General features: G+C 64.1%; 50 protein-coding genes and 1 tRNA gene (2 of these 51 cut by a window edge). 14 read left to right on the forward strand and 37 right to left on the reverse strand.

Annotated features, from left to right (window positions below):
• Positions 1–181, forward strand: the end of a protein-coding gene (locus C8N35_RS07055) for a 3-hydroxybutyryl-CoA dehydrogenase (RefSeq protein WP_107988815.1). 701 nt of this gene lie to the left of the window's left edge; the window shows 181 of its 882 coding nt (coding positions 702–882); the start codon falls outside the window, past its left edge; the stop codon is at positions 179–181.
• A gap of 96 nt (positions 182–277) precedes the next feature.
• Here C8N35_RS07055 and C8N35_RS07060 read toward each other — a convergent pair whose 3' ends face one another.
• From C8N35_RS07060 to C8N35_RS07075, 4 genes are all read right to left on the reverse strand, one after another.
• Complete coding sequence (locus C8N35_RS07060) at positions 278–469, reverse strand: Trm112 family protein (RefSeq protein WP_107988816.1); 192 nt, start codon at positions 467–469, stop codon at positions 278–280.
• Between the two features lie 86 nt (positions 470–555).
• Positions 556–1,230 (reverse strand): LON peptidase substrate-binding domain-containing protein, encoded by a 675-nt coding sequence (locus C8N35_RS07065; RefSeq protein ID WP_107988817.1) that lies wholly within the window; start codon positions 1,228–1,230, stop codon positions 556–558.
• Positions 1,231–1,305: 75 nt separating this feature from the next.
• Positions 1,306–2,247: a thioredoxin gene (gene trxA / locus C8N35_RS07070; protein ID WP_428977090.1), complete on the reverse strand. Its 942-nt coding sequence runs from the start codon at positions 2,245–2,247 to the stop codon at positions 1,306–1,308.
• Positions 2,248–2,387: 140 nt separating this feature from the next.
• Entirely contained in the window at positions 2,388–2,912 is a 525-nt protein-coding gene (locus C8N35_RS07075; RefSeq protein ID WP_107988818.1) for a prolyl-tRNA synthetase associated domain-containing protein, read from the reverse strand.
• 307 nt (positions 2,913–3,219) lie between these two features.
• Between C8N35_RS07075 and C8N35_RS07080 the strand changes: the two genes are divergently transcribed.
• Both C8N35_RS07080 and C8N35_RS07085 read left to right on the forward strand, forming a co-directional pair.
• Positions 3,220–3,294: transfer RNA gene (locus tag C8N35_RS07080), tRNA-Gly, on the forward strand.
• 243 nt (positions 3,295–3,537) lie between these two features.
• Entirely contained in the window at positions 3,538–4,929 is a 1,392-nt protein-coding gene (locus C8N35_RS07085) for an NAD-dependent succinate-semialdehyde dehydrogenase (RefSeq protein ID WP_107988819.1), read from the forward strand.
• 82 nt (positions 4,930–5,011) lie between these two features.
• Here C8N35_RS07085 and C8N35_RS07090 read toward each other — a convergent pair whose 3' ends face one another.
• Both C8N35_RS07090 and C8N35_RS07095 read right to left on the reverse strand, forming a co-directional pair.
• A complete protein-coding gene (locus C8N35_RS07090) occupies positions 5,012–8,101 on the reverse strand; it encodes an efflux RND transporter permease subunit (RefSeq protein ID WP_107988820.1) in 3,090 nt (1,029 codons plus the stop codon).
• 2 nt (positions 8,102–8,103) lie between these two features.
• Positions 8,104–9,312 (reverse strand): efflux RND transporter periplasmic adaptor subunit, encoded by a 1,209-nt coding sequence (locus C8N35_RS07095; RefSeq protein WP_107988821.1) that lies wholly within the window; start codon positions 9,310–9,312, stop codon positions 8,104–8,106.
• 222 nt (positions 9,313–9,534) lie between these two features.
• Between C8N35_RS07095 and C8N35_RS07100 the strand changes: the two genes are divergently transcribed.
• Positions 9,535–10,170, forward strand: a complete 636-nt coding sequence (locus C8N35_RS07100; protein WP_281261766.1) for a TetR/AcrR family transcriptional regulator — start codon at positions 9,535–9,537, stop codon at positions 10,168–10,170.
• A 6-nt stretch (positions 10,171–10,176) separates the two neighbouring features.
• Here C8N35_RS07100 and C8N35_RS07105 read toward each other — a convergent pair whose 3' ends face one another.
• Positions 10,177–10,854: a YggS family pyridoxal phosphate-dependent enzyme gene (locus C8N35_RS07105; protein ID WP_107988823.1), complete on the reverse strand. Its 678-nt coding sequence runs from the start codon at positions 10,852–10,854 to the stop codon at positions 10,177–10,179.
• Between the two features lie 183 nt (positions 10,855–11,037).
• Between C8N35_RS07105 and leuS the strand changes: the two genes are divergently transcribed.
• The 3 genes from leuS (at position 11,038) to holA (ending at position 15,305) form a co-directional block, all read left to right on the forward strand.
• Entirely contained in the window at positions 11,038–13,650 is a 2,613-nt protein-coding gene (leuS, locus tag C8N35_RS07110) for a leucine--tRNA ligase (protein WP_107988824.1), read from the forward strand.
• The gene (lptE, locus tag C8N35_RS07115; protein WP_107988825.1) at positions 13,637–14,167 is read left to right on the forward strand and encodes an LPS assembly lipoprotein LptE; all 531 of its coding nucleotides are present in this window, start codon (positions 13,637–13,639) and stop codon (positions 14,165–14,167) included. Before leuS ends, lptE begins: the two co-directional genes overlap by 14 nt.
• Before the next feature lie 97 nt (positions 14,168–14,264).
• Positions 14,265–15,305, forward strand: a complete 1,041-nt coding sequence (holA, locus tag C8N35_RS07120) for a DNA polymerase III subunit delta (RefSeq protein ID WP_107988826.1) — start codon at positions 14,265–14,267, stop codon at positions 15,303–15,305.
• Positions 15,306–15,360: 55 nt separating this feature from the next.
• On the opposite strand, the gene C8N35_RS07125 is transcribed toward holA, so the two are convergent.
• From C8N35_RS07125 to C8N35_RS07135, 3 genes are all read right to left on the reverse strand, one after another.
• Positions 15,361–16,932, reverse strand: coding sequence for a GMC family oxidoreductase (locus C8N35_RS07125; protein WP_107988827.1), 1,572 nt, complete (start codon positions 16,930–16,932; stop codon positions 15,361–15,363).
• A 54-nt stretch (positions 16,933–16,986) separates the two neighbouring features.
• A complete protein-coding gene (locus C8N35_RS07130; RefSeq protein WP_245926687.1) occupies positions 16,987–17,580 on the reverse strand; it encodes a gluconate 2-dehydrogenase subunit 3 family protein in 594 nt (197 codons plus the stop codon).
• 63 nt (positions 17,581–17,643) lie between these two features.
• Positions 17,644–18,039, reverse strand: a complete 396-nt coding sequence (locus C8N35_RS07135) for a VOC family protein (RefSeq protein WP_107989147.1) — start codon at positions 18,037–18,039, stop codon at positions 17,644–17,646.
• Positions 18,040–18,271: 232 nt separating this feature from the next.
• Between C8N35_RS07135 and C8N35_RS07140 the strand changes: the two genes are divergently transcribed.
• Together C8N35_RS07140 and C8N35_RS07145 are read left to right on the forward strand one after the other, a co-directional pair.
• Positions 18,272–18,574, forward strand: coding sequence for a ribbon-helix-helix domain-containing protein (locus tag C8N35_RS07140; RefSeq protein WP_107988828.1), 303 nt, complete (start codon positions 18,272–18,274; stop codon positions 18,572–18,574).
• 115 nt (positions 18,575–18,689) lie between these two features.
• Positions 18,690–19,886, forward strand: coding sequence for a pyridoxal phosphate-dependent aminotransferase (locus C8N35_RS07145; protein WP_107988829.1), 1,197 nt, complete (start codon positions 18,690–18,692; stop codon positions 19,884–19,886).
• Between the two features lie 60 nt (positions 19,887–19,946).
• On the opposite strand, the gene C8N35_RS07150 is transcribed toward C8N35_RS07145, so the two are convergent.
• Positions 19,947–20,954, reverse strand: coding sequence for a YeiH family protein (locus tag C8N35_RS07150; RefSeq protein ID WP_107988830.1), 1,008 nt, complete (start codon positions 20,952–20,954; stop codon positions 19,947–19,949).
• Positions 20,955–21,119: 165 nt separating this feature from the next.
• On the opposite strand from C8N35_RS07150, the gene C8N35_RS07155 reads away from it, so the two are divergent.
• A complete protein-coding gene (locus tag C8N35_RS07155; protein WP_107988831.1) occupies positions 21,120–22,025 on the forward strand; it encodes a LysR family transcriptional regulator in 906 nt (301 codons plus the stop codon).
• Here C8N35_RS07155 and C8N35_RS07160 read toward each other — a convergent pair.
• The 7 genes from C8N35_RS07160 to amt all read right to left on the reverse strand — a co-directional run bounded on the left by C8N35_RS07160 (position 22,011) and on the right by amt (position 31,506).
• Positions 22,011–22,814 carry an alpha/beta fold hydrolase gene (locus C8N35_RS07160; protein WP_210203403.1) on the reverse strand — a complete coding sequence of 268 codons (804 nt, stop codon included), beginning with the start codon at positions 22,812–22,814 and terminating at the stop codon, positions 22,011–22,013. The genes C8N35_RS07155 and C8N35_RS07160 overlap by 15 nt on opposite strands.
• Complete coding sequence (locus C8N35_RS07165; RefSeq protein WP_107988832.1) at positions 22,811–23,872, reverse strand: branched-chain amino acid ABC transporter permease; 1,062 nt, start codon at positions 23,870–23,872, stop codon at positions 22,811–22,813. Before C8N35_RS07165 ends, C8N35_RS07160 begins: the two co-directional genes overlap by 4 nt.
• A gap of 8 nt (positions 23,873–23,880) precedes the next feature.
• Positions 23,881–24,909 (reverse strand): branched-chain amino acid ABC transporter permease, encoded by a 1,029-nt coding sequence (locus tag C8N35_RS07170; RefSeq protein ID WP_107988833.1) that lies wholly within the window; start codon positions 24,907–24,909, stop codon positions 23,881–23,883.
• Positions 24,906–25,631: an ABC transporter ATP-binding protein gene (locus C8N35_RS07175; protein WP_107988834.1), complete on the reverse strand. Its 726-nt coding sequence runs from the start codon at positions 25,629–25,631 to the stop codon at positions 24,906–24,908. The genes C8N35_RS07170 and C8N35_RS07175 overlap by 4 nt, the downstream gene beginning before the upstream one ends.
• Positions 25,624–26,406 (reverse strand): ABC transporter ATP-binding protein, encoded by a 783-nt coding sequence (locus C8N35_RS07180; RefSeq protein ID WP_107988835.1) that lies wholly within the window; start codon positions 26,404–26,406, stop codon positions 25,624–25,626. The genes C8N35_RS07175 and C8N35_RS07180 overlap by 8 nt, the downstream gene beginning before the upstream one ends.
• A 293-nt stretch (positions 26,407–26,699) precedes the next feature.
• Positions 26,700–27,869 (reverse strand): substrate-binding domain-containing protein, encoded by a 1,170-nt coding sequence (locus tag C8N35_RS07185; protein WP_107989149.1) that lies wholly within the window; start codon positions 27,867–27,869, stop codon positions 26,700–26,702.
• Between the two features lie 427 nt (positions 27,870–28,296).
• Complete coding sequence (gene amt / locus C8N35_RS07190) at positions 28,297–31,506, reverse strand: ammonium transporter (RefSeq protein WP_107988836.1); 3,210 nt, start codon at positions 31,504–31,506, stop codon at positions 28,297–28,299.
• A 545-nt stretch (positions 31,507–32,051) separates the two neighbouring features.
• Between amt and C8N35_RS07195 the strand changes: the two genes are divergently transcribed.
• Positions 32,052–33,011 (forward strand): bile acid:sodium symporter family protein, encoded by a 960-nt coding sequence (locus tag C8N35_RS07195; RefSeq protein ID WP_107988837.1) that lies wholly within the window; start codon positions 32,052–32,054, stop codon positions 33,009–33,011.
• A gap of 146 nt (positions 33,012–33,157) precedes the next feature.
• Positions 33,158–33,595 (forward strand): thioredoxin TrxC, encoded by a 438-nt coding sequence (trxC, locus tag C8N35_RS07200; RefSeq protein ID WP_107988838.1) that lies wholly within the window; start codon positions 33,158–33,160, stop codon positions 33,593–33,595.
• Positions 33,596–33,679: 84 nt separating this feature from the next.
• Here the strand turns inward: trxC and C8N35_RS07205 are convergent, their stop codons facing one another.
• The 12 genes from C8N35_RS07205 to C8N35_RS07260 all read right to left on the reverse strand — a co-directional run bounded on the left by C8N35_RS07205 (position 33,680) and on the right by C8N35_RS07260 (position 47,407).
• Positions 33,680–34,726 (reverse strand): threonine aldolase family protein, encoded by a 1,047-nt coding sequence (locus C8N35_RS07205; RefSeq protein ID WP_107988839.1) that lies wholly within the window; start codon positions 34,724–34,726, stop codon positions 33,680–33,682.
• Between the two features lie 105 nt (positions 34,727–34,831).
• The gene (locus C8N35_RS07210; protein ID WP_281261767.1) at positions 34,832–35,596 is read right to left on the reverse strand and encodes an amino acid ABC transporter ATP-binding protein; all 765 of its coding nucleotides are present in this window, start codon (positions 35,594–35,596) and stop codon (positions 34,832–34,834) included.
• Positions 35,593–36,717: an amino acid ABC transporter permease gene (locus tag C8N35_RS24170; protein ID WP_107988841.1), complete on the reverse strand. Its 1,125-nt coding sequence runs from the start codon at positions 36,715–36,717 to the stop codon at positions 35,593–35,595. The genes C8N35_RS07210 and C8N35_RS24170 overlap by 4 nt, the downstream gene beginning before the upstream one ends.
• Positions 36,714–37,913, reverse strand: coding sequence for an amino acid ABC transporter permease (locus C8N35_RS07220; protein WP_107988842.1), 1,200 nt, complete (start codon positions 37,911–37,913; stop codon positions 36,714–36,716). The genes C8N35_RS24170 and C8N35_RS07220 overlap by 4 nt, the downstream gene beginning before the upstream one ends.
• Before the next feature lie 22 nt (positions 37,914–37,935).
• Entirely contained in the window at positions 37,936–38,961 is a 1,026-nt protein-coding gene (locus C8N35_RS07225) for an amino acid ABC transporter substrate-binding protein (protein ID WP_107988843.1), read from the reverse strand.
• Positions 38,958–39,656: a GntR family transcriptional regulator gene (locus C8N35_RS07230; protein WP_107988844.1), complete on the reverse strand. Its 699-nt coding sequence runs from the start codon at positions 39,654–39,656 to the stop codon at positions 38,958–38,960. Before C8N35_RS07230 ends, C8N35_RS07225 begins: the two co-directional genes overlap by 4 nt.
• A gap of 405 nt (positions 39,657–40,061) precedes the next feature.
• Positions 40,062–41,768, reverse strand: coding sequence for a phosphate acetyltransferase (gene pta, locus C8N35_RS07235; protein WP_146177356.1), 1,707 nt, complete (start codon positions 41,766–41,768; stop codon positions 40,062–40,064).
• Entirely contained in the window at positions 41,765–42,994 is a 1,230-nt protein-coding gene (locus C8N35_RS07240) for an acetate/propionate family kinase (RefSeq protein WP_107988845.1), read from the reverse strand. The genes pta and C8N35_RS07240 overlap by 4 nt, the downstream gene beginning before the upstream one ends.
• Positions 42,995–43,297: 303 nt before the next feature.
• Entirely contained in the window at positions 43,298–44,473 is a 1,176-nt protein-coding gene (locus C8N35_RS07245) for an acetyl-CoA C-acetyltransferase (protein WP_107988846.1), read from the reverse strand.
• A gap of 131 nt (positions 44,474–44,604) precedes the next feature.
• The gene (locus C8N35_RS07250; RefSeq protein WP_107988847.1) at positions 44,605–46,059 is read right to left on the reverse strand and encodes a short-chain fatty acid transporter; all 1,455 of its coding nucleotides are present in this window, start codon (positions 46,057–46,059) and stop codon (positions 44,605–44,607) included.
• Between the two features lie 34 nt (positions 46,060–46,093).
• Positions 46,094–46,750 (reverse strand): 3-oxoacid CoA-transferase subunit B, encoded by a 657-nt coding sequence (locus C8N35_RS07255; protein WP_107988848.1) that lies wholly within the window; start codon positions 46,748–46,750, stop codon positions 46,094–46,096.
• A 3-nt stretch (positions 46,751–46,753) separates the two neighbouring features.
• Positions 46,754–47,407: a CoA transferase subunit A gene (locus C8N35_RS07260; RefSeq protein WP_107988849.1), complete on the reverse strand. Its 654-nt coding sequence runs from the start codon at positions 47,405–47,407 to the stop codon at positions 46,754–46,756.
• 407 nt (positions 47,408–47,814) lie between these two features.
• On the opposite strand from C8N35_RS07260, the gene atoS reads away from it, so the two are divergent.
• Complete coding sequence (gene atoS, locus C8N35_RS07265) at positions 47,815–49,695, forward strand: two-component system sensor histidine kinase AtoS (RefSeq protein WP_107989151.1); 1,881 nt, start codon at positions 47,815–47,817, stop codon at positions 49,693–49,695.
• On the forward strand, positions 49,692–51,074 hold the full coding sequence (gene atoC / locus C8N35_RS07270) for an acetoacetate metabolism transcriptional regulator AtoC (RefSeq protein ID WP_107988850.1): 1,383 nt from the start codon (positions 49,692–49,694) through the stop codon (positions 51,072–51,074). Before atoS ends, atoC begins: the two co-directional genes overlap by 4 nt.
• On the opposite strand, the gene arsB is transcribed toward atoC, so the two are convergent.
• From arsB to C8N35_RS07305, 7 genes are all read right to left on the reverse strand, one after another.
• Entirely contained in the window at positions 51,067–52,137 is a 1,071-nt protein-coding gene (gene arsB, locus C8N35_RS07275; protein ID WP_107989152.1) for an ACR3 family arsenite efflux transporter, read from the reverse strand. The two genes, atoC and arsB, sit on opposite strands and share 8 nt — an antisense overlap.
• 57 nt (positions 52,138–52,194) lie before the next feature.
• Positions 52,195–52,707 carry an arsenate reductase ArsC gene (locus C8N35_RS07280; RefSeq protein ID WP_107988851.1) on the reverse strand — a complete coding sequence of 171 codons (513 nt, stop codon included), beginning with the start codon at positions 52,705–52,707 and terminating at the stop codon, positions 52,195–52,197.
• Between the two features lie 11 nt (positions 52,708–52,718).
• Positions 52,719–53,057: an ArsR/SmtB family transcription factor gene (locus C8N35_RS07285; protein ID WP_107988852.1), complete on the reverse strand. Its 339-nt coding sequence runs from the start codon at positions 53,055–53,057 to the stop codon at positions 52,719–52,721.
• Positions 53,058–53,117: 60 nt separating this feature from the next.
• Positions 53,118–54,164, reverse strand: coding sequence for a LacI family DNA-binding transcriptional regulator (locus C8N35_RS07290; protein ID WP_107988853.1), 1,047 nt, complete (start codon positions 54,162–54,164; stop codon positions 53,118–53,120).
• On the reverse strand, positions 54,161–54,754 hold the full coding sequence (locus C8N35_RS07295) for a dual specificity protein phosphatase family protein (protein ID WP_107988854.1): 594 nt from the start codon (positions 54,752–54,754) through the stop codon (positions 54,161–54,163). The genes C8N35_RS07290 and C8N35_RS07295 overlap by 4 nt, the downstream gene beginning before the upstream one ends.
• A 150-nt stretch (positions 54,755–54,904) precedes the next feature.
• The gene (locus C8N35_RS07300) at positions 54,905–55,930 is read right to left on the reverse strand and encodes an MBL fold metallo-hydrolase (protein ID WP_107988855.1); all 1,026 of its coding nucleotides are present in this window, start codon (positions 55,928–55,930) and stop codon (positions 54,905–54,907) included.
• Positions 55,918–56,960: the 3' portion of an ABC transporter permease gene (locus tag C8N35_RS07305; RefSeq protein WP_107988856.1), read on the reverse strand. Its footprint extends 694 nt past the window's final position; 1,043 of the gene's 1,737 nt are visible here — the last part of the coding sequence; its start codon lies off the right edge, out of view — the gene reads right to left on this strand; the stop codon is at positions 55,918–55,920. Before C8N35_RS07305 ends, C8N35_RS07300 begins: the two co-directional genes overlap by 13 nt.

Here is a 56,960-nt window from a genome sequence, read left to right on the forward strand (position 1 = left end):
GGACTTCATCGGTCTCGATACCTGTCTGTCGATCATGCAGGTGCTCTATGAAGGGCTGGCCGACAGCAAGTACCGCCCGTGTCCGCTGCTCGTCAAATATGTCGAGGCTGGCTGGCTGGGCCGGAAGACGCAACGCGGCTTCTATGATTATCGCGGCGAAACGCCGGTGCCGACGCGCTGAAGCGCGTCACGCGTAATTTGCGCATCATGAGAATGCTTGAAAGAAAAAGCCCGGCTCCATGGCCGGGCTTTTTCGTGATTTCGCGTGCCTGCGCGCTCAGTCTTCCAGCGCTCGGGCTTCGTCTGGCAGCATGATCGGGATGCCGTCACGGATCGGGTAGGCAAGGCGGGCGGCGCGGGAGACCAATTCCTGCTTCTCCCTGTCATATTCCAGCGTTGTCTTGGTGACCGGGCAAACCAGGATTTCCAGAAGCTTGCGATCGATGGTGTTCGCCTGCGCATCGGTCATGTGTTGTCCCCTTTTAACTCGTTCATGCGCGGACGGTCATCCATCGCCCGCCGCCGTTAAACCCCTCGCAGGGCGGTTCGTTGCCCCTATTGCAGCGTCGAACCCGGATCGCTGCTGCGCGCCAGTTCCATCTCGGTGATGGCGATCAGCGTATCCGCCCGCGCTTTCAGGTCCGGCGCTTCCAGAAGTGCCTGCTTTTCGGCTGGGCCATAGGGGCTCATCATCGATAGCGCATTGACAAGTATCTCCGTGGAAGCCTTGCGGATGCTGTCCCAGTCGGTCTCCAGATTGTTGGCCTCCAGATAGGCCTTGAGCGTATTGAGAAGTGCCGTGCGATCGACGGAACCACCGTCGGCTTCTCCCAGATCACCGGCGTACTCGTCAAAAGAGATCCGGGCCTGACGGTAGGAAACCTTGCGGTCGATTTCCTCAATGAGCCGGAAGCGGGAAACGCCCGTCAAGGTCACGTGATAGCGCCCGTCCCCGGACTCCACCAGGGCGGTGATGCGTCCGACGCATCCGACCTTGCATAGCTCCGGATTACCCGACAGTTCCTCCGGTTTCGTCGCGAAGACAGGCTGGATCATCCCGATCAGCCGGTCACCGGCCAGCGCCGCATCGATCATGGCGACATACCGCGGTTCGAAAATCTGCAGCGGAAGTTCTCCGCGCGGGAGCAACAAGGCTCCAGGCAACGGAAATACCGGGATGATCTGCGGGAGATCGGCCGGGCCGTCATAGCGCTTGTTACCTGCATACATGATGTTGCCGATCCGTTGTTGTCTCCGCCGTCCCGCACTTGGCCCCGCAAAAGGCAGCGGCGCGTCTCTTTCCAGTCAGGAGAACAGCACCGCGGAGAGCTTGCGCCGTCCATAGGCGGAGGCCGGGTCCTTGAAGCCCCAGGCCTCGAAGAATTGCAGAAGCTGCTTGCGCGCCGCCTCGTCGTTCCAGGAGCGGTCGCGGCGCACGATCTCGATAAGGGCGTCGACCGCCTCTGACTTCTTGTCGTGAGCGGAAAGGGCCACGGCCAGATCCAGTCGGGCCTGATGATCTTCCGGATCTGCGGCGACCGCGCGCTGAAGCTCGGTGAGATCGCCTGCGTCTTCCGCCTGTGCCGCAAGATCGATGGCTGCCCTGGCGGCGACAATTGCGGGATCGCCAGCCTTTTCAGGCGGAACGGTTTCCAGAACCTGGCGGGCGCGATCAAGATCGCCGGCCTTGATCTGGCATTGGGCCAGTCCGGCGATGGCGACAACGTTCTCGGGCTCACGGCCGAGAACCCCCGCATAGAATTGCCCGGCATTGCCGATGTCACCGGCCGCCAGCATGGCATCAGCCTGTTCCAGCATCATGTCCGTCTCGGAAGGACCGACCGGCCCCGCGAGCTTTTCGATGAATGCCTGGATCTGGCTTTCCGGCACAGCGCCGGCGAAGGCGTCGACGGGGCGCCCGCCGGAGAAGGCGACGACTGTGGGAACCGACTGAATGCCCATCTGACCGGGCACTTCCGGGTTCTCGTCGATGTTCATCTTCACCAGTCGCACGGCGCCGCCGGCCTTGCGAACGACTTTTTCCAGTGCCGGTGTGAGCTGTTTGCAGGGGCCGCACCACGGCGCCCAGAAATCGACGAGGACAGGCACCTGCTGGGACGCCTCGATGACATCTGTCATGAAGGTGGCGGTGGTCGCATCCTTGATGAGGTCAGCAGCGCCATTGGCCGCCTGTCCAGGCATCGCCGCTCCGGCGGTATCCGTGAACGTGAAGGTCGGTTCGCTCATGTCGTTCAAGTCCCCGATTCTGTCGCCGCGCGGGATGTTGTTCAATGCGGGCTGAGGCCTGTGGTACGGCGCCCCGCGAAGCTCCGGCAGGCCGGCGTACATCCCGATCTCTGCCCTAAAATGGGGCAAGGAAGGTTGAATTACAAACGTTCAGCCGCTTCCCGAGCTTCCCCGCTGACGGCGATGATTTGCGGTTCGTGGCCGCAGGCGCGCACAAAAGCAAGAAGGTCCTCGCGCCCGATCGACGTGGTCGCATCGTTGGAAAGCGGATGGTAGTTCAAGCGGTCATGGGTCATCATCTGCGCATCGAGCACCGGTGTGACGCGGTGACCGGTATCGTTGATGAGCGCAAATGGCGTGACCGAGCCGGGCGTCACTCCCAGCACCTCCTCCAGAAGCTCCGCGTTGCCGAAGGAAACACGTCCCTGCGCGCCGATCAGCTTGTGGATCTGCCTGAGGTCGATTGTGGCGTCGGCGAGCACCACAACGAGAAAGAGTCGACCCTTCTTGTCCTTGAGAAAGAGGTTCTTGGTATGGCCCCCCTCGATCTCTCGATCAATCTTGGAACTCTCCGCTACGGTGAAGACGCGCTCGTGCTCGATCGTTTCCGTCTGAATTGCGAGTTGCTCGAGGCGCGCCATCAGGTCTTCGCGGGTCGCGGGCATAACGGGCTCCTCGAGTGGGTCCGGAGATTCGCGTCCGGGATATGACAGGTGCGCAGGGCTCACGGTTGCGCAGCGGTTCGCTCGCATGCTTCTAGCGCGCCGGGTGGCGGCCGAACAAGGGGATAAGTAGCCGTTTGCTCGGGCTCTAGGCGCGCGCGACGGCAGGCTTTCGGTGCGGCAGGAAAGTCGGCTTATCCAGAGGTGATCCACATCCGGAATTTTCGATAAATTCCCCTGTTGCAATCCCCGATCGCTTAGTCCATATAGTGCCCCACCTCGCCGGCGGAACTCGCCGGCCGCCAAGGATGCGGGCGTAGCTCAGGGGTAGAGCACAACCTTGCCAAGGTTGGGGTCGTGAGTTCGAATCTCATCGCCCGCTCCAATTTTTCTCCATAAATTTAAGTATTTTGAACGTGCCGTACCCGCTGCGGCGGGTACGTGTTGGCCTGTTGTCGCGATCCTTGCCCTTCACGGCATCACGCGGATCCGGGCGACGATTTCCAGGGCGGTCGCGCAGGAGAAAATGCACTCCAAAAACGGGAACCTTTCGCAGCGTCACATGTGTTGGCGTTCGAATCACGATGGAATCGCGGCGACACGCGACAGCCGTTAAAGGAAACCACTCATGCCGTACGCAACCACAAATCCCTTCACCGGTGAGCTCGTAAAGACGTTCCCGGATGCCACAGATAGCGAAGTCGAGAAGGCCATCGCGAAGGCGCACGAAACGTTTCTTTCCTGGAAACAGACGTCTTTCGCCGAGCGCGGTGCGATCCTTCAGAAAGCGGCCGATCTGCTGCGCGCGGAAGAGACCGAACTCGCCGGTCTCCTGACTCTCGAGATGGGGAAGATCGTCTCTGAGGCCAAGGCGGAGGTCGAGCTGTCTGCCCGGATTCTCGAATACTATGTCGAGAACGCCGAAGCGCTCCTGGCACCCCAGAATTTGCCGGTGCTCAACGCGGCAGAGGGAAAGGCAAAGATTGTCCACGAGCCGCTGGGCGTGCTTCTTGCCGTCGAGCCTTGGAATTTTCCCTACTATCAGATCGCACGGATCCTCGCGCCGCAATTGTCGGCCGGCAATACGGTTCTGCTCAAGCACGCATCGAATGTGCCCCAGTCCGCGGCTGCGTTTGAAGGCCTGATGAGGCGGGCGGGCTTGCCGCAGGGCGGGTTCACCAACCTCTATGCGACCCGTTCCCAGATCGAGCTGATCCTCAACGATCCGCGCGTTCAAGGCGTTGCCCTGACCGGCTCGGAAGAGGCCGGCTCCTCGGTTGCGGCGATTGCGGGCAAGGCTCTCAAGAAGTCAACGCTCGAGCTCGGCGGTGCCGATGCATTCGTCGTTCTGAAGGATGCCGATCTGAAAAAGACCGTCGACTGGGCTGTCTTCGGTCGTCACTGGAACGGAGGTCAGGTCTGCTGCTCGTCGAAGCGGATCATCATCGCCGATGAAATCTACGACGTCTTCCTCGACAGCTACACCAAGGGTGTCGCTGCATTGAAGGCTGGTGATCCTGCCGACCCGGATACGACGCTTGCTCCCCTTTCCTCACAGGCGGCGGCTGACAAGGTCAAGGACATGATCCGCAAGGCGGTGGATCTCGGGGCTACGGCGACGACCGTCGGTCCGAAGGTTCCGAACCGCGGCGCCTTCGTTCAACCGACCATCCTTACAGACATGTCGGAGGACAATCCGGCCCGGCACTGGGAGTTTTTCGGCCCCGTCTCGATGGTTTTCAAGGCAAAGGACGAGGACGACGCGGTGCGCATCGCCAATGATTCGCCTTTCGGACTGGGCGGATCGGTCTTCACCGCCGACACCCGGCACGGCGAGGAGGTGGCCAACCGCATTTCGAGCGGGATGGTCTTCGTCAACCATCCTACGATGGTGAAGGCGGATCTTCCCTTCGGTGGCATCCGGCGCTCGGGCTATGGCCGCGAACTGACCGGCCTGGGTCTCAAGGAATTCGTCAATCACAAGCTCGTCGATGTGGTGGATATCGACGCGGAATTCTGATCGCGGGCACTTCGGTTCAAAATACAAAGCCGGCCGCAGCATCCTGCGGCCGGCTTCTGTGTATCAACGCGGGTGAGCGGCGTCAGGCGGGGCGGGGCGTCGCCTCTTCGTGGTTCCCTGCTTTCTCGTTCTCACCGTCATCTTCGTGCGCCCGGTCGGCGTGGCCGAGATACATGTAGAACATCGGCACCACGAACAGGGTGAAGATCGTGCCGATGGCCATGCCGGTCATGATGACGAGGCCGATCGAATAACGCGCCGCAGCGCCCGCGCCTTCGGAGAAGACCAGCGGTGCCACGCCCAGTACCATCGCGCCGGTGGTCATCAGGATCGGCCGCAGACGTTCGCGGGCCGCCTCGATGATCGCCTCGAGCTTCGTCATCCGGTGCGCTTCTCGCTGGGCGTTGGCGAAAGCCACCATCAGGATGCCGTGCTTGGTGATCAGGCCGATCAGCGTGATCAGACCCACCTCCGTGTAGATGTTGAGTGTGCCGAGACCCATGTTGAGCGGGACCATCGCGCCGAAGATCGACAGCGGCACCGACATCATGATGATGAACGGATCGCGGAAGCTTTCGAACTGGGCGGCCAGCACCAGGTAGATCACGATCACCGCCATCAGGAAGGCGATGATGATGGTGTTGCCCTGCTTCACCTCCAGCCGGGACTGGCCGGCGTAATCGAGGAAAAAGCCATCCCGCATCGCCTCGTTGGCGAGCTTCTGCAGTTCCGCCAGGCCGTCGCCGCTTGTCACTGTCGGCAGCGGCAGGGCGGAGATAGTTGCGGAATTAAGCTGGTTGAATTGCTCGATGGCCGCCGCCGCCGCCTTGGTCTTCACGTCGATCACTGCGGACAGGGGTACCATCTCGCCGTTGGCGGAGCGGACATAGAACTTGCCGAGATTCTCCGGGTTTGCCCGATACTGGTCCAGCACCTGCGGGACGATCTTGTAGGCGCGACCCTCGCGGTCGAACTTGGAAACCTGGGCGTTGGAGACGAGCAGGTTCAGCGTCTCGCCGATCGCGGAGATCGGTACGCCGAGCGCTGCCGCACGGTTGCGGTCGATGGTGACGCGGGCATGCGGGTTGGAGAAGGACATCGAGTTCTGGGCGATGATGAACTTGCCAGACGCCATCGCCCGGTTCTTGACCGCCTCGGCCGCCTCGTAGACCTGTTCGGGGCTGCCGGTGGTCTGCAGGACGATCTGGATCGGCAGCCCGCCGCCGGAGCCCGGCAGCGAGGGTGGGGCGAAGACGAAGGCCTGCACGCCAGCGGACTTGGCGATGCGCGGCTGGATCATCGCCTTGATCTCGGCCTGGCTCTCCTCGCGTTCGCCCCACGGCTTCAAGGCCCAGATGGCGAAGGCGCTGTTGACGCCGTCGGCGCCGACAAGCTGGAAGCGTGCCTCAACACCCGGCACGTCGTCGGTCATCCCGTAGAACTGGTTGGTATACATCTCCGTGTAGTTGGCCGTGGAATATTGCGGTCCGTTGACGATCGCGAAGAGCGCTCCCTGATCCTCATCGGGGGCGAGTTCCGTCGTCGTATTGACGATCAGGAAGCCCGTGGTTCCCAGCAGGACAAAGACGATCAGCAGGATCAGCGGCTTCATTCGCAGCGCGCCGTGGAGCCTGCGGCCGTACCAGTTGGCAAGTCCGGTAAAGGTGCGGTCGACGAAGTCCTGGAAGCGGCTGCCGTGCATGGACAGGAGCCGCGAAGCCATCATCGGCGAGAGCGTCACGGCGACGAAGCCGGAGATGATCACCGAGCCTGCGAGCGCGAAGGCGAATTCGCGGAAGAGCGCGCCGGTCACGCCCTGGACGAAGCCAAGCGGGGCGTAGACCGCGGCGAGCGTGATCGTCATCGCGACGACGGGGCCGAAGATCTCCTTCATGCCGACGATCGCCGCCTGCATCGGTTTGAGGCCCTCTTCCAGGTGGCGGTGGATGTTTTCCACCACCACGATGGCGTCGTCCACCACGAGGCCGATGGCCAGCACCATGGCCAGCAAGGTCAGCGTGTTGAGCGAGTAGTCGACCGCCCACAGGAAAAAGCACACGCCGATCAGCGACAGCGGGATCGTCACCACAGGGACGAGGATCGCGCGGAAGGAGCCGAGGAACAGCAGGATCACCAGCACGACGATGACGACCGCCTCGCCGATGGTCTTGAACACCTCGTAGATGGAGGCGGATATGAACTTGGTGGAATCGTAGACCACCGTCATCGACATGCCTTCCGGGAGGTTGCGCTCGAGCCTCGGCAGCTCGGCGCGCACCGCTTTGGCGGTGTCGAGCGGGTTGGCGGAAGGCGTCGGCATGATGCCGATGAAGATGCCTCTCTTGCCGTTGAACGACACACGCACATCGGTTGATTCCGAACCGAGCTCGACCGTCGCCACGTCGCGCAGCCGCACGACTTCGTCGCCGTCGGAACGGAGCGGCAGGGCACCGAAGGCCTCAGGCGTCTGCAGCGTCGTCTGCGTTTCCACGGTGAAGGCGACGTATTCGTTTTCGGTCTTGCCCGGCGAGGACAGGAAGTTGGCGTTCCGGATTGCCTGCAGAACCTCCGCAGCGGTAACGCCGCGCGCGGCGAGCCGGACAGGATCGATCCATACCCTCATGGCGAAGGTCTGGTTGCCCAGCACCTGCGCATCGGCCACGCCGTCCACTGTCGCCATCTGCGGCTGGATCACCCGGGTCACATATTCGGTGATCTCCTGCGGCGACATGCGCTCGGAAAGCACCGAGAGGTACATCAGCGCGAAAGTCTGTCCCGTGCCCTTCTGGATGACCGGGTCCTCGGCTTCCGTGGGCAATTCGCTGCGGACTTGCTGCACCTTGGTGACAACCTCCGTCAGCGACTTGTCCGGATCGGCGTTGAGCCGCATGTGCACCGACACGGTGGACGTGCCCAGAGAGCTGTTCGAACTGATGTAGTCCACGCCTTCGGCGGAGGCGACCGCCTTGGCGATCGGCGTGGTGATGAAGCCCTGGATCAGTTCGGAATTGGCACCCGGATATGACGTCGTCACCGTGATCACGGTCTCGTCGATCTTGGGGTACTGTCGGATCGTCATGTTGAAGATGCCCTGCGCGCCGATGAGCAGGATCAGCAGGGCGACGACGGTCGAGAGAACCGGGCGGCGGATGAATAGCTCGGAGAAGTTCAAGATTATTCCCCCTGGCTTTTCGCGCCGGGCATGTTCGTCGAGAAGGGCCGGGAGGGATCGATCGAATTGTCGATCCGGACCGGGCTACCGACGGAAAGCTTGTTCTGGCCGGCCGTGACGATGACTTCTCCAGGCTCAACGCCGGAAACGATCTCCACATTCCCGCCAAAACGTCTGCCGGTTTTCACAAAGAGTTGGCGGGCGACGAGCTTCGGGCCGTCAGCCTCCTTGCCGTCCCTGGCCGCCTGTTCGGCCTTGGCCAGCATGTCCGCGCTCAACTCCCCGGAGTCCTTCTCGTCCTTGCGGATCGCGTAGACGTAGGTCCCGTAAAGACTTTCGACCACGGAGGTCTGCGGCAAGGCAATGATGCCCTTTTCCATCGGCAGCTCGATGCGCACGAAGGCGAACTGACCGGGGCGAAGCTGATTATCCTCGTTGTCGACCTCGGCCTGCACCTTTACCAGCCGGGAAGCGGGGTCGATCTTGGGGTCGATGCCGACAATGTTGCCCTGGTGGAGGAGGTCGTTGTCGGCCAGGCCGATGCGTATGGGCTGACCGATGGAAAGACGCTCCAGCTCCTGTTCGGGCACGGAAAAGTCGACCTTCATCCTCTCCAGATCCTGAAGCGTCGCAATCACCTTGCCCGGGGAGACGTATTCGCCAAGATCGATACGCACGATGCCGATCGTGCCGCCGAACGGGGCGTAGGTCTTCTTCTGATCGATCTGCGCCTTGACCTTTTCCAGCTGCGAGCGCGATGCGTCGAGTGCCGCCTTCGCGTTGTCGAGGGTCGAGGTCGAGTTGAAGCCGCGGTCCTTCAGCGTGGAAGCGCGCTCCAGAGCCTGGGTATCGCGCGTCACGTTGGCCCGCGCGGCGATCAGGTCGGCCTGTTCCAGCTCGTCGTCGAGCTGAACCAGCAGCCCGTGCGCCTCCACCTTGTCGTTGGCCTTGAAGCTGATCTCCTTGACGATCCCGGATGACCGTACCGCGACGTCGACGCCCTGGCGGGCGAGCACCGTGCCGATGGCCTCGATGCCGGGCTGCCAGTCCTCCGGCTTCACCACGGCTGTGGAGACGGTGACGGTCGGGCGGCCGCGATTGGCGAAGAACTCACCGATCATCTTGTCGCGGAACATGTTGAACCAGACGAGACCGCCGGCGATCACGCAAACCAGAACAAGAAAGAAAAGTGAAAGAAGAAGGCGTTTCATGCGACCGCATCCCGGCGGTTCCGCGACCGCCTGAAAGAGGAAAGAAGCACGCGACCAAATTGCTCGTGTCAAAAAAGAGCACGGTCACGTCGCGCCGCAGCCCGAAATATTCGGCACCGTGCGAAGTGGCTTGATAGATTTACCGTCCAGACGGTAAAGTCAAGGACGAAGGGCGTCACAAAACCGTTGGGAAGACGGGAAAAATAACGGGGGGTGTCAAGCGTGTCCAACAGGCAACAGATACCGCACGGGAGGAAGCGTACAAACTCGCGCGAACGCATTATCGACGCGGCGATCGATCTGTGTTGCATGGAAGGCGTAAGGCATCTTTCGCTTGATGCCGTGGCGGAGAGGGCAGGGCTTTCGAAGGGTGGGCTGCTTTACAATTTCTCCAGCAAGTCGGCCTTGTTGCAGGCCATGGTCACCCGTCATGTCGAGACGCTGGGGGCCGCCGTCGCGCAGTCCAGCATAAAGACCGCCTGCGACGGCCAGCCGAATGCCCGCATCCGCGCATACGTCATGGCGGTGCGCGATCTGCTTGCGGGCAAAGGCAGCGCACCCGCCGGCTTCCTTGCCGCGATAGCCGAAGAGCCGCAGTTGCTCGATCCGGTACGGCTCCATAACGAACAGCTGGTTCGCGATATCACCGATGAGAGCGAGAGTCCGGATCTCGCCGTTTTCGCCTTTCTGACGGTGGAGGGGATCCGCAGCATGCGACTGTTCGACCTCAGCCCTTTCGATGATCCGACGCTGTTGGGGTACCTGGACAAGATGATCGACCTTCTCGGCCGCGCCGAAACGCCGCCGATCATTGCCGCCACGCCAGGCCATCCGCCCCCTCAAGGATCGGTTGGCTGAGGCGGATCAGGCCGGATAACTGCGCGAGCCGAAGATCGCGCTGCCGACACGCACATGCGTGGCGCCATGGTCGATTGCGGTCTCGAAGTCGCCGGACATGCCCATGGAGAGGCAGGAAAGGTCGTTTCGGCGAGCGATCTTTTCCAGAAGGGCGAAATGCGGCGCAGGTGTCTCGTCGACGGGCGGTATGCACATCAGTCCCGCGATCGTCAGGCCGAAGTCGTGACGGCAGCGTGCGATGAAGGCATCCGCCTCGCGCGCGCCGACGCCCGCCTTTTGCGGCTCGTCACCGGTGTTGATCTGGATGAAAAGCTTCAGCTCACGTCCTTGCGCTTCCATCTCCGCCTTTACGGCGCGGGCGATCTTGTCGCGGTCGATGGTGTGGATGGCGTCGAACAAAGCCACCGCATCGCGCGCCTTGTTGGATTGCAGCGGGCCAATCAGGTGAAGCTCGATATCGGCGTGCTTTTCCTTCAGCGCAGGCCATTTGCCTTGCGCCTCCTGAACCCGGTTCTCGCCGAAGATCCGCTGCCCGGCGTCTATGGCTGGCTGGATATCGGGCGCGTCGAACATCTTGGAAACCGCTATCAGCGTGACGTCGCCTTGCGCGCGACCAGCCTCGTGCTCGGCTGCGGCAATTCTGTCCCGTATGGAGGCAAGGTGGTCGGCCGCAGTCTCTGCCATTGGTGAACTCCTTTCCAGACGCGTCATTTTGAAATGCACCCGCGGCTCAAAAAATGCTACCCCGCATACGGTGGGTCATCACATTCTCGCACCGCTTTCGGTTGACCACGGAGCCGATTTCTGGTGACTGTCCCGCCAAGTACGATTTCCTGAACTCCCGCGGAAAAGAAGACGGCGATATCAATGGCGAGCGAGCGATACAACGCGCGCGAGGCGGAAGCCCGGTGGCAGAAGGTCTGGGACGAGAAGGCGGTCTTTGCGACCGACAACGACGATCCACGACCGAAATATTATGTCCTTGAGATGTTCCCGTATCCTTCGGGGCGCATCCACATGGGCCATGTGCGCAACTATGCCATGGGTGACGTTGTCGCCCGCTACAAGCGCGCCAGGGGCTTCAACGTCCTGCATCCGATGGGCTGGGATGCCTTCGGCATGCCGGCAGAGAACGCCGCCATGCAGAACAAGGTCCACCCCAAGGGCTGGACCTACGACAACATCGCCACCATGCGTACGCAGCTGAAGTCCATGGGGCTGTCGCTCGACTGGAACCGTGAATTCGCGACCTGCGATGTCGAGTACTACACGCATCAGCAGCACCTCTTCCTCGACATGCTGAAGGCGGGGCTCGCCTACCGCCGCAAGTCGAAGGTCAACTGGGATCCGGTCGATATGACCGTGCTCGCCAACGAGCAGGTGATCGACGGTCGTGGCTGGCGTTCCGGCGCGGCCGTCGAGCAGCGCGAGCTGACCCAGTGGTTCTTCAAGATAACCGAATTCGCACCCGACCTTCTGGACGCGCTGGAAACGCTCGACCAGTGGCCGGAAAAGGTCCGGCTGATGCAGAAGAACTGGATCGGCAAGTCGGAAGGCCTGCGGGTGCGCTTTGAGTTCACTGCGCCCGCTCCTACGGGTGACGAGACGCTGGAGATCTTCACCACGCGGCCTGACACGCTGTTCGGCGCGAGCTTCATGGGGCTTTCGGCGGATCATCCGATCACCGCGAAACTCGCCGAGAGCAATCCGGAGATCGCGGCCTTCGTCGAGGAATGTCATCGTATCGGTACGTCCGCCGCGGCGATCGAGACGGCGGAAAAGAAGGGGATCGATACGGGCCTGAAAGTCCGTCATCCCTTCGATCCCGACCGCCTGCTGCCGGTCTATGTTGCCAATTTCATCTTGATGGATTACGGCACCGGCGCGATCTTTGCCTGCCCGGCGCACGACCAGCGCGATCTCGACTTCGCCAACAAGTATGGTCTGCCCGTTACGCCCGTGGTGTTGCCCAGGGATGCCGATCCGGCAAGCTTCCGGATCATGGAGGAGGCCTACACGGGTGACGGCACGATCTTCAATTCCGACTTCCTGAACGGGATGGAGATCGAGGCGGCGAAGAACGAGGTTGCCGGCCGGCTCGAAGCCCGCAAGATCGACGGTGCGCCGCAGGGCGAACGCCAGGTCAACTACCGGCTTCGCGACTGGGGCATCTCGCGCCAGCGCTACTGGGGCTGCCCGATCCCGGTGATCCATTGCGACGACTGCGGCGTGGTGCCGGTTCCGGTCGAGGACCTGCCGGTGAAGCTTCCCGACGACGTCACCTTCGACAAGCCGGGCAACCCGCTCGACCGCCATCCGACCTGGCGCGACGTCGCCTGCCCGCATTGCGGCAAGCCGGCGCGGCGCGAAACGGACACGATGGATACGTTCGTCGATTCGTCCTGGTACTTCGTGCGCTTCACCGCGCCGCATGCGGGAACGCCCACCGACAAGTCGGCCGCCGATGGCTGGCTGCCTGTTGATCAGTATATCGGCGGTATCGAACACGCGATCCTGCACCTGCTCTATTCGCGCTTCTTCGCTCGCGCGATGAAGGTGACGGGCCACATGAATGTCGAAGAGCCGTTCAAGGGCATGTTCACGCAAGGCATGGTCACACACGAGACCTACCGCGCGCCGGATGGCGCCTGGTTGAATCCGGCCGAGATCCGCATCGAGGGCGAGGGCGGCGAACGCAGTGCCTTCCGTCTGTCCGACGGCGCGGCGGTGACGATCGGCTCCATCGAGAAGATGTCGAAGTCGAAGAAGAACACGGTCGATCCCACTGACATCCTGGGTGCATATGGTGCCGATACGGCGCGCTGGTTCATGCTGTCCGACAGCCCCCCTGAGCGCGATGTGATCTGGACCGAGGAAGGCGTGCAGGGCGCGCACCGGTTCGTGCAGCGCGTCTGGCGGCTTGTCGGAGATGTCGCCGAACAGGTTGCCGCGGACGGCGCACGGCCCGACAGCTTCTCGGATGCGGCGATTGAGATCCGCCGCGCGACGCACAAGACCCTGGCCGGCGTCGAGCACGATATCGAACATCTCGGGTTCAACCGTGCCGTCGCCAAGCTCTACGAACTCGTCAACACGCTTGCCAAGGCCGTAAATGCGGCGCCTTCGTCGCTCGACGTCGCTTGGGCAATCCGAGAATCCGCGCGCTACCTGGTTCAGATGATGGCGCCGATGACGCCGCATCTGGCGGAGGAATGCTGGTCGGTACTCGGTCATACGGATCTGCTGGCCGAAGCCGACTGGCCGGCGCTGGAGGCCGACCTGCTGGTGGAGGATTCCATCCTCCTGCCGGTTCAGGTCAACGGCAAGAAGCGGGCGGAGTTGACCATCGAACGCGATGCGTCGCAATCTGACATCGAAGCTGCTGCGCTGGCGCTGGATGCAGTGCAGCGGTCTTTGGAAGGCCGGGCTCCGCGCAAGGTCATCGTCGTCCCGCAGAGGATCGTGAATGTCGTTGTCTGATTTCACCGGCCGCTTTCGCGTCCTTGGCCTCGTTTGCGCGCTCTTCGTGCTGGCAGGCTGCAATGTTCGTCCGCTCTACGGGACGATCAGCACCGGCAGCGCTCCCGCACAGGAAGAGCTTGCGGCGATCGATATCGATCCGGCGGATGATCGCGTCCAGCAGGTGCTGCGCAATGAGCTCATCTTCCTGTTCCAGCGCGGCGGTGAGGCCGCGCCGGCGCGCTACCGACTGAGAATGATCCTCAACAGCACGAAGTCGTCTGTCGCGGTGGAGGAACTCTCCGACGTGCCGGCGGCCTATCTGGTGCAGATGACCACGAGCTTCGCCCTGTCGGAAGTCGCGACGGGCAGGACGCTGCTGACCGGCTCCACCTTCGCCAACGCCTCCTACGACTTCTCCAACCAGCGCTTCGCCAATCTGCGTGCGGCGCGGGATGCGGAAGACCGGGCGGCGAAGGTGATCGCAGACGATATCCATACCCGCATCGCGGCCTATTTCGCCGAGCAGAAATCCTGAGGCCAGCGATGGCTGGGGCTACGTCTGTCGGGCTTTCGGGTTCTCTTTCCGTCGGTGCGCGGCGCCGATGGCCAGACGAGGCTTTCAGGATCTCACCATGGTCGCCTTGAAACCCGCCGAGATAGATCGTTTTCTCGCAAACCCATCAGCCGATATGGCGGTTGTGCTCGTCTACGGGCCCGATGCCGGTCTCGTCAACGAACGCGCCAAGGCTATCGTCGAGATCTCCGCCAAGGGGAACGATGATCCCTTCAGCCGGGTGAAACTGGACGCGTCGGAACTGGTGTCCGATCCCCAGCGTCTGGTCGACGAATATCTCACCGTTCCGCTCTTCGGCGGCAAGCGTATCATCTGGGTGCGCGATGTCGGGGCGAAGAACCTGTCACCGTCGGTCGAGCCCGTGCTGAAGGCGGCTGGAGGCGACGCCCTGGTGATAATCGAGGCGGGGGACCTGAAGAAGGGCATCGGGCTTCGAAAGGTCATCGAAGGGGCGCGGAACGCGGTCGCCATACCCTGCTACGCGGATGCCACGCGCGACCTCGACCGGTTGATCGACGAGGAAACCAGGCAAGCGAACCTGACGATCACGCGCGAAGCGCGCGCCGCGTTGCATTCGCTTCTGGGGGTGGACCGTCTCGCCTCGCGCGGCGAGATTTCCAAACTCTGCCTCTATGCGCTCGGAAAGGGCCGGGTGGAAGCCGAGGATGTGGAAGCGATTGTCGGCGATGCCTCGGCCTTCGCGCTCGACGCGTTGATCGATGCGGCGGCGAACGGCGATCTGGCAACTCTCGATCATGGTCTCGACCGGCTGGATGCTTCGGGGCTGGATGCGTCCGTCATCGCGGGGCAGGCGCTGAGGCGGTTCCAGTGGCTGCAGATGGCGCGTGCCGAAATGGAGGCCGGAGCGTCGCCGGACGATCTCGTCAAGCGGGCCCGCCCGGCGGTCTATTTCAAGCGCCAGCCGCTGGTCGCCCAGCAGATCCGGCTGTGGACGCCGCCGCGCGTCGCCCGAGCGCTGGAGATTCTGAACGAGGCGACATTCAAGTCCCGCACCATGCCGCATCTGGCCCAGGCCCTCGTTTCGGATACCCTTCTCACGCTGGCGCGTGTCGCACGCAGCGCCGGCGGACGTCGGTAGAGGAACGGCAACAGGTGGGATCGCCCCACCTGCCGCCATCGAGACATGGCCGACTTCAGAGCTTGCCCGCCGCCATTTCGCCGGTAATGAACTCCGCCTGACGAATTGCCAGCGAGACGATCGTCAGCGTCGGATTTTCCGAAGCACCCGTGGTGAACTGGCTGCCGTCGGAGACGAACAGGTTGGCGATGTCATGGCTCTGGCCATGTTTGTTGACCACGCCGTCCCGCGCCTTCTCGCTCATCCGGTTGGTGCCCAGATTGTGCGTCGAGGGATAGGGCGGTGTCGGGAAAGTGCGCGTCGCGCCCACCGCGTCATAGAGCGCCGATCCTTGCGCATAGGCGTGGTTGCGCATGGCGAGATCGTTCGCGTGATCGGAGAAGTTGACGTTCGCCACCGGCATGCCGAAGGCGTCCTTCTCCGTACCATGCAGGGTGACGGCATTGGTTTCCTGCGGCATGTCCTCGCCGACGAGCCACATGCCGGCCATGTTCTCGTAGCCTTCCAGCGCGCTGGCAAACGAGCGGCCCCAGGAGCCGGGATCGAGGAAGGCGGCCATGAAGGGCAGGCCAAGCGACAGGGTCTCCATCTCGTAGCCGCCGACGAAGCCGCGCGAGGGATCGAAACGGGATTCGTCGCGGACGATGCCGGCCATGGTGGTGCCGCGATACATGTGAACCGGCTTGTCGAAGACCGCGTAGACTGATCCGGTCATGTGCCGCATGTAGTTGCGCCCGACCTGGCCCGACGAGTTGGCGAGGCCATTCGGGAACATCGATGAGGCTGAATTCAGCAACAGGCGCGGGCTCTCAATGGAATTGCCGGCCACCGCCACGATGCGCGCCTTCTGGCGCTGCTCATTGCCATCCTTGTCGGCATAGACGACGCCGGTGACCTTGCCCGTCTTGTCGTGCTCGATCCGGAGCACCTGCGAATTGGGCCGGACCTCCATGTGACCGGTCGCCTCGCCCTTGGGGATTTCGGTGTAGAGCGTCGACCACTTGGCGCCCCACTTGCATCCCTGAAAGCAGAAGCCCGTCTGCTGGCACGAATTGCGGCCGTCGCGGGGTTGCGAGTTGATCGCCATGTGGCCGGTATTGCATTCCTTGTAGCCGAGCTTGTCGGCGCCGGCCTTCATGATCTTGAAGTTGTTGTTGCCGGGAAGGCCCGGAATGTCGTTGGTCCGGGTCACGCCCATCTTGTCCTCGGCCCGGGCGTAATAGGGCTCCATCTCGGCAAGCGTGATCGGCCAGTCCAGCAGGTTCGCGCCGTCGAGCGCGCCGTAATGGGTCCGCGCCTTGAACTCGTGCTCCTGGAAGCGCAGCGAGGCGCCGGCCCAGTGCGTGGTTGAACCGCCCACCGCCTTGACGATCCATGCCGGCAGGTTCGGGAAGTCTGTCGCAACCCGCCAGTCGCCCGAGGTCATGCGCTTGTCGGTCCAGGCGAGCTGGGAAAAGCTCGCCCATTCGTCGTTGATGAAGTCTTCGTATTCGTGCCGGGCCCCGGCCTCCAGAATGACGACGTCGATGCCCTTCTGGGCCAGTTCGTTGCCCAGCGTTCCGCCGCCGGCGCCCGAACCGATGATGACGACGACGCTGTCGTCCGTGTGCTCATAAGGAGCAGCCATGGTGTTTCCTCCGTATCGTCCTTGTTCCCGTCGGATCCGCGGTCTTCGCCGCGTTCACAGCCAGTCGATGTCGTCGAAGCCGCGATGGATGTAGCCGCCCTTGGAATAGGACTCGCCCTCGTAACCGAAGAGCGGCCAGATCTCTTTCTGGTTGTAGAGAGAGACGACGAGACCGCCGCGCACGGTCTGGAAGAACGCAGTGCCCTCGATCTGGCTGAGAACGGCGACGCGTTCCTCCTCCCAGCCAAGGCCGCGATAGCCGCCCGTGCCCGCGCGCGCATCGAGATCGCCGATGCCACCTTCGATCAGGTCGCGATGGCTTTCATTCTCCGCCGCCTTTTTGTCGTGATCCTTCACGGCGATGGCGTAGAAGCGGTCGGCGATACGGTCGTGCGGATAAATGTCGCGCGCCATCTGGATGAGCGTCGCCATCGTCTCCGGCTTCAGCGATGCGGTCTCAAGTCCCCAGGCCTGGCTCGGGCAGATCACCGCCCGGCCGGAGACGACGAGCAGGGCGCCGAGCCCGGTAACGGCGGTGCCGCGCAGGAGTGCGCGCCGGGAAAGTCCGGTGTTCGCCGCTCCGCGATGTTCATCAATGTGCGCATCATCGTCCAGGCGCGCGGCCCGGCCGGAATAAACTGTCGGCATTGTCTTTCCTCCCATTTTCAAAGACACCGCCGACGGCCCCTCCCAGAGCCCTCGGCGGTGGTTTCAGCGGTATCGTCCGTGCTGCTGCAGTACTTCGATCTTGTAGCCGTCCGGGTCCTCCACGAAGAAGAAACGCGCCATCAGGGCGCCGTCGTGGTGGAGTTCCTTGATATCGCGCGGGACGATGCCATTCGCCTTGAAGCGGGCGTGCTCGGCATCGAGATCCTCGACGCAGAAGGCGATATGGCCGTAACCGTCGCCAAGATCGTAGGGTTCGCCGCGATCCTTGTTGATCGTCAGCTCGACCTCGAAATCGGCCTCAGCGTTGCGCAGGTAGACAAGAGTGAAATCGTCGAAATCGTAACGGTCCGCGATGCCGAGGCCGAACGCCTTGTTGTAGAAGGCGACAGAACGGCCCTCGTCGAGGGCGCGGATCATCATGTGAATGGCTTTTGCCACCGGATACCTCCGTTTGGTCTTGATGCTCCGGAAACCGGGGTGCTCGACCCCAAGTATGATCAGCATCGGGGAAAAGTGGTGGCAGTTGACTACCACGCCGGGCGCGTCGGTTGGGCGTTGGCCGCCGGCCGCGCTCTTCTTGCCCGAAAGCACGCTTGCGCCGGCGCGTTCGAGCACGAATACTTGGGGCGGCTGCGGCGCAAGAATCCGTGGGCTCAGGGAGAAAAGACACATGTGCAGGGTATTTGCCGGACAGGATCCCGCCGGCTACAAGCAGATCAACCGGTCGGTCCGCATCGCGGGTCATTCCACGTCGATCCAGCTCGAGGCGACCTTCTGGGCGCTTCTCGACGAGATTGCCGCCGGCCAGGGCCTGACAACGCCGAAATTCCTGTCGCAGCTCTATGACGAGGCGATCGAGATCAACGGCACGATCCCCAATTTCGCCTCCATGTTGCGCACCTCCTGCGCCCTCTATCTGAAGGGGCACCGGCCGGAGCCGGAAGAGGTTGAGATACTTCGGCAGATCGCCTGACGTGCGGGCCTGCGGCCAACGCGACACGAGGACAATCCGTGCGCGAGGCATTGGGCGCGCGACGAGGAGCCTGATCCGGGTCCACACCCTGGCGGGCTGAGGGGGAGAATGGCGCATGCTCACCACGATTTCAGGCTTCGACCGGATCGGCGAGGAAAACGCTTTTGCCGTGCTGGCTCGGGCCACCGAACTGGGTGCCAGAGGCCGCGACATCATCAATCTGGGGATCGGTCAGCCGGATTTCGCGACGCCGCCGCATATCGTCGAAGCCGCGGTGAAGGCGCTGAGGGACGGGCACCATGGCTACACCCCGGCAACCGGGATCGCGCCGCTGCGCGAAGCGGTCGCGGCCGATCTCCTGAAGCGCGCCGGGGCGGAGGTCTCGCCGGAAAACGTCATCATCGTGCCGGGCGGCAAGGTGACGATGTTCGCCGCGATCGCGATGTTCGGAGAGCCGGGAGCGGAGATCCTCTATCCCGATCCGGGCTTCCCGATCTACCGCTCGATGATCGAGTTCACCGGAGCGACACCCGTTCCCGTGCCGATCCGTGAGGAGAACGCCTTTGCGTTCTCCGCCGACGAGCTGCTGGGCCTCATCACGGCGAAGACACGGCTCGTCATTGTCAATTCCCCGGCTAATCCGTGCGGCGGCGTCACGCCACGGTCCGAGATGGACACGCTTGTCGCGGGCCTTCAGCGTCATCCGCACGTCGCGATCCTGTCCGACGAGATCTATGGTCAGATGACCTATGACGGTGAGGAACACGTCTCGTTGCTCACATTCCCGGAAATCCGCGATCGGCTGATCCTGCTCGACGGCTGGTCGAAGACCTATGCGATGACGGGCTGGCGGCTGGGCTATTCCGTGTGGCCTGATGCGCTCTACGACAAGGTGCGCAAGCTGGCGGTCAACGCCTGGTCCTGCGTCAACGCGCCAGCGCAATATGCGGGGCTTGCGGCATTGACCGGCCCGCAGGACGCGGTTGGCGAAATGGTTGCGGAATTCGACGCCCGGCGCAAGCTGGTGGTCGATGGCCTCAACGCCATACCCGATGTGTCGTGCATCATGCCGAAGGGCGCCTTCTATGCCTTTCCCAATATCGCGGCGACGGGCTGGAAGGCCAAGGCGTTGGCCTCCGCGCTTCTGGAGGAGGTGGGCGTGGCGCTCATCGGCGGGCCGGATTTCGGCACGCTGGGCGAGGGGTATGTGCGCGTCTCGTATGCCAATTCGCGCGAGAACATCGCCCGCGCACTGGAGCGGATGGAAGACTTTCTGGCCATGGAAACGAGGGCGCGGCGGGTCGAGCGCTGAACGACCCGGTCCGGCGGGCAATCGAAGGATCGCCCGCCCCGGCCATTCTTTTGCTCCCGCCTACTGGATCGCCAGAACGTTCAGCAGGATCGCGGCCAGGGTGGCCAGGACGAGCAGCGACATGACCGCCGCGCTCATGACGCGCAGGCCGGCATTGGCGAGCGAGCGGATATCCACGGTCAGACCGAGAGCGGCCATCGAGATGATGGTCAGGATGCCGGAGGTCTTCGTCAGCGGCGTGATCAGCGTTTCCGGCATGAGACCCGCCGAGCGCACGGTCATCATGATCAGAAAGCCGACAATGAACCACGGCACCAGCTTGTTGAGCCCCGCGCCGCTTTCCCGGTTTCCCGGCAACATGCCGAGCGTGAAGATGACCGGACCCAACATCAGGACACGCACCACTTTCACCAGCGTACCGACCTGTGTTGCAACAAGGCCGACGGGGGCGGTGGCCGCCAGAACCTGCGGAACGGCATAGACCGTGAGGCCGGCGAGAACGCCGTAGCGCGTCTGGCTCATGCCGAGGGCCGCGCCGATCACAGGCAGGATCAGGACGACGGCGATGCCGAGCACGGCTGTAAAGGCGATGGAGGAGGCGACATCGTCGCCTTCGGCCTTGATCACGGGCGCGGTCGCGGCGATCGCGGAATTGCCGCAGATCGCGTTGCCGCAGGCCACCAGCGTTGCCAGCCGGCGGGGCAGGCCCAGCGTGCGGCCGATGAAATAGCCGGCGGCGATGGTCAGCACGACGATGCAGGCGATACCGCCGACAAGCGCGGGGCCGGCCGCCTGGATGGCGCCGAGACTGATCGTCCCGCCCAGCAGCACGATTGCCGCCTCGAGAACCTGTTTGGCGGCGAAATCCACGCCGGGGCGGAACATCGCATGAAAGGTCAGCGTGGAGCGCACGAGGGCGCCCAGCAGAATGGCCAGAACGAGGGTTTCAAGCCAGTCGCGCCCGAAGACGAGGACCTCCAGACGGTCGAGGAGAAAAGCTGCGACGGTGACGGCGAGAGTGAGGAGAAGTCCGGGAAGGGCCCGAACGAAGAAGCGGGGGAGGTCCATGAGCGGTTACCGTTGGGAGGAGAGGTGTGGACGCTCGCATGGAAATTCATTTTACTCCATCGGATAATATTGGATATTTGTTTCAAGAAAATCGAACAATCGAGCATGCGGACGAGATGCCGATGCCGCATGACGGCATCGCCGCGCGCTTGTCACCGGGGCACTATGACCTTCGAGCAGCTTTCCATCTTCGTCGCCGTGGCCGAACGCGAACACCTGACGCGGGCGGCGGAGGCGTTGCATCTGACACCGTCAGCGGTGAGTTCGGCCTTGCGGGCGCTCGAGGGCCATTACGGGGTGACTCTGTTCGACCGGGTGGGGCGCGGACTTGTTCTCAACGAGAATGGCCGGCTGTTTCTGGGCGAGGCCAAGGCGGTGCTGGCGCGTGCGGAAGGCGCGCAGCTCGTGCTTGCGGAACTGGGCGGACTTCGGCGCGGCCGGTTGACGGTCGCCGCAAGCCAGACGATCGCCGGATATTGGCTGCCGCCCTTCATGATGCGGTTCCACGCACGCTTTCCCGGGATCGAGCTTTCCCTCTCGATCGGCAATACGGCGACGGTCGCCGGAGCCGTGCTGGCGGGTGAGGCCGATATGGGCTTCGTGGAGGGTCATGTGGACGTTCCCGCCCTCAGCGTCGAGAAGATCGCCGAAGACGCGCTGATCGTCGTGGTCGGCGCCGACCATCCCTGGGCAGACGGCCAGGCGGTCGCGCCGGAGGATCTTGCGACCGGCAGCGCCTGGGTGCTGCGCGAGCGCGGATCGGGAACGCGCTCGGAATTCGAGGCGGCCCTCGCCGCGCACGGGGTCGAGGCGGCGAGCCTTCAGGTGGTTCTGGAGCTTCCCTCCAACGAAGCGGTTCTGTCGGCCGCGCGTTCGGGAATGTGTGCCGCGGTTGTTTCTGCGTCCGTTGCCGGCCCGTTGCTGAGCCAGGGCGATCTCGTCGCCGCAAATTACGAATTGCCGGCGCGCGCCTATTCGCTGCTTCACCATCGCGAACGCCGGTTGAGCCGCTCGGCAACGGAACTGATCAGCCTGTGCAAGGGCGGTATGCCCGCTTCAGCGGGTGGATGAGAGCTGGCGCAGCACGTCGGTGAAAGCGTCCGCCTCCTCCAGATGCGGCGCATGGCCGGAGCGGGCGAAGTCGTGGATCGTCGCGTCTTTCAGCCGTGCCGCCTGCCATTCGGCGACGTCGCGTCCGTAAAGCGCGCTGCGGCTGCCAGAAACGAGATGGACCGGGATCTCGATCTTCGCGATCAGGGAGCGGAAATCCTGCTCGGTCAGCGAGGCCCACATCGGGGCGATCAGCGCCGGATCGGCGGCCAGCATCTCGCGCTTGGCATAGGCGAGCAGTGCCGGGTCGGGTTTCAGCCCTTCGGCGAAGATGCCCTCGGCGACCTTTTCGCCGACCGTCGGCCAATAGGCGCGGATGGCGGCCAGTACTTCCACATTGTGCTCGGCATTGTTGCCGTTGCGCGTGCCGAGCCGCCAGTACTCGTCGTTCAGCACCTTCGGCGTCATGTCCTCGGTCAGCAGGGCTGCGACGCGATCCGCGCCGTGGCGCTCGAGCAGCGCGAAGGCGACATGGGCGCCCATCGACCAGCCGGCGAGGACGATCTTGTCCAGCCGCCGCTCCTCCAGCAGGGCGGCAACCGCGTCGGCGGCCGCCTCGATGGTGAGGTCGATGGCGTCGCCCGTCTTGCCGTGTCCCGGCATATCCGGGGCGATGACCAGCGTTTCGTCGGCCAGCGCCTCAATCTGGCGGTCGAAGAAGCCGCCATGGCACGACCAGCCGTGCAGCAGCACGACGGGCAGCATCTGCGGACTTTTCACCCCGTTTTCGCGAATATGGAGGCTGCTCATTTCACTTCTCCCCGCAAACGGCCAACGATCCCTGTGGGAAAGAAATAGACCGACAGGATGAACAGGACGCCCAGCCACAACAACCAGCGTTCCGGGGCGATCAGTTCCGAGAGGAGCGGAATGCCATCGGTGGCTTTCGAGGCGATGCCCATCAGGTCCTGCAGGTAGGTCTGGGCGAGGATGAAGATCGTCGCCCCCACCACCGCACCGTACATGGTGCCCATGCCGCCGATGACGACCATCAGCAGAATGTTGATCATGATCTCCATCGAGAGGGTGGTCGCGGGCCCGGTATAGCGCAGCCAGATGGCGAGCAGGGAGCCGGCGAGCGCTGCGACAACGGCCGAGAGTACCGTCGCGCCGGTCCGGTACCAGATCACCCGGTAGCCGATGGCCTCGGCGCGGAAGGAATTGTCGCGCACTGCCTTCAGCGTGGTGCCGAACGGTGAATTGACGATCCTGAGCAGCACCAGGAAGAGAACGAGCGCGCAGAAGAAGATGAGGTAATAAGCGAGCAGCCGGCCGTTGATGGAAACGTCGAGGATCTTGTCCGTCATCAACCGGAACGCCGGGGTCAGCTCGCGCGGAATGCGGTAGGTGAGCCCGTCCTCGCCGCCGGTGAAGGCGGACATCTGCGAGACCAGAACGGCGAAGGCGGAGGCGATCGCCAGCGTCACCATGGCGAAGAAAATGGCGCGCACGCGCAGTGAAAAGAGCCCGATCAGCAGCGCGAGGACGGCCGCGACCAGCGCGCCCAAAAGGGTGCCGAGACCCATTGCCCAGAAGCTCGGACCCCACGCGTCGAGCGCCAGCGCGGTGCCGTAGGCGCCGATACCGTAGAACATGGTGTGCGCGAAGGAGACGATGCCGGTGTAGCCGAGCAGCAGGTCGTAGCTCGCCACCAGCACGATGAAGATGGCGATGCGCGCGGCCGTGTCGAGCGACTTGATGCCCGGAAACAGGAACGGCGCGAACAGCAACGAGAAACCGATCACCAGCACGATCAGCGACAACAGTCGGCTTCTCGGCATATCGCCGGAAATGATCCTGACCAGCATGACGCCCCTCACTTCGCCTTGACCACGGGATAGAGCCCCTGCGGCCGCCACATCAGCACCGCCACCATCAGCGCGATGGTGGAGACGAGCGCGACCTTGGGGGCGAGGAAGGCGGCATAGTTGGCGAGAAGGCCGACGAGCAGCGCGCCGATGAAGCAGCCCTCGACCGAGCCGAGCCCGCCGATGATGACGACGACGAAGACCAGAACCATGATCTCGCTGCCCATTTGCGCGGTGATCGTCTCCTGATAGAGCCCCCACATGACGCCGCCGAGCCCCGCAAGCGCGGAACCCGCCACGAACACCCACAGAAACAGCGCCTTGATGCGATAGCCGAGCGCCTCCACCATTTCGCCGTTCTCCACGCCCGCGCGCACCAGAAGGCCGATCCGCGTCTTGCGCAGGACATGACGCATGGCGAAAAACAGCGCGAGGCCGACGGCGACCGCCAGGATCCGGTATTTCTCGATGGCCGCGCCGAAGACGATGACGGAGCCCTGAAGCGTTTCGGGCCGGGCGATATGGAGCGCGTCAGGTCCCCAGATCACGTGGATCAACTGCTCGGTGACGATGAGCCCGCCCATGGTGACCAGGATCTGCTTCAGGTGGAAGCCGTAGACCGGCATGACGATGACGCGTTCGAACAGCCAGCCCATCGCGCCGGTGGCGATCATCGCCGCCAGGATGGCGAGGAGAATGGCGGAGATGTTCATCACGATGTCGGGCGTACCGGTCCAGCCCGAAAGGAGGCTGAGCACCGTCACGCCGACGAAGGCGCCGACGGCGACGAAAGCGCCGTGGCCGAAATTGATCACGTCCATCAGGCCGAAGACGATGGTCAGCCCCGAGGCCATGATGAAGATCATCAGCCCCATCGCGAGGCCGGCCACTGTGAGCGTCAGCCAGGTCGTGGGATCGCCAATGGCGATGAGGCCGAGAACCGCCAGAACCGGGGCCAGCAGCAGTGGGGCGTGTTCGCCGAGCCTTTGCGAAAACGACAGTTCGTCGAAGCGCGGGCGGATGCGTTCGTCGCTCATTGATGCGCCTCCAGGCTCAATCCCATCAGCCTCTCCTGCAGGCCCGCGTCGGCGCTCAGGTCCGCCATGTCGCCTTCATGAATGATGCGACCGTCGTCCATCACCGCCACGGTGTCGCCGAGTGCGCGCGCCATGGAGAAGTTCTGCTCCACCAGCAGGATCGTGGTGTCGGTTTCCTTCAACTGCCGGAGCGCCGCCGTCATCGCCTTGATGATGGCCGGCGCCAGCCCCTTGGTCGGTTCGTCGATCAGGATCAGCGCGCGCGGCTCGATGATGGCGCGGGCGACGGAAAGCATCTGCTTCTGTCCGCCCGACAGGGTGCCGGCCGGCGAATGCCAGAAGGTTCTGAGCGGGGGAAAGAGATCGCAGATCCAGTTGAGGCGCGGGCGGTCCGGCGCACCGGAACGGGCGGCGAGCATCATGTTCTCCTGAACCGTCAGGTCGGTGAAGATGCCCATGTCCTCGGGAACGAAGGCGATGCCGAGTTTGGCGATGGCCGGCGTGTCGAGCCCGGCGATATCGCGGCCGTGGAAGCGGATCGTGCCGGCGCTCGCCTTCCACAGGCCCATGATGGTTCTGAGTGTCGTCGTCTTGCCCGCGCCGTTGCGGCCGAGCAGCATGGCGACGCCGCCGGCCGGCACCTCGAGGTCGACACCGTGCAGGATGTGGTAGGGCCCGATATGGGTATGGACGCCGTCGAGCGTCAGGAGCGCTTCAGGCATCGACAGTCTCCTCTTCCGGCTCGCGGCCGAGATAGGCCTGTTGCACGATCGGCGAAGCGATGACTTCGGCGGGCTCCCCGTCGGCCACCAGCGCCCCGTTGTGCAGCACGATGATGCGGTCTGCGAGCGAGCGGATCACGTCCATCTTGTGCTCCACCAGCAGGATCGAACGGTCCGTGTCGCGCTTCAGCCCCGCGATGAGGTCGAGCACGACGGGCACCTCGTCGACGCTCATGCCGGCGGTCGGCTCGTCGAACATGAGAACCTGCGGCTGCAGCGCGATCAGCATCGCGACTTCCAGTTTCCGCTGGTCGCCATGGGAAAGCGCCGCGACGGTCTGGTCGGCCTTTTCAATGAGCCGGACCTCGGCCAGAACGTGTTCGGCGCGCTCGATCAGTTCGACATGCGAGGACGCGACGGAAAAGAGATCGTAGCCGCGCCGTGCCCGGGCCTGCGCGACAAGGCGGACGTTCTCGCGCACCGTGAGGCTTGGAAACAGGTTGGTCAGCTGGAAGGCGCGGCCGATGCCCCGATCGGTGCGGGCCGCAACCGAGAGACCCGACAGATCCTCGCCGTTCAGCAGCACCTTTCCCGATGTCGCGGTGAGCTGACCGGAGATCAGGTTGAAATAGGTGGTCTTGCCGGCGCCGTTCGGGCCCACGATGGCGGTCGTCGTGCCGCGCTGGAAAGCGCAGGAAACCGCATCCACGGCGACGTGGCCGCCGAAGCGGATGGTCAGGTCGCGGGTCTCAAGGACGGGATGTTCGCTGGTCATGGGCGATCCGGTGTTCTTCGGGTGGGCGATGATGGAAAACCCACCGCAAGGATTGCGCGGCGTGTCGGTTCCTCGTCATCCCGGACAAGCGAGGCGAAGCCGAGTGCAGATCCGGGATCCAGCGACCAAGCGGCGCGAAGCGCCTCAATAGGGTCTAGTGAGGAAGGCGGGTTTTCCTGCGAAAGCAGCGCTTCGCGCTACTCATTACGCTGGATCCCGGGTCGTCTCCGCTTCGCTTCGCGCCCGGGATGAGGGATTTGGGGGACGCACGCGCGCGCCCCCGATCCCTCCGCTCACTGGTTGTGGATCGGAATGTCCATGTCGTCGATCTTCAGTTCCCTGACGAGTTCGGGAACGCCCCATTCCAGGTTCGGATCAACCTTGATCTTGAAGTGGTACATGGACTGCAGCGCCTGGTGATCTTCCTTGCGGAAAACCATCTTGCCCTTCGGCGTCTGCCACTCCATGCCTTCCATCGCGGCGATCAGGTCCTCGGTGTCGGTGGAGCCACCGGTCTTCTTCAAGGCCTCGACGATCGCCATGCCCGCCGCCATGCCGCCGGCGGTGAAGAAGTCGGGCGGAGTGCCGAAGCGCTTCTCGTGCTCGGTCACCAGCCAGTCGTTCACCGGGTTTTTGGGGATGTCGTAATAGTAGTAGGTCGCGCCTTCCATGCCGGGCAGCGCCTTGTAGGCCTTCATGGCGGCCAGGATGTTGCCGCCCGTGGCGATCTCGATGCCGAGGCGGTCGGGGTCCATCGCCTTGATCTTGCCGATCGGGTTGTTGCCGCCGGCCCAGATCACGAACAGGAACTTGCGGCCCTTCTCACCCTTCAGGGCATCGAAGATGCGCTGGGCGGAGGCGGTAAAATCCTGCGTGTCGGTCGGGGCGTATTCCTCGAACACCAGTTCCGCGCCGGTTCCCTTCAGCGCCTGCTTGAATGCGGCGACGCCGTCGCGGCCGAAGGCGTAGTCCTGGGCGAGCGTCGCGATCTTCACGCCGGGCTTGCCGAGCGCGACGGCGTTGGCGACCGCGTCCTGCGAGGAATTGCGGCCCGTGCGGAAGATGTAGCGGTTCCAGTTCTCGCCGGTGATGCTGTCGGCCACCGCCGGTTCCACCAGCAGGATCTTGCCGTATTCCTCGGCGACCGGAAGCATGGCGAGCGCGACGCCGGAAGATACCGGGCCGACCGCGATGGCGGCATCGTCGTCACCATAGGCTTCGGCCAGCGCGGCGCGGCCGACGTCGGGCTTCAGCTGGGTGTCCTTTTCGATGACGACGAGCTTGTTGCCATCGACCTCCATGCTGCCGTCGGTGGCGTATTCGAGGCCCATCATCAGCCCGGTATGGGACTGCTTGGCATAGGCCTCCAGCGCGCCGGTCTTGCCGTAGACATGGGCGATGGTGATGTCCTCGGCCGCTGCCGGGGCGATGCCGGCGGCAAGAAGGGCGATGCCGGCTGCCATGCTGGCGGCCAAGCCGGCGCGACGGCCGGCCCAATTGAATGCACGGTTCATGACCTGTCTCCTCCCGGTCGTCGCGGCAGTGGGGATGCGGTGTTTGCCGTCATCGGGCGCCGTCGGTACTCGTCTTTCCCTTGTGCGGAAATGGCTCCTCTTCCACTTCCCCCTCCGCAGGCGGAGCGCGTCCAGACCGTTTTCCTCAGTGGGTTCCCGTCAGGCCACTGCGGGTTGGCCGACCGAAACCTCCCAGGACGTCACATCACGCGCTTCGAGCAATTATATGACGCATGATTCATGTTTCATGTCAATCGGCGCATGAGGTCGTCAAACGCGCGAGTCCCGCCGGCAAGGCAGGGGCAAGACGCGGGAGCCGAGCCACGGCTCGACCGGGAGACGAGGGCCATGCCGTCCGCCAGGGCGCACCGGGCGGTCATTTCTTCGCGGTGACGTCATCGTCCGCAGTCAGGGGAACGTCGCGCATCTGTTCCGCCAGTTCGCTCAAGCGGCGGATCTCCTTGGTTCCCGCGGAGGCTGCCGCAACCGTCTTGAGGGCGATGGGCGGGGCACCGGTGGGGACGATCTTTCTGGGCGTCGGTTTGCCGATCAGGTAGCCCTGCACCTCGTCGCAGCCTTCGGCGACCAGAAGGCGAAGCTGCGAACTCGTTTCCACTCCCTCCGCCACCAGCCGCATGCCGAGCGCTCTGCCCAGTTTGAGGATGGTCTGCACAATCGCCATGGCGTTGTCGCTGGTCTGAAGCCCGGCGATGAAGGAACGATCGATCTTGATGGCGTCGAAGGGGAAGCGGCTCAGATAGCCGAGTGCGGAATAGCCGGTGCCGAAATCGTCAAGCGCGATCCGCACGCCAAGCCGCTTCAACGCCTTCAGGATGGTGAGTGCGCGGGCGTCGTCATCAATGACGACATTCTCCGTGATTTCGATTTCAAGCTTCTCCGCATCCAGTCCGCTGCCTTTCAACGCCTCCTCGACCGTATCGACGAAGGCCTTGTCGCGGAACTGCAGAGGGGAGACGTTGACCGACACATGCCGTTCGCCGAAATCCTGCTTGGTGATCCGGCAGGCGTTGATCAGCACCCATTTTCCGATCTGCACGATCTGGCCGGAATGCTCCGCGACAGGGATGAAATCCGTCGGGCTCACGAGCCCCCGGGTCGGGTGGTGCCAGCGGATCAGGGCCTCATAGCCGGCGAGGGAGCCGTCAGCGACCGCCATGCGGGGCTGGAAGTACAGTTCGAACTCGTCGCGCTCGATGGCGACAGCGAGATCGGCCTCCAGCTCCCGGCGCACCTTCATCGCGGCGTCCATGCCCTCCTCGAAGGTACAATAGGCGCCCCTGCCCATACTCTTCGCCTTGTAGAGGGCTGTGTCGGCGCGCGAGATCAGGGTGTCTCCGGTTCTGCCGTTGGTGGGGGCAACAGCGACACCGATGCTGGCGCCGGCGCGGACGACGAGCCCGTTGCCGCAATCGATCGGCTTGGCCAGGATCTGCAACAGACGGTGGGCGAGGTCGGCGGCCTGATTGGCGAAGCCGATATCGGCCTGGATCACGGCGAATTCGTCGCCGCCGAGCCGCGATACCGTGTCGCCGCTGCGCACCGCCTTGCGCATGCGTTCGGCGGTGACCTGGATGACCGTGTCGCCGACCGGATGCCCGTGCAGGTCGTTGATGTCCTTGAAGCGGTCGAGGTCGACAAGAAGCACAGCGGTCAGGCTCGCGGTATTGTCCAGCGTAGCCAGCCGCGCTTCCAGGCGGTCGGTGAAGACCGCACGGTTGGGCAGGTCCGTCAGGGGATCGTGCTGGGCGAGATGGCGGATGCGCTCCTCCGCCTTCTTGCGTTCGCGAAGGTCGACCACCGCGGAAACGCGCGTGTGCTCGCCGCGATAGACGATCTCGCGGGTGCGCACTTCGACCGGAATGCGCTGGCCGTCGGCATTGACTGCCAACATTTCGCGAGGGCTGCCTGCCTCTTCTGCGGAAGCGGGTTCCTCGTCGCCCTGCACCGACAGGAAAAGGGTCTGTGCGCCAACACCCTTCAGGCTTTCGAGGGGGTGGCCGAGCAGCTCTTCCAGCGCCGCGTTGCCATCGACGACCTTGTCATCGATGGTGATGACAATGGCCTCGAAAGTGGAATTGGCAAGCGCAGTCAAGCGTTCGGCTTCTTCCTGGGAACGCTTCTTCTCGACCGCGTAGTTGCGCGCGAGTTCTTCGTTCTGGATGGAATCCATGAGCTGGTTGAAGAGTGCCGACAGACGTTCCGCCTCGTCGCCGGGAATGACCGGCAGGCGAAGCGACAAGTCGGTCGTGCCGCCGATCAACTGGGAGTAGGCTTCCTCCACGTGGCCGATGCCGAAGCGGGTATTGTGTTCGGCTTCGTTGAGCCCCTTGATCTCGCCGGCGTCATCGACACGCACACGCATGACTTTTCCGAGCGCCCAGAAGAAGACCAGGCCGATACTGAAGGCCCAGGTGAAGTTGATCCCCACCCCCAGCGCCTGAACGCCGAGCTGGTCCAGCCGGGAACCTGCGGGAAGGTTGGCGACCGGAGCCAGGATCGCCGGCGCCAGCGTTCCCACCACGCCGGCCGCGCCATGGACGCCAACCGCACCGACGGCGTCGTCGATCTTCAGCCGCGTCTCCATGAACCTGTTTGCCCAGACGGCCGCAAACCCGCCAAGAGCACCGACGAGAAGCGCGCCGGCGGGCGTGAGCACCATGCAACCGGCGGTGACCGCCACCAACCCGCCGACCATGCCGGAAAAGGCCTTTTCGGGATAGATGAGCCCGTCCTGGCGCTGTCCTTCCAGATATCCCGCCACACCACCCGTACCGGCCGCGAGGACCGTATTGGCGATGATATGCGCGATCGCGGGAACAGCCGCCGCCGTTGAGCCGCCGTTGAAGCCGATCCAGCCGACGAAAAGCAGGAAGGCGCCGGCGGTGGCCAGAACGGGGCTGTGACCCTGGATGCGGATCGGGGAGCCGTCCGCCGCAAATCGTCCGATGCGCGGGCCGATGACGATGCAGGCGGCCAGCGCGATCCATGCGCCTGTGGAATGCACCACCGTGGATCCGGCGAAGTCGATGAAGCCCATATTGCCCAGAAAGGCGGAGGCGTTCGCGATAAGCGCGCCGCCCCAGGCCCAGTGCACGAAGATGGGATAGACGAGGCCGGCAATCAGCATCGAACAGAGAATATAGGCGGTCAGCGGCATGCGTTCGGCCACCGCTCCGGAAACGATCGTCGCCGCCGTGCCGCAGAACATCACCTGAAAGGCGAAGAAGCCGAGGCCCCACTCATCGAGCCCGTGCAGCATGAAGAAGCGGTAATCGATGCCCAGCCAGTGGCCGTTGCTCGCGCCAAAGGCGAACATGAACCCCACGGCGGCGAACATGATCACCGAGAACACGAAGTCGAGCATGTTCTTCTGGGCGACGTTGACCGAGTTCTTGGACCGCACCATGCCGGCTTCCAGCAGCATGAAGCCGACCTGCATCAACAAGACGAGAGCGGCTGCGATCAGCAGCCAGATGAAGTCGAGGTGACGGCTGTAGGCTTCCAGCCGGGTGACACGATCGACAAGGTCGTTGAGATCGCCAGGTCCGGACGCGGCCGATGACATGGCAGGGCCGGGCGCCGTAGCGGCCGCGTTTGCAGCCGCAGCCCAAAGGGGCGCCGTTACCAGGCAGGTTGCGGCCACCAGGCCCGGCCCGCCTGGTATCTCTGGTCTCAGACGAATTCGACGCATCGCACTTGCCTCGCCAAGGCCGTTGGCCCGCTCATGGTATCTTGCCTAACGTTTTCATCGTTAAAATTCGCATAAGGGGAAACTGCGCGATTGCTCAAAATGAAGGCAGTGCCCGAAAGAGACTACGGAATTGGCAGTTGCGCAGACACATGACGTGCGAACGCTTGGCGCGCGCGGCGCGCGACGCCGTCAAGCAGAAATAACGGTAAGGAATTGACTGGGTGCGACCAAAAACACCATTTCATCCCCGCGATATTGTCGATCTTTACAAAATGCCCCCTAAACACGAGTGATTAGTTCGTCTATACCGAAAATCCTGTGATCCACGACTGCTGATCCGGGGGCCGGTTCAATCGACTGCGCATCGTGGTGGGCTTTCGTTTCCATTCATCAAGAAAAGTCATCGGGAGGATTTCCGTGTGAAAATCCTGGCTTCCATCTCCGCCTTCGTCGGGCGAACCTTTGCACTCTGGACCATTCTGTTCGCCTTGCTCGGCTTCTTTCTGCCCGACCTCTTCAAGCTTCTGGTACCCTGGATCGTGCCGTTGCTGGCGCTCATCATGTTCGGCATGGGCCTGACGCTTTCGGGCCGCGATTTCGCCGAGGTCCTGCGCCGGCCCTTCGAGGTCGGCATTGGTGTCGTCTCGCAATTCCTGATCATGCCGCTCATCGCGGTGGCGCTGACGAGCGTCATCCCGATGAGCCCGGAAGTCGCCGCCGGGGTCATTCTCGTCGGCTGTTGCCCGGGTGGCACGTCGTCGAACGTCATGACCTATCTCTCCAAGGGAGATCTCGCGCTTTCCGTCGCATGCACCAGCGTGACGACGGTGCTCGCTCCCTTCGTGACGCCGTTCCTCGTCTACACGTTCGCCAGCCAGTACCTGCCGGTGGATGCCGGGGCCATGTTCCTGTCGATCGTCAAGATCGTGCTGGCGCCGCTGGCGCTGGGCTTCATCCTGCAAAAGCTTGCGCCGAGGCTGGTCGCTGCTGCCGTTCCGGCGCTGCCGCTGGTCAGCGTCGCGGGCATCGTGCTGATCGTCGCCGCCGTTGTTGCCGTCTCCAAGGGCAAGATCGTGGAATCCGGATTGATGATCTTTGCGGTCGTGGTGCTGCACAACGGCCTTGGCTACATGCTCGGTTTCTTTGCGGCGCGCACCTTCGGGTTGTCTCTCGCCAAGCGCAAGGCGATCGCGATCGAGGTCGGAATGCAGAACTCAGGCCTGGGCGCGGCGCTTGCCAGCGCTCACTTCTCGCCGGCCGCGGCCGTGCCAAGCGCGATCTTCAGCGTTTGGCACAATATATCGGGTGCGCTGATCGCGAACTATTTCGCCGGCAAAACGGAAGAGAAACCGTCGCGCCTCGGTGTCAGAAACGCCTGAGAGGGCCGAGATGCCGCGTGGCCGCCTTCTTCGCCGTGCCCCGAATTTCGGCGGCGTGGAGGGTGGCACAAGCGCGCCGGCAGGCCTTGTACGGGCGCCCGGCGATCTCTAGATATTCGTGGATGTGAATATTATTGGGGGTCCCAATGGAAGACGCGGTCAAACTGGTATGCGCCGAGTGCGGGCAGACCAACCGGATTCCGCTCGCCCGGCTCGCTGCTGGTCCCAAGTGCGGGACCTGCGGCGCGCGGCTGGCCTCAGGCAAGGTGCTGGAGTTGGACGCGCGCGCGCACGACAAGGCCACACGGACCGATGAATTGCCTCTCGTCGTCGACTATTGGGCGCCCTGGTGCGGTCCATGCCGGATGATGGCGCCGGAATTCGCCAAGGCGGCTCAGGCCGTCGGACCCCAGGTGCGGTTTGCAAAGATCAACACGGAAGACTTTCCCGCCGTTTCGCAGCGGCTCGGGATCCGGGGCATTCCGCTCCTCATCCTGTGGCATCGAGGCCGGGAGGTCGCCCGTCTGACCGGGGCACGGCCCGCGTCCGACATTGCCGCCTTCGTGCGCGAGAGCGTTTCCTGATATCGCTCTCGCGCGAACGACCGGGCTCCGCACCGATAACCGTTTCAGCTCAGGACTTGCCGTGATTTCGCGCCGCTTGAGGTTTCAGACAAGCCCCTCGATCACACGGGTGAATACCTCAGCGGCCTTGCGCACGTCCGCCTCGCTGGCATCGAGGTGGGTGACGACGCGCATGCGCTTGTCCGATTCCGCACCGATGCGCACGCCGCGTTCGGCAAGCGCCTTGACGATCTCGCCGGAGGTCAGCGGGCCGTCGAGTTCCAGGAACAGGATGTTGGTCATCACTTCGCGCGGAGAGACGGTGACGTGCGGCAACCCGGTCACCAGGTCGGCGAAAAGCTTCGCATTGGCGTGGTCTTCGGCCATCCGCTCGACATTGTGCTCAAGCGCATAGAGACCGGCGGCCGCCAGCACGCCCGACTGCCGCAGCGCCCCGCCAAGCCGGTGCTTCCAGCCCCACGCCGCCGCGATGAAATCCTTAGATCCCGCGAGAACCGCGCCGACCGGGCAGCCGAGACCTTTGGACAGGTCGATCCAGGCGCTGTCGAAGCCCCGAGCAAAGGTTTTCGCAGGTGTGTCCGCAGCTACGGCCGCATTCATGAGGCGCGCGCCATCCATGTGGGCGGCAAGGCCGTTTGCGTGGGCGGCTTCGACGAGGGCCGCGAGGGTTTCGACCGGCCACACCAGACCGCCGCCGCGATTGGACGTCTGCTCCACCGAGACCACACTGGAGCGCGGGCTGCGCATGCGCGGAGCGCGCAGTGCGGCCAGCACGTCGGCTGCCTCGAATATGCCCGTCGGCGTCGCGATCGGTCGCATCTGCGCGCCAGCCAGCGCCGCCGCCCCGGCGCCCTCAGAGGCGACCACATGGGCGTTTTCGGCGGCAATGATCTCGTCGCCCGGCCGACAATGCACGAGGAATGAGATCTGGTTGCACATGGTGCCCGATGGCAGGAACACGGCCGCCTCCATGCCCAGAAGCCCGGCCACTTCCTCGTTGAGCGCGAGGGTGGTCGGATCCTCGTTCTTCTGCTCGTCCCCAACGGGGGCGGAGGCCATGCGCGTCAGCATGTCGGCGCTGGGGCGTGTGGTGGTATCGGAGACGAGGTCGATCTCGATGGCGGACGTCATGATGCTTCCTTGGATCATTTGCGCCGGGCCTGTCGATCGGGCCCGTGCCGGAAATACGAAAGTGTGCAGATCGGACGCACGGGATGAAGAGCCGCCCCGGCGCGCTCACACCGAAGTTGAAATCTTGCCGAGGAAATCGCGGGCGCGATCGGTGGCGGGGTTGGCGAAGAAGTCTTCCGGCGGGGCCGCCTCGATGATCTCGCCCTGGTCCATGAAGACGACGAGATCGGCGACGCGCCGGGCAAAGCCCATCTCGTGGGTGACCACGATCATCGACTGGCCGTCGCGGGCAAGCTCTTCCATGACGTCGAGGACTTCCTGGATCATCTCCGGATCGAGCGCCGAGGTCGGCTCGTCGAAGAGCATGACATCGGGGGTCAGCATCAGCGAGCGGGCGATCGCCACACGCTGGCGCTGGCCGCCGGAAAGCTGGCCGGGAAATTTCGCCGCCTGGTCGGACAGGCGGACGCGTTCCAGCAGCTCCCGGGCACGCGCGATCGCGGCCGCCTCGGGTTCGCCGCGCGCATAGACCGGGCCGATGGTAAGGTTGTCGAGCACGCTGAGATGCGGGAACAGGTTGAAGTGCTGGAACACCATGCCCGTGCGTCGGCGGATTTCGGTGAGCGAGGCCGGTTTGCCGTCCATCGTCGTGCCGCAGACCGTGAGAGTGCCTTCCTGGAAGCGCTCCAGCCCGTTCACGCAGCGGAGCAGCGTCGACTTGCCTGAGCCTGACGGTCCGCACAGGACGATCCTCTCGCCATGGGCGAGGCCCAGCGAGACGTCGCGCAGCACGTGATGGTCGCCGTACCACTTGTTGAGCCGGTCGAGCGAAACGACCAGGTTCGCCGGGGCGTCTTCGTTGCCGGTCACTGTTCGGCCCTCCGCGTGCGCCGGGCGTGGTCCTGCTCCAGCGAGCGGCCGTAGAGCGACAGGCCGGAGCAGATCAGGAAGTAGAGCAGGAACACGAAGAGATAGCCCTCCAGCCCGTAGCGCACCCATGCGGGGTCATCGAGCGCGACCTTGGTGGCGCCGAGCACGTCGAAAAGCCCCAGAATTGCGAAGTAGGTCGTGTTCTTGAACGCGCGGATGATGTCGTTGAAGAGCGCGGGGATGGCGATGGCGATCGCCTGCGGCAGCACGATCTTGCGCATCCTCAGCCAGTAGCCCATGCCGAGCGCCTTCGCAGCCTCGTCCTGACCGTCGGCGACTGCCTGCAATCCGCCTCGGATCACCTCCGCCGCATAGGCCGCGAAGAAGATCACCATGCCGATCTCCGCGCGCACCAGCTTGTCGACGTCCAACTGCGGCGGCAGGAACAGCGGCAGGATCAGCGTGCCGAAGAAGAGCACGACCAGCAGCGGAATGCCGCGCACGCCCTCGATGGTGGCGATGGAGACGAAGCGCACGACGGGGAATACGGAGCGCCGGCCGAGCGCCAGCAGGATGGCGAGCGGTATGCCGAAGGCGATGGTTCCGCCGAAGACAAGGAAGGTCAGCGGGAGGCCGCCCCACGCATCAGTGCCGATGTAGGAAAGCCCGAACACGCCGCCGCGCATCAGCACGAGCGTGACAGCGAACACCGCGAGCCAGCCGGCGAGCCTGAGGCGAAGCGGAAACAGCCGGAAGGCGGTGAGCACCGCCCAGACCACCCAGATCGCGATGATGAGCGCACTGCGCCATTGCTCGTCATAAGGATAGGTACCGAGCAGGATGACCCGGTATTTCTCCGTGATCACCGCCCAGCAGGCGCCGCTTGCCGTCCGGCAGGCCTCGGCGGTCGGGTCGTACCAGACCGCGTCAATGATGCCCCAGCGCACGAAGGAGACAACCGCCCAGACTGTCATGAGGCCAAGCACGATGGTGAGGAGGCTTGTGCCGGGCGTCGCGAAATAGCGCGCCTTCAGTTGCGCCAGACGTCCGGCTCCGTGTGGCGCGGGCCGGCGCGGGGCGTCTTTGCCGATGGTGGCGTAGGAACCGATGGCCGCGCTCATGACGTGCGCCCCGGGATCGCGAAATAGCGGTTGGCGGCGTTGGAGACCGCGCCGATCGCCAGCGCCATGACGAGGTAGACCGCCGCCATGATGCACAGCACCTCAATGGTGCGGCCGGAATAGGTGAGCATGGTGTTGGAGATGGAGAAGAGGTCCGGATAGCCGATGGCGACGCCGAGCGAGGAGTTCTTCAACAGGCTCACATACTGGGCGGCGAGCGGCGGGATGATGACCCGCAGCGCCTGCGGAGCGACGATGCGGCGGTAGATGTCACCCTTCGACAGTCCGATGGTGTTGGCCGCCTCGAACTGGCCGAAGTCGACACTACCGATGCCGGCGCGCACGATCTCCGCGATATAGGCCGCGATGTAGAAGGAAAGGCCGAAATAGATCGCAAGGAATTCCGGCGAAAGCGTCGCGCCACCCTTGAAGTTGAAGCCCTTGAGATGGGGAACGGACCAGTCGGCGGGCGCACCGGCGGCCGCCCAAACGACGAGCGCGGGCGCAAGGATCAGCGCCAGCTGCACGAGGCGCAGCGGCTTCCAGCGCAGGCCGGTGCGGCGCCGGCGACGTTCAACGAGGATCGACACGCCCCAGGCGACGAGGAAACCGACGAAGCCGGCCGCGGCAGCCTGCGCGAAGACCGCGCCGTTTTCAGGCGCGGGCAGCGCCACGCCGCGGTTGGAGGCGAAGATCAATTCGCCGATGGACCATGAATCGCGGGCATGCGGCAGCAGCGTGAAGAAGCTGTACCAGAACACGATCTGGACGAGCTGCGGCGTGTTGCGGAAGGCGTAGACGTAGGCCTGGGCGAGGCCGCTTGCCAGCCCGTTGCGCGACAGGCGCGCAAGACCGACCAGCGTTCCGAGAAGCGAGGCGGTGATGATGGAGACGACCGAGACCATCACCGTGTTGCCGAGGCCGACGGCGAAGGCGGTCAGGTAGGTCTCGCCCGGATGAAAGACGAAGAACGCCTCGCCCAGCGAGAATTGCGCCTGGTCGAACAGGAAGCCGAGCCCCGAGGTCATGCCGCGCGCATCGAGCGCGGCTCTTGCGTTCATCACCAGCCAGGCGGCGATTGCCGCCAGCGCAACCAGTAGCGCCGCCTGCCAGAAGATGGCCCGCGGCGAAAGCCGGCGGCGCGGCGGCGGGGGAGCTGCGTCCCCCGCCGTGGCTTTTTTCCTGAAGATGGACATGGTGTTCCGTGTCAGCCCGGGCTCACAACGGCGGGGCGTAGATCATGCCACCGTCGCTGTACTGCGCGTTCAGCGCGCGTTCCAGCTTGAGGGCGGAATCCTTGCCGACGTTGCGGTCGAAGACCTCACCGTAATTGCCGACCTGCTTGATGACCTGATAGGCCCAGTCGGGCGCAAGGCCGAGGCCCTTGCCGCCGGAGGTTTCCACGCCGAGCAGGCGGCGGATGGTGGCATCCTTGCTGTCGGCCTTCATCTCGTCGACATTCGCCGACGTGACGCCGCTTTCTTCCGCCTGGAAGAGCGCGAAAACGGTCCACTGGACGATATCGCGCCACTGGGCATCGTCCTGGCGCACGATCGGGCCTTCGGGATCCTTGCCGAAGCGCTGGGGCAGGATGACGTAGTCGTCCGGGTTGTCAGCGACGGCCGCGCGGGTCGACGACAGCGCGGAGGAGGACTGAACCATCGCGTCGCAACGGCCGCCGAAGAAGGCGGTGTTGACCTCCTTCTGATCCTCGATGACGACGAGCTTGAGCTCGATGCCCTTCTTCTTCTGTATGTCGGAGACGACGCGCTCGGACGTGGAGCCGGGACGCACGCAGACGCTGGCACCGTCGAGATCGTCGACGCTTTCCACGCCGAGCTCCTTGGAAACCATGAAGGCCTGGCCGTCGTAGAAGGTGGGGGCGATGAAGTCGAGGCCGAGATCGGTGTCGCGGGCCCGCGTCCATGTGGTGTTGGCGGCGGTCATGTCGACCTCGCCGGTCTGAAGCGCGGTCAGACGGGTCTGGTTGTTGGTCTTCAGGAACTGGACCTTGCCGGCATCACCAAGAACGGCGGCTGCGACAGCGCGGCAGGTATCGACGTCGAGGCCGTGCCAGTTGCCTTCGCTGTCCACGGAGGAGAAGCCCGGCCGGCTGCCGTTGACTGCGCATTTGAGGACGCCCGCTTGCTTCACGTTGTCGAGGGTGCCGGCAACGGCAGCGCCCCCGAGAGCACCGAGAGAGACGGCGCCGACGAGCAAGGAACGCAACACTACGTTCTTCATTCGATGTTTTCCTTTGGCCTGGAGGTGAGTTTTTGGAGGTTTGGGGAAGAACGGTCGAGGTCGAGGCGGATCTGAAGGCCCCGGCGGAGATGGGCGCGCATCAGGTCTTCCGCCGTATCCGGTGAGCGGTTCGCGATCGCCTCGAAGAGGGCGATGTGTTCGAGAAGGATCTCCGCTACCAGCTCGTGCGCGAAATAGCGCGGCAGGTGAAAGGCGAGGCGGAAACGCATGCGCATGAAGCGCACCATTTCCTCAAGCGGCGTGCTGCCGGCACTCTCGATCAATGCGTCGTGGAACTCGGTTCCGACATCATCGATCTCGCGGGAGGTGAAGGCGGACGGATCGCGGCCCATGACGCGCAGCCGGGCGCCGCAGTTCGCCAGCGCCGGCGAGGGGCCGCGCATGGCGGCGCGGCGCGTTGCGAGGCATTCCAGCGATTCACGCAGTTCGTAGACTTCGGTCAGGTCGTCGGCGGAGACGGTACGGATGAAGGTGCCCCGGGCGGGCTTCACCTCCACCACGCCCTCGCGCTCGAGCTTGCGCAGTGCCTCGCGCACCGGCATGCGCCCAATGCCGAGGCGCTCCGAAAGCTTGCGCTCGGACAGCGGCTTGGCCGGATCGACGGCACCGCCGAAGATCAGTTCGACGATGCGGCCGTAGGCGCGGTCACTTTCGAATTCGAAGGTATCTGCCATTCCGATATACTGGACGACTGGTATACCAGTTACAAGCAAAGCTTGTGTGCGATGTCTGCCGCATTGCGCGCCAACTCAAACCGCGATCCTGGAAAGCGACACGCGTTCGCCTCGAATCCGTTTGAATTTCAAGGTGATGATCCTTGCCATCTGGCGCGCGCATTGCCCGACGTGTGTGTCCAAAATTTGAGCTGGGGGCTATTGCGGAAGACCGTACAGGTGTGTCCGAACCTGTTTCAGGGCAGGGCAGGTGTGCCGGTCCGGCGGCCTTCGGGAGGTCGCGCTGCAAGTGGTCAATGCCGGGCGATGACGGAAATGACGAGACATCATCCGGCGGTTGGGCCGGATGATGTCTCGAGCGGTTACGGATCCTGCGGCGGATAATGCCCGCCGGCGCGTGCCGGCCTATTCGGCCGCCGTGCGTGTCAGGCCGGCTTCGTCCTGCTGCGAAGACATTGCCTGAATGGCCGTCAGCACGATGGTGTAGACGATGTCGTCGACCAGCGAGCCCCGGGACAGATCGTTCACGGGCTTGCGCAGGCCCTGGAGCATCGGGCCGATGCTGACGACGCCGGCGGAGCGCTGCACGGCCTTGTAGGTCGTGTTGCCGGTGTTGAGGTCGGGGAAAATGAAGACATTCGCCCGCCCCGCGACCGTGCTGCCCGGCGCCTTGGTGCGGCCGACGCTTTCAACGCTCGCGGCATCGTATTGCAGCGGTCCGTCGATGGTCAGGTCGGGACGAAGCTCGCGGACGCGGGCGGTCGCCGCCTTCACCTTGTCCACGTCCGCGCCCTGGCCGGAATCGCCGGTGGAGTAGGAGATCATCGCGATCTTCGGGTCGATGCCGAAGGTGATGGCGGTGTCGGCGGTCTGGACGGCGATCTCGGCCAGTTGCTCGGCGTTCGGGTCCGGGTTGACGGCGCAGTCGCCATAGACGAACACCTCTTCCGGCATCAGCATGAAGAAGACGCTGGAGACGAGGCTCGCGCCCGGGCGGGTCTTGATCAGCTGTAGGGCCGGGCGCACCGTGTTGGCGGTGGTGTGAACCGCGCCGGAAACAAGCCCGTCCACGTCATCCTCGGCAAGCATCATGGTGCCGAGAACGACCCGGTCGCGCAATGCTTCGTCCGCCTGTTCCGGCGTCAGCCCCTTGTTCTTGCGCAGGGCGACCATCGGCTCGATGTAACGCGGGCGCAGGTCGGCCGGGTTGAGGATCTCGATGGTGTCGGGCAGCGTCACGCCGATGGCTTCGGCGCTTGCGCGCACCTCTTCGGGCTGGCCCAGCAGCACGCAGCGGGCGATGCCCTTCTCGGCGCAGATGGCTGCCGCCTGGAGCGTGCGCGGTTCGTCGCCTTCCGGCAGCACGATCCGCTTGTTCGCCTTCCGGGCCATCTCCACCATCCGGTACCGGAAGAGCGGCGGTGTCAGGCGGCGCAGGCGCGGGTCGCGGGAAAGCTCGGGAAACCAGTCGCGCATGCCGTCGGCCAGCCGTTCGATACGCGCAGGCGGGAATGGCGTGGAGGTGGCGGGCTCCGTGGTTTCGATCAGATCGCAAGGGCAGGCGAAAGCCCGCTCGTCGATCAGCGCGCGCAGGAGTCCGGCTCGTTCCGGATCTGCGGGCGCTCCGACAATAACCCGGATCGGGCTGCGGCCACGAGAGCGCCGGATGCCGTGAAGGACGTCTTCGATCCTGTCGATCACATCCTGCGGATCGGCGGTATCGCCGCTCACGTAGGGAATGACGTCGCAGCTCAGGCCGCGCGCCATGGCATAGTTCAGGTCATCGAGCAGCGAATGGCCGGGAAGCGGCGCGACGCCCTCCACGATCATGAATTCCCGGTCGCCTCTGGCCGCGACAACAATGCCGACAACTTCGTCCAGCAGATCGGCGGTGCGGTCCTGCCGGATCATCAGTTCAGCGTTGCGCCGTGAAACGAAGGGGCCTGCGATCTCGTCCGCCGCAACGCCCGCTTCAGCCACCGGCTTCACGTGACCGACCTTGTGCCCCGCCTCGGAAAACAGCAGACCCAGTGCGCGGGCGATATCCGATATCGGATCCTCGGCGAGCGTGGGAACCACAAACAGGGCACGCCCCTTTGGAAAGTTACTCATTGAACCATAGCCTTAGCTTCCTCGACCGGCCTGGGAGCTAGTCCCGTCAGGGTGAAGGTGTCGAGTGCGATCATTCGTTCTTCGTTGGTCGGGATGACGGCAACGACGCCGCCCGGGCCGCGTCCGATCACGCGGGGGCCGCGGTGCTGGACGGCGGAATTGGCAGCACAGTCTTCGCGAAGGCCGAGGGCTGCGAGACGGCTGACCACGTCGGAGCGCACCTTGACAGAGTTTTCCCCTATTCCGCCGGTGAAAACAAGCGCGTCCAGTCGGGGAAGCGACATCGCCAGTCCGCCCACATGGCGCGCGATGGAATGGGCGAAGACCGAGAGCGCCGTGCGTGCACCTTCGTGTCCGGCTGCGGCTGCGGCTTCAAGTTCCCGACAGTCGCTGGAAAGTTCGGAAAGGCCAAGCAGCCCGCTGTCGCGGTTCAGCATGTGTTCCAGTTCGGTGACGTCCAGCCCGCGTCGCCGTGCCACATGCGCGAGCGCGCCGAAGTCCACGTCGCCGGACCGCGTTCCCATGATCAGGCCTTCGAGCGGCGTCATGCCCATGGTCGTGTCCATCACCTTGCCGTTGAGAACCGCTGTCGCGGATGCCCCGTTGCCGAGGTGGGCGATGACAAGGCAATGGTCTTCGCGGGGCAGGGCAAGCAGGCGCAGGGCTTCGGTGGCGACATAGCAATGGGAGATGCCATGGAAGCCGTAGCGGCGCACGCCGAGTTCACGGTAGAGCCCGCGCGGCAGGCCATAAAGATAGGCTTCGGGTTCCATCGTCTGGTGGAACGCGGTGTCGAAGACCGCGATCTGCGGCAGGTCCGGCAAAGCCTTCATCGCACCGTAGATGCCGGCCAGGTTCGCCGGATTGTGAAGCGGCGCCAGCGAGCTGCATGCCTCGATGTCGGAAAGCACGGTCGGGGTGATCAGGGTCGATGTCTTGAAGGTTTCACCGCCGTGGACGACACGATGGCCAACGGCACCAATGGCTTCCAGCAGGCCCTGTTCTCTCAATGCGGTCAGGAAGTGCTCAAGCGCGTCCCGGTGGACACCGTTGGGCATGGCGATCTCGGTGTGCTTGTCGCCGCTCTTGATGGTCAGGCGGGCTTCCCGCGTTCCAATGCACTCGGCCAGACCGCGTATGCGCGGATCCGCGTCGGCGGGAGAAAAAACTGCGCATTTCAGGGAGGAGGACCCGCAGTTTACGACAAGAACCAGATTGGCTCGCATGGCAGCGCCTCAAGGGATGGTTGATCTGATCAAGAAGGTTGGCGGGTACCGCAGAGTGCGGCACCCGCCTGCAGACACCCCCGATCGGCAGGAGAGGGGGCATCATAGGTTTGATCCACGCGAAATGATGGAAACAATAACGCTTCCGGAGAGGTATTATTTGCATTCATCATTGCATTAAGGATCGTACCGAAAGTTATTCTTTTTGTATATTTCGTTTATTCAGGTGGGGTATAAGCATTTTGAATGGAAGCCGGGGCGGTTTGTCGCATCGTGAATTGCTGCCCCGGATCCGCGTCGCGGTTACGGCCGCTGCAGGCACATGGCGATGCCCATGCCGCCGCCGATGCACAGCGTGGCGAGCCCCTTCTTAGCGTCGCGGCGCTGCATCTCGTGGAGCAGGGTCACGAGGATGCGGGCGCCGGAAGCGCCGACCGGGTGGCCGAGTGCGATCGCGCCGCCGTTGACGTTGACCTTGGAGATGTCCCAACCCAGTTCGCGATTGACCGCGATGGCCTGTGCCGCGAAAGCCTCGTTGGCCTCGATGAGGTCGAGGTCGCCGACGCTCCATCCGGCCTTCTCCAGCGCGGCCTTGGAAGCCGGGATTGGGCCGGTGCCCATGATCTTGGGATCGACGCCGCGCGTCGCCCAGGAGACGATGCGGGCAAGCGGGATTACGCCGCGGGCCTTGGCGGCCTCTTCGCTCATGAGCACTGTGGCGGCGGCGCCGTCGTTGATGCCCGAGGCGTTGCCCGCGGTCACGGTGCCTTCCTTGGAGAAGGCCGGACGCAGCTTGCCCAACGCTTCCGCCGTCACGCCGGCACGCGGGAACTCGTCCGTGTCGACGACGGTCTCGCCCTTGCGCGACTTGATCGTCACGGGGACGATTTCGTCGGCGAAGCGTCCGGCCTTCATCGCGGCTTCGGCCTTCTGCTGCGATGAGGCGGCAAATTCGTCCTGGGCTTCACGGGTGATGCCGTACTGGAAGGCGATGTTCTCCGCTGTCACGCCCATGTGATAGCCGTGGAAGGCATCGGTAAGGCCGTCGCGCAGCATGGTGTCCACCAGCTCGAGCCCGCCCATCTTGGTGCCGGAGCGCAAGTGGGCGCAATGCGGAGCCTGGCTCATGCTCTCCTGGCCGCCGGCGATGATGATGTCCGCGTCGCCATTCTGGATCGCCTGCATGCCGAGGGCGACGGCGCGCAGGCCCGAGCCGCAAAGCTGGTTGATCGACAGAGCGGTTTTCTTGTTGGGGATACCTGCGTTGATGGCTGCCTGACGGGCGGGGTTCTGGCCCTGGCCGGCGGTGAGGATCTGGCCGAGGATCACCTCGTCCACGTCCTCCGCCTGCGTCTTCGCCCGGTTCAGCACTTCCCGGATCACGAGTTCGCCGAGGCTGTGGGCCGACTGGGAGGCGAGCGAACCGTTGAAGGAGCCGACGGGGGTGCGTACCGCTCCGGCGATGACGATGGAACTCATGGTAGGTCTCCTGTTGGGAGGTCCGACGCACCCTGGTGCCTTCTTCGAGGTGATGTCAGGGGTGCGAACGGGCTTCAAGAACTGATGGGTGGCGGGGGCGGTGACCGTCCCCGCTTGTCTCGCGGGATTTTTCAGCCTGCCAGGGTTTCTCCGAAGAACCACAGCAGGAAGAAGACGATCGGGGCGCTCACCAGCAACTGGGTGAACGTGAAGCCGACGATGTCCTTCGCCTGCAGCTTGACGATGCCGAGCAGCGGCAGCATCCAGAACGGGTTGATCAGGTTCGGCAAGGCTTCGGCGGCGTTGTAGACCTGGACGGCCCAGCCCATGTGGGCGTGGATGTCCTTGGCGGCCTGCAGCACGTAGGGTGCCTCGATGATCCACTTGCCGCCGCCCGAGGGGACGAGGAAGCCGAGGATCGCGGAATAGATGCCGATGACGATCGGGAAGACATCCTCGTTGGCGATGCTCACGAAGAGGGCCGACAGATGGTGCGAGATTGTGACACCGTCGGAGCCCGCGACATGAGTGAGCATGGCCGCGATCGCGCCGTAGAACGGGAACTGGATGATCACGCCCGTCGTGGTCGGCACGGCCTTGGTGACCGCGGTCAGGAAGCTGCGGATGTTCTTGTGCAGCAGCAGGCCCAGCATCAGGAAGAAGAAGTTGTAGTTGTTGAGGCTGGAGACGGTGCCGAGCACGCCCTTGGTGGAGAATTCGCTCCAGAAGTAGCCGACGGCCAGCAACACGATGAGGATCGGCAGCACGGGCGTGAATTCGAACCAGTCGCCGGGACGTTCCTGCTTCTGCGGGGCGGCGAACTCGTCAAAGACGTCGACGCCGAGGTCGGCCGCGGTCTTCACCTGGGCGCCGCGCGGGCTGGCGAAGTAGAACACCACCACCGAGCAGATCATCAGGACGAAGTAGAGCGCCACGGACTGCCACAGGAAGATCGTCTCGCTGAGCGGGATGACGCCGCTGATCTGCGAGATTGAAGCCGGCAGGGAGGCCGGGTTGGCCTGGAGCATGGCCGAGGAAGACGAGAGGCCGAGCGCCCAGGTCGAGCCCAGGCCGAGATAGGCCGCTGCACTGGCGCAGCGATAGTCCATGCGCAGGTCGGTGCGCCGTGCGATCGCCCGGACCAGAAGGCCGCCGAGGACGAGGCTGAGCGCCCAGTTCAGGTAGGACGCGCCCATCGAGACGAAGGCGACCCAGGCGGTCGCCTGCGGGCCGGTCATCGGCACGCTGGCGAGCTTTGCGATCAGCTTCGAGCACGGCGGCGAGGAGGCGACCACGAAACCGGTGATCGCGACCATGGCCATCTGGAGGGTGAAGGGGATCAGCGACCAGAAGCCGGAGCCAAAGCCGCTCGCGATCTCGAGCGGATGGGCGCCTACGGCGAGATCCGCCAGCGCGACGACGATGGTCGTCAGGATGACGAAGATGAAAGCGTCGGGGAAATACTTCTCGGCGAGTTTGGTGAACCCGAATGCCAGTCGCGCCAGACCGCGCGACTGTTGTTCTTCACCGGCCGCGAATTGGCCAGCGGCATCCGTTTCCACCGACTGTACGGTGTCGGTAGGCATGTCAGTTGTCCTCAGAATCTTGTGTGGGCGGGTGTCAGGCCGCCAGTTTCATGACGCCGATATCCGGGGCGACGATAAGGGAGGCCTCGGTCGCGGCCTTGACGTCGTCGACGGTCACCTCGGGAGAGATCTCACGCAGCACGAGTCCTTCCGCCGTCGGTTCGATGACGGCCATTTCCGTGACAATCAGGCTGATCCGGCGCACTGCGGTCAGCGGCAGGTTGCACTTCTTCAGGATCTTCGGTGCGCCCTTGGCGGTGTGGGTCATGGCGACGATCACGCGTTTTGCGCCGGCCACCAGATCCATCGCGCCGCCCATGCCGGGCACCATCTTGCCGGGGATCATCCAGTTGGCGAGCATGCCGTCCTCATCGACCTGCATGCCGCCGAGCACGGTCACGTCGAGATGGCCTCCGCGGATGAAGCCGAAGGAGGCGACGCTGTCGAAGGCGGCGGCACCGGGAATGACGCTGGTGGGCGAGCCGCCGGCATCGGTGAGTGCGTCCAGGGCCGAACCCGGGCCATCGAGCGGCTGCATGCCGATGATGCCGTTTTCCGACTGGAAGAAGCAGCGGACGCCGGCCGGCAGATAGTTCGCGACCATCGTCGGCAGCCCGATCCCGAGGTTCACCAGGTCGCCGTCGTTCATTTCCTGGGCGACACGTTGGGCGATGATTTCCTTGGCATTCATGATTCAGTCCTCCCGGCCCACGAGGGTGTCGACAATGACGCTCACCGTTTCCACCTGGTCCGGCGGAATGACGCCGACCGGCACGATCTCTCCGGCCTCGGCGATCACGGTGCCGGCGGCCATGGCCATGGGGGGATTGAAGTTGCGGGCGGTGAGCTCGTACTGCAGATTGCCGAAATGATCGGCGCGCCAGGCGTAGATCAGCGCGAACTGGGCTATGAGCGGCTTTTCCAGAAGGTAGGTGTCGCCGTCCACGTCGATGGTCTGCTTGCCTTCTGCAACGACCGTGCCCACGCCCGTCTTGGTCAGCACTCCGCCGAGGCCGGTGCCGCCGGCGCGGATGCGCTCGGCGAGCGTTCCCTGCGGAACGAGTTCAACCTCGATTTCGCCGGCGATCATCTGTTTCTGGGTCTCGGGATTGAGCCCGATATGGGATGCGACCAGCCGTGAAACGGCCTTGGCATCAATGAGCTTGCCGATGGCAAAGCCTGGCTTTGCCGTGTCGTTGGCGATGATCGTCAGGTCGTGCTTGCCCTGCCTTATCAGTTCGTCGATCAGCTTCAGCGGCGAACCGACCCCCATGAAGCCTCCAATCATGATGGAGGCTCCGTCGGGGATCTCCTCCACGGCTTTGGAGAGAGAACTTACCTTACTCATGCATCTTCCTTCCCTGGGTATGTCCAGGCACTGTCGAAAACGGGGCACGTTCATTGATGCCCCAGTATTGTTTCAACGTGTTGCCTTGGATCACCGCGACGACCATGTATATTCAATGATCGTGCCAGTTCGTGCTATGGGGAAGAAAAAGTATATAATACAGCAGCTTATACAACTTTATGCGATCTGGAATGATTCCGAATAGAGTGAAAAAATGAAATTAATTTCACTAAGTGTGCAAATTCTTGCTAGGCGCGTTTCAGTCTAGATTCCGAAGATGTGAAATTAACTGCACGTCGTGTGCATATTTTTTCACATGCGGCAATATAGTTTGCCGTTGGTGTCATAAATTCACTATGTATGGCGAGGTTCTTGCTAACACGCGCGACGATCCGACGGAGGGGTGCATGGCGTGGAATGGTCGGTTGCAACCCTGGTTCGATCGGGCGAATTTCGTCATCAAACCCAGCCTCAAGACCCGTCTGGTCCTGATGTCGCTGTTCGTGGCGGCGCTGCCCATCGCACTGGTATCCTTCATGCTGGAGCACGAAGGGCAGGAAACGCTGACAGCGGAGAAGACCGACAAGCTCTTCGCCCTGACGCATATTCTGGATGAGGAGCTCGGGCCGGGCGGTTTCGACGGCCTGCTTGCCGATCTGCCTTCCGGGACATCCGACCGCGCGGCGGCCGTGCGCTATCTGAACGGCAAGCTGAGACGGATCACCGACGAGGTCGCCCATGCCGATCCTGGGGTCGGCGTCGGCTACTATTCCCGCAAGCTGGACGCGATCATCAGTTACGGGCCGAGCGAGCAATATGGCGGAACCGTGGGCCAGAGCATCACGGCCGGCCATCCCGGACGCGAGGTTCTGGACACTGGCAATCCGAAGATCGCCTATGGCAGCATGGTGCGCGGCCAGGTGCTCAATGCCATGCTGCCGATCAAGCGCCATGGCGAGGTGACCGGTTACATCTGGGCCAACGAATTCACCGAGGCGGTGGAACGGCAGAAGGATGCGATCCGCGAGGCGGTAGGTTACGGCGTCGTCGCCGGATTGCTGCTGGCGCTGGTGGCAACCTTCTTCACGTCCCGGGGGCTCACCAACGACGTCAACCTGATCATCCGCAGCCTTGACCAGATGAAGGCCGACCTGCGGGTCACCGTTCCGCCGATGAAGAACGAGCTGGGTGACATCGGCAATGCCATCAACCGCATGGCCCAGGACCTGCTGGACGCCCGTTCGCTTACCGAAAACGTCCTGTCCTCGGTCGCCGACGGTATCATCGCCGTCGATCTGGAGGGTAATGTCCTGATGTTCAATCCGGCCGCCGAGGACCTCTACAACGTCGCCGGCAAGGATGTGATCGGGCGATCCTATCAGGAGCTGTTCGAGGAGCGAAAAGGCATGGCGAGCGTGATGCTCGACACGCTGAAGACCGGCCGTTCGCATATCGGCGAAAACCTCGAGATCGCCTCACTGGGGTCCGATCGCAAGATCACGGCTTCCTCGTCCGTGCTGCGCAATGGCGAGGGGCAGTGGATCGGCGCCGTCGTGGTGCTCAAGGATGTCAGCGAGCGGGACCGGCTGATGGGGCAGGTGATGCGGGCCGACCGGCTGGCGGCGCTCGGCGAGCTGACCGCCGGCATCGCCCACGAAATCCGCAATCCGCTCACCTCCATCCGCGGCTTCATGCAATATCTGAGCGAGAACAACACGGTGGAGGAATGGCGTGAATATGCGCCTCTGATCATTCGTCAGGTCGACAATCTCAACCACATCATCGAAGGCCTGCTGGTGTTCGGACGGCCTTGGCCGCCACGTATCGCCAGGGTTCAGCTCAACCGACTGGTGGAGGAAATGGCCTTCCTGACCAAGGGCAAGTCCCGGGCGCGGATCGACCTCGATCTGGGCGACGATGTGCCGGTGATCGACGCTGACGGGGAAGCCCTCAAGCAGGTTCTGCTCAATCTCCTCATCAACGCGCTTCAGGCGATGGGTGACGAGGATTCGGGCGTCGTAACGGTCTCCACCCGCCGCAAGACCGACGAGGTCATGATCGCGGTCAAAGACAACGGTGTCGGTCTGCCCGACAAGTTCAAGGGCAAGGTCTTCGATCCCTTCTTCTCGACGAAACCCGCAGGCACCGGCCTCGGTCTGGCGATGGTGCTCCGGATCGTCGACGCCCATCAGGGAACCATCACGTTCGAGAGCAAGGAAGGGGTCGGTACGACGGTGACCATATTGCTGCCTGTCGCACGAAAAAGCATCGAGGAGACAGTCTCTTGAGAGACACCGCGACAACCGCCCTGATCGTCGACGACGACGAGGCGATCTGCCATATGCTGGCGCCGGTCTTTTCCCGCGAGGGGTTCAACGTCGTGACGGCGGGTGACGGAAAGGAAGGTCTGGAGGCCTTCCGCCGGCACCATCCCACCATCGTGCTGCTCGATATCCGCATGCCGCGGATGAACGGGCTGGAGGCGCTGAAGGCGATCATCGAGATCGATCCGAAGGCTACCGTCATCCTGATGACCGCGTTTGCCGAGGTCGGCACGGCGGTGCAGGCCATGCGCGACGGCGCCTTCGACTACGTGATCAAGCCGTTCGACCTCGATGAGATCCGGCTGCTGGTGCGCCGCGCGCTGGAAATCAACACCATGCGCGCCGACATCGTTTCGCTCAGGCGCGAGCTGTCGGAGCGCTACGGTTCGGAAGGCATCCTGACCGACAACGCCCGCATGATCGAGTTGCGGGACACCATCAACAAGGTCGCTCGCAGTCAGGCGACGGTTCTCGTCCATGGCGAGAGCGGGACCGGCAAGGAACTCGTCGCCGCCGCCATCCACTATGGCAGTCCGCGTTCCGAGGGGCCGTTCGTGCGCGTCAATTGTGCTGCGATCCCGGAAGGTCTTCTCGAGAGCGAGTTCTTCGGGCACGAGAAGGGCGCCTTCACCGGGGCGGTGTCGCGCCGCCGGGGGCGGTTCGAGCAGGCCGAACACGGAACGCTGTTTCTCGACGAGATCGGCGAGATGCCGCGCGAGTTGCAGGTCAAGCTGTTGCGCGTGCTGCAGGAACGCGAGTTCGAGCGGGTTGGCGGCGAGAGCACGATCCGCACCGATGTGCGTGTGGTCGTCGCCACCAACCGGGATCTGGAGGCGATGGTGCGCGAGGGCACCTTCCGCCAGGACCTGTTCTTCCGTCTGAACGTGGTGTCGCTGAAGACCATACCCCTGCGCGAGCGTCCGGAGGACATACAGCTTCTGGCGAACCACTTTCTTGAGCGCTTCTGCGCCGAAAATACCGTGACCATCCGCGGCTTCGACGACGCGGCGATGGAGTGCCTTCTGGCCTATTCGTGGCCCGGCAACGTGCGCGAACTCGCCAATGCGGTGGAGCGTGCGGTCATCATGTGTACGACCCCGGTCATTCTTGTCGAGAATCTTCCCGAAAGCGTGGCGCAGGGAAGGGCGCCGCTCACCGACCCGATGACCATGCCGGGAGCGGACGACATCCGGCCCCTGCGCGAGATGGTGGGCCGGTTCGAAGCCCATATCATCGAGATGGCGCTCGCGCAGAACGACGGCAACCGGGCCCGCACCGCGCTCCAGCTCGGCATCAGCCGTCGCGCGTTGCAGTACAAGTTGCAGGATTACAGCATCAGCTGATCCCGGGTTCCCGCGAGGCGCCGTGCGCACGGGATTTCACTGCGCCGCCGCGTTCGTACCAGCCTTTGGAGCGGTTGACGATCCACACCACCGACAGCATGACGGGAACCTCGATCAGCACGCCGACGACGGTGGCGAGTGCCGCGCCTGAGTGGAAGCCGAACAGGCTGATGGCGGCGGCCACCGCCAGTTCGAAGAAGTTGGAAGCGCCGATCAGCGCCGAAGGTCCGGCCACGCAATGTTCCTCGCCGGAGAGGCGATTGAGCAGGTAGGCGAGGCCGGAGTTGAAATAGACCTGGATCAGGATCGGCACCGCCAGCAGCACGATGATGCCGGGCTGGGCGATGATCTGCTGGCCCTGAAAACCGAACAGCAGCACCAGCGTCGCCAGAAGCGCAACGAGCGAGATCGGTTGCAGGCGGGACAGCAGCCCGCTCAGCGCCGCTTCCCCGCGCCGCAGCATCTGGCGCCGGATGATCTGCGCGATGATCACCGGCACGACGATGTAGAGCACGACGGAGATCACCAGCGTTTCCCAGGGCACGGTGATGGCCGAAAGCCCCAGCAGCAGCGCCACGACGGGGGCGAAGGCGACGACCATGATAGCGTCGTTCAGCGCCACCTGCGTCAGTGTGAAATGCGGCTCGCCCTTCGTCAGGTTCGACCAGACGAAGACCATGGCGGTGCAGGGCGCCGCGGCCAGCAGGATCAGGCCGGCGATGTAGCTGTCGATCTGGTCGGCGGGCAGCATCGGACGGAAGAGCCAGCCGATGAAGAGCCAGCCGAGAAGCGCCATGGAAAAGGGTTTCACCGCCCAGTTGACGATCAGCGTCACACCGATGCCGCGCCAGTGCTTCGTCACGCCGGAAAGGGCCGCGAAGTCGATCTTCACCAGCATCGGGATGATCATCAGCCAGATCAGGAGAGCGACGGGCAGGTTCACCTTCGCAACCTCGATGGCGCCGATCTGGTGGAAGAATGAGGGGACGAGCTGGCCGAGGGCGATGCCGGCGACGATGCACGCGAGCACCCATACGGTCAGAAAGCGTTCGAAGAGGCCCATTGCCGGTGCGGCGGGCGCAGTCGTGTCGGTCATGTCAGGAACGTCCGGAAAACGGGGTTATCGGGCAGGCTCGCGTTCGCTGCGGCCGATGTCGTCGAGGCGCCGCTTGAGCGCCAGACGATCGATCGAGGCGACGGGCAGGTTCAGGAGCAGCGAGATGCGGGTCGACAGCATCCGGTAGGCTTCCGAAAAGGCAAGACGTCGTTCGCTTTCGTTGCCGGTCGCGGCTGCCGGATCGGGCACGCCCCAGTGCGCCGTCATCGGCTGGCCGGGCCAGATCGGGCAGGCCTCGGCGGCCGCCTGATCGCAGACGGTGAAGACGAAGTCCATCTTCGGGGCGCCGGGGACGGCGAACTCGTCCCAGCTCTTGGAGCGCAGACCGGCGGTGTCGTGACCGCGCCCGTTGAGCAGGTCGATGGCGAAAGGGTGTGGTTCGCCCTTCGGGTGCGAGCCGGCCGAGTAGGCATGGAAGCGGTTCTTGCCTTCGGCATTCAGGATCGTCTCGGCAATCAACGAGCGCGCGGAATTGCCGGTACACAGGAACAGCACGTTATAGACCGGATCGGACATGCGGGTCTCCTTCAGCAGGCGCAGGCGATTTCGTCGATGAGCGGTTTGCACAGGTCCTCGCGCCCGCCGCAGCAATCGCGAAGCAGGAAACCGAGCAGCCTGCGCAAGCCGTCCATGTCGGCGAAGTAGCGGATCGAGCGTCCCTGCCGCTCGTTGCGCACCAGCCCGGCGTTCAACAGGATCGACAGATTGGACGAGAGCGTGTTCTGGCGGACGTCGAGAGCGGTGCCAATCTCGCCCGCCGCCATGCCGTCGTGCCCCGCCCGGATCAGCAGGCGGAAGACGTCGAGACGGATCGGCTGGCTGAGCGCAGCGAATGCGATGAGTGCATAGCTTCTATTTTTATCCATATATCCAGAATTCTCGATATATGGATGTTTGTCAACCGGAATCTCCGGGGCCAAGGTTGCTCAACCGACGGTGTGGCGCTCCACCAGATGAACCGGAACGTCGAACCGGGTCGTCGGCGCGCCGGCCGGCCGTTTGATCGCCTCCATGGTGGCGCGGGTGAGCTCCTCCAGCGACTGGCGGATGGTCGTGAGACCATGCGAGGCCCAGCCGGAGATGGGAGCGTCGTCGAAGCCGATCACCGAGACATCGCCGGGCACGGAGAGGCCCAGCTCGAAGCGCGCGGTGTTGAGCACGCCCAGCGCGATCTCGTCCGTCACGCCGAAGATGCCGTCGTGTTCGATATGTGGGCCAAGATGAGGGCCGGGGCGGGCGAGCAGGGCGCGGGCGGCCTCCGCGCCGGTCTGATAAGAATTCGCGCCGTCCGCCCAGCGGGTGACAGGAATGCCGCGCCGGTCCATCTCCGCGCAGAAGGCGTCGGCGCGTGCGGTCTTGGCGGAGGTCCGTGAGCCGGAGACGACGACGGCAACCTTCCGGCATCCGGCTTGCGCCAGTCTCTCCGCCGCCAGTCGCCCACCCCGGGCAGAATCGCACAGGATCAGGTCGGCGAGCGTGCCCTCCGGCGGGTGCGGCCGATTGATCAGAACCATGCGGGCACCGTTCTGCGCGCACAAGCGGATCAGTTCGTCCGGTGTGGCGCCCGACAGCAGAACCACCGTGCGCACCCGGTAATCGAGAAGCCGCGCCAGATCCTCCGAGACGTCGCCGCCGGTCCGGGCGGTGTTCATCAGCAGGCATTGCAGTCCGCGGGCATGCAGCGCCGAACTCAGCGCGTCGAGCTGCGCGGAAATATAGGGGTTCGCGAAATTGCCGCCGACCACGCCGACGAGGTCGGAGCGCTCCTGGTGCAGGGTGCGGGCGAGGCGGTTGACGCGGTAGCCCAGTTCCTCTGCGGCCGCGAGAATCCGGTGCCGCGCCGATTTCGACACCTGCGCGCCGGGGGTAAAGGCGCGCGAGACGGTCGAGCGCGAGACGCCGGCCCGCTCGGCGACGTCGGCGGCGGAGACGAAGCGCCCCAGCGCTGCGATCTTCGAGCCCGGGCATGTCATCGCGCGAGAAGGCCCAGTTCCAGAACCTCGTTCGCGAGCGCGACCATCGGCGGCAGCGGATGCGTATCGGCAAGTCCGCGCAGCTGGCGCAGATGTCTGATGGCGGCCTCAAGGCTCGGATATTTCGCTGCGCGGCGCCAATGCAGCCACAGCGCCAGCACGGTGACCGAGCGCGAGCGTCCGCCCCGGCAATGGACCAGCAGCCCACCCGGCCGGTGCGCCGGATAATGCGGCTTGCCTGTCGTGTAGAGCCGGGCGAGCCCGTCGATCAGCATCACGGCGGCCGCGAGCGTCTGCGGCGCGTTGCCGGGGCCATCCAGCATGCCGATCTGATAGCGGCGCATCTCGGTGTCGTCAGTGAGCTTCAGCGGTGCGGGAAAGATGTTCATCGCCAGATTGAGGCTTGCCGTGATCCCGGCGCCTGAAAGGGCTTTCGGCTCCTCGGCAGCCGTCAGGTTGCCGAGCCAGAACCGGTCGATGCCCGGTCCGACATCGTCGGCCACGGGGATCAGCAGCGGCAGAACATCCTCGCGCGCCTCCTCGGGAGGAACGAAGGCGGGAAGGGCGTGTCGTGTGGCAGACTTGGTCATGAGAGGCCTTGTTGAGAATGATCCATGGGATGCGGCACGCGAGATAGTCTGTCGGATAACCGCTTGCTCCCCTCTCCCCCCTTGTGGGGGAGAGGGGAGCAAGTGGCGCCTTTTCGGCGGTGGGTATGCCCGCCCCCGGCATCCGCTTTCCTACACATCGACCTCGCTCTCGCGCACCAGCCTGTCGCCGAGCGCTGCGACGAGCCGGGGCGCGGCGGCGAGGTCGACGAAGGCGGGCAGGATCCGCTCCGCTTGCGTGTCTTGCGAAAGCGCGATCATGTCGCAAAGCCGGGGGTGGACGTTCCAGCCCATCCAGCGCGCGCGGGCCTCGCCGATCATCGCATGGGCCGGGCTCGTCCTCGGCACGTGGCTTGAGAAGATGAAGCGGAAACCGTCGCGCGCGCAAAGGGCGGCGGGAAGCCCGTTCTCGGCGTTGGAGCCGCTCGCCACGATGATCTGGTCCGGCCGAGCGGTTTCCGCATCTGCGAGGGGCGGGGTCGTGCCCGTCAGCCGTTCGGTTTCCTCCGCAACCACCCGGCAGGCACGAACCTTCAGGCCAAGCGCGGAAAGAGCGGCGACCATCTCCGGTCCGCGCCCGTTGGAGGGACAGGGCAGCACGGCCCCGTCTCGGGCTTCGCGGGCCAGAAGGCCGATCTGGTCGGCAAGTGCGGCATCGCGGTCGCCGTAGGAGGCATCGGCCAGAACGGTCGCGGTCTTCGGGAACGGATCGCAGGCAAGAAGCGGGCCTTCGGTCGAGAAGTCGCCGGTATAGAGAAATCCGCCGCGTTCCGTTTCAAACCGCATCCAGATGCCGCCCGGCGCATGGCCGGCGCGTCCCGTGGTGACCGTCAGGCCCAGAACGTCGGTTTGCCCGCGCTCGCAAAGCACGCGCGCATCGGCCGGGCGGAACCCGTCGGGCAGGCGGGCGAGCGTTTCCGCGCTGGCAAAGACCGGCGGATTGCCGATCTCGTCCAGCCGGTCAAGCCCGCCGACATGGTCCACATGGCCATGGCTCAGCAGCACCGCGTCGATCGCTCCGGCGCGGGAAAGATCGGGACGCTCGCCCGTCTCCAGCCCGTCGCCGAGGTCGAGCAGCAGTCGCCGGCCCTCGATCTCCAGCAGGAACACGGCGGCTGCCTTGCGGCCCAAACCGCTGATCGCGGTCAATCGCGCCATGGCAGCACCCCTTCCGGCAGGCGCCGGCCGAAAACGAGGCTCAGCCCCATCAGCACCAGAACCAGCACCACCATCAGGCAGCCGACGGCGGCGGCAAGCGTGGAGGATCCGGCCTCTTCCAGGAAGATGATGGTCGGCCCGATCGTCTGCGCCCTCGATGAGACCAGCAGCACCGAGGTCTGGATCTCGTTGATCGCCGTCATGAAGACGAGGATCGCGGCGGCGGTCGCGGAAGGCGCCAGTGCCGGCAGCACGATGTCCTTCAATCGGGAGAAGATGCCGGCGCCGGCAAGCTGGGCGGCCTCGTCGAGACCGCGGTCGATCTGCGCATAACCGCCAAGGATCGGGCGCAGCGCCAGCGCCAGATAGTTGGAGAGATAGGCCGCCAGGATCACCCACACCGTGCCGTAGAGCGAGGTGCCGATGCCCGGCAGCGGGCGCAGGAAGAACAGGATCATCGCGACGCCGATGATGATGCCCGGCAGCGCGTAGGCGAGCTCGGAGGCGAGCCTCAGCAGTTTCGCCACCCGCCCCTTGCGCCAGGAGAGCACATAGCCGAGCGCGACGGCGACCGGGATGAGCACGGCGACGGTAACGAGCGTGATCCAGAGGCTCGTCAGGAACGCCGCGCGGATGCCCTCGTGATGGAAGAGCGCGTTGGCGAAGTTTTCAAACGTGATCGTCTCGGCGTTGAGCGGCTGGCCGTAGCCACGCACCAGCGCCGTGCCGAAAAGGGCGGAGAGCGGCAGCAGCAGGCAGATGACCAGATAGAGCCAGGCGGCACCCGAGACGGCCATGCGCCAACGGCCGAGCGCCATGCGCGGCGGGCGCTGTGCGGCATCGACGCGCTGGTCGCCCTGCCTGCCGAGCCAGGCGGTCAGCCCCATGCCCATCACGGTCAACGCCGCCAGCAGCAGGGCCAGAAGCGCCATGTCGGAGAGCGCGGAGGGGCCGTAGGAATTGAGCCGGCGGTAGATCATCGTGATCAGCGTGGAGACGCGCGCGGGAATGCCGAGCATCGCCTGGATGC

The organism is Breoghania corrubedonensis (assembly GCF_003053845.1).
Classification (GTDB): Bacteria; Pseudomonadota; Alphaproteobacteria; order Rhizobiales; family Stappiaceae; genus Breoghania; species Breoghania corrubedonensis.

What these genes read in the sequence shown, in the direction of transcription:
- C8N35_RS07230 (WP_107988844.1), bottom strand. Translation starts at nt 39,656, where the DNA reads ATGGCAGATACCTTCGAATTCGAAAGTGACCGCGCCTACGGCCGCATC.
- arsB (WP_107989152.1), bottom strand. Translation starts at nt 52,137, where the DNA reads ATGGGCCTCTTCGAACGCTTTCTGACCGTATGGGTGCTCGCGTGCATC.
- C8N35_RS07180 (WP_107988835.1), bottom strand. Translation starts at nt 26,406, where the DNA reads ATGACCAGCGAACATCCCGTCCTTGAGACCCGCGACCTGACCATCCGC.
- leuS (WP_107988824.1), top strand. Translation starts at nt 11,038, where the DNA reads ATGGCGAGCGAGCGATACAACGCGCGCGAGGCGGAAGCCCGGTGGCAG.
- C8N35_RS07245 (WP_107988846.1), bottom strand. Translation starts at nt 44,473, where the DNA reads ATGAGTTCCATCGTCATCGCCGGAGCGGTACGCACCCCCGTCGGCTCC.
- amt (WP_107988836.1), bottom strand. Translation starts at nt 31,506, where the DNA reads ATGTCATCGGCCGCGTCCGGACCTGGCGATCTCAACGACCTTGTCGAT.
- C8N35_RS07165 (WP_107988832.1), bottom strand. Translation starts at nt 23,872, where the DNA reads ATGCTGGTCAGGATCATTTCCGGCGATATGCCGAGAAGCCGACTGTTG.
- C8N35_RS07240 (WP_107988845.1), bottom strand. Translation starts at nt 42,994, where the DNA reads ATGCGAGCCAATCTGGTTCTTGTCGTAAACTGCGGGTCCTCCTCCCTG.
- C8N35_RS24170 (WP_107988841.1), bottom strand. Translation starts at nt 36,717, where the DNA reads ATGAGCGCGGCCATCGGTTCCTACGCCACCATCGGCAAAGACGCCCCG.
- C8N35_RS07175 (WP_107988834.1), bottom strand. Translation starts at nt 25,631, where the DNA reads ATGCCTGAAGCGCTCCTGACGCTCGACGGCGTCCATACCCATATCGGG.
- C8N35_RS07220 (WP_107988842.1), bottom strand. Translation starts at nt 37,913, where the DNA reads ATGTCCATCTTCAGGAAAAAAGCCACGGCGGGGGACGCAGCTCCCCCG.
- C8N35_RS07060 (WP_107988816.1), bottom strand. Translation starts at nt 469, where the DNA reads ATGACCGATGCGCAGGCGAACACCATCGATCGCAAGCTTCTGGAAATC.
- C8N35_RS07130 (WP_245926687.1), bottom strand. Translation starts at nt 17,580, where the DNA reads ATGCCGACAGTTTATTCCGGCCGGGCCGCGCGCCTGGACGATGATGCG.
- C8N35_RS07260 (WP_107988849.1), bottom strand. Translation starts at nt 47,407, where the DNA reads ATGAGTAAGGTAAGTTCTCTCTCCAAAGCCGTGGAGGAGATCCCCGAC.
- C8N35_RS07140 (WP_107988828.1), top strand. Translation starts at nt 18,272, where the DNA reads ATGTGCAGGGTATTTGCCGGACAGGATCCCGCCGGCTACAAGCAGATC.
- C8N35_RS07155 (WP_107988831.1), top strand. Translation starts at nt 21,120, where the DNA reads ATGACCTTCGAGCAGCTTTCCATCTTCGTCGCCGTGGCCGAACGCGAA.
- pta (WP_146177356.1), bottom strand. Translation starts at nt 41,768, where the DNA reads ATGAGTAACTTTCCAAAGGGGCGTGCCCTGTTTGTGGTTCCCACGCTC.
- C8N35_RS07170 (WP_107988833.1), bottom strand. Translation starts at nt 24,909, where the DNA reads ATGAGCGACGAACGCATCCGCCCGCGCTTCGACGAACTGTCGTTTTCG.
- C8N35_RS07225 (WP_107988843.1), bottom strand. Translation starts at nt 38,961, where the DNA reads ATGAAGAACGTAGTGTTGCGTTCCTTGCTCGTCGGCGCCGTCTCTCTC.
- C8N35_RS07290 (WP_107988853.1), bottom strand. Translation starts at nt 54,164, where the DNA reads ATGACATGCCCGGGCTCGAAGATCGCAGCGCTGGGGCGCTTCGTCTCC.
- lptE (WP_107988825.1), top strand. Translation starts at nt 13,637, where the DNA reads ATGTCGTTGTCTGATTTCACCGGCCGCTTTCGCGTCCTTGGCCTCGTT.
- trxC (WP_107988838.1), top strand. Translation starts at nt 33,158, where the DNA reads ATGGAAGACGCGGTCAAACTGGTATGCGCCGAGTGCGGGCAGACCAAC.
- C8N35_RS07255 (WP_107988848.1), bottom strand. Translation starts at nt 46,750, where the DNA reads ATGAATGCCAAGGAAATCATCGCCCAACGTGTCGCCCAGGAAATGAAC.
- C8N35_RS07285 (WP_107988852.1), bottom strand. Translation starts at nt 53,057, where the DNA reads ATGGATAAAAATAGAAGCTATGCACTCATCGCATTCGCTGCGCTCAGC.
- C8N35_RS07065 (WP_107988817.1), bottom strand. Translation starts at nt 1,230, where the DNA reads ATGTATGCAGGTAACAAGCGCTATGACGGCCCGGCCGATCTCCCGCAG.
- C8N35_RS07075 (WP_107988818.1), bottom strand. Translation starts at nt 2,912, where the DNA reads ATGCCCGCGACCCGCGAAGACCTGATGGCGCGCCTCGAGCAACTCGCA.
- C8N35_RS07145 (WP_107988829.1), top strand. Translation starts at nt 18,690, where the DNA reads ATGCTCACCACGATTTCAGGCTTCGACCGGATCGGCGAGGAAAACGCT.
- C8N35_RS07205 (WP_107988839.1), bottom strand. Translation starts at nt 34,726, where the DNA reads ATGACGTCCGCCATCGAGATCGACCTCGTCTCCGATACCACCACACGC.
- holA (WP_107988826.1), top strand. Translation starts at nt 14,265, where the DNA reads ATGGTCGCCTTGAAACCCGCCGAGATAGATCGTTTTCTCGCAAACCCA.
- C8N35_RS07295 (WP_107988854.1), bottom strand. Translation starts at nt 54,754, where the DNA reads ATGACCAAGTCTGCCACACGACACGCCCTTCCCGCCTTCGTTCCTCCC.
- C8N35_RS07150 (WP_107988830.1), bottom strand. Translation starts at nt 20,954, where the DNA reads ATGGACCTCCCCCGCTTCTTCGTTCGGGCCCTTCCCGGACTTCTCCTC.
- C8N35_RS07125 (WP_107988827.1), bottom strand. Translation starts at nt 16,932, where the DNA reads ATGGCTGCTCCTTATGAGCACACGGACGACAGCGTCGTCGTCATCATC.
- atoS (WP_107989151.1), top strand. Translation starts at nt 47,815, where the DNA reads ATGGCGTGGAATGGTCGGTTGCAACCCTGGTTCGATCGGGCGAATTTC.
- C8N35_RS07280 (WP_107988851.1), bottom strand. Translation starts at nt 52,707, where the DNA reads ATGTCCGATCCGGTCTATAACGTGCTGTTCCTGTGTACCGGCAATTCC.
- C8N35_RS07160 (WP_210203403.1), bottom strand. Translation starts at nt 22,814, where the DNA reads ATGAGCAGCCTCCATATTCGCGAAAACGGGGTGAAAAGTCCGCAGATG.
- trxA (WP_428977090.1), bottom strand. Translation starts at nt 2,247, where the DNA reads ATGAGCGAACCGACCTTCACGTTCACGGATACCGCCGGAGCGGCGATG.
- C8N35_RS07085 (WP_107988819.1), top strand. Translation starts at nt 3,538, where the DNA reads ATGCCGTACGCAACCACAAATCCCTTCACCGGTGAGCTCGTAAAGACG.
- C8N35_RS07105 (WP_107988823.1), bottom strand. Translation starts at nt 10,854, where the DNA reads ATGGCAGAGACTGCGGCCGACCACCTTGCCTCCATACGGGACAGAATT.
- C8N35_RS07250 (WP_107988847.1), bottom strand. Translation starts at nt 46,059, where the DNA reads ATGCCTACCGACACCGTACAGTCGGTGGAAACGGATGCCGCTGGCCAA.
- C8N35_RS07300 (WP_107988855.1), bottom strand. Translation starts at nt 55,930, where the DNA reads ATGGCGCGATTGACCGCGATCAGCGGTTTGGGCCGCAAGGCAGCCGCC.
- C8N35_RS07185 (WP_107989149.1), bottom strand. Translation starts at nt 27,869, where the DNA reads ATGGCAGCCGGCATCGCCCTTCTTGCCGCCGGCATCGCCCCGGCAGCG.
- C8N35_RS07095 (WP_107988821.1), bottom strand. Translation starts at nt 9,312, where the DNA reads ATGAAACGCCTTCTTCTTTCACTTTTCTTTCTTGTTCTGGTTTGCGTG.